Raw genomic sequence first — 57,671 nt, 5'->3', positions numbered from 1 at the left:
CACGATAAAACTAAATAAATACAATGTACTCGTTAAAAATACAGACATTGTTGATTCTGCTAATAATGCAAATGTTCCCTGTGGATTTGTAAATTCATACATGCCCCATAGACACAATAAATACATTCCAAAAAATAAACCGTACACAATCCCTATTGAAATAAAAAATCCTACTAAAAAGAATAGTACTTTAAAAAAACTTTCTTTTACTAACGTTGCACTTTTACGTGCTGCTGTGCGAAACGGCTTTTGCTCTAAAACAACAATAGGTAGAACAAAAATCCAGCGAAGGTTCAAATACGCAACTACAGCAAAGAACGTGTAATAACCAACTTGTCCCATCGTTGTCTTAAACAGTTCTCCTGTAATAAAGTTAGGAATTTGAATTTGCGGAATTAATGCCGTTTCATATCCAAGATTTAAAAGAGGTAACAATACGACAGCATATAAAATAAATCCTGGTAAGCAATATGTGAAAAGAGTAGGTAAATACGTTACGGTTTTATATAAAATCGGACGTAATTTCACCTTTTGTCTTTTATGAGCGAAGTACGAAATGATAATAAGCACCGCAAATTCCGTAAAGATAAGAAACAGTGCTAACAATGATAAAATTACGATTGCCAAAATGCCGTATGGTGTCTTTAAAAACGCTAATAATTCATCATTCGTCGCATTTGCATAACCACCAAAATACAATAACTTATTAAAAATGATCCCAAATAGCGGGACAAATACAATCGCTGCTAATAATTTATAAGCAAGTTGAAAGGTTAATACATTCCAAAAAGCAAATCTAACTGTTTGAAAGGAATGTCCCATTACCCCTGGTATAGATAGTCTTTTACGGTGTTGCATATATTCCTCCACATTCTAAAACGATATTTGAGATGGATTCCATATTTCCATTTCCAACCCATCTTTTTAATAATAATATATTCCGCTTAACATGAACACTCTTATACATACAATGAAAAAGTGATGGCTACTTGCCATCACTTTTTCATTTACTCTATTTTTTCTCTAACCCTTGACCAAATGCTTTCAAGAAGCTAAAACCGAATGTAATTGCTCTATTGATATCTGGATCTTTTAACACTTTAAAGAAATCCATCACTTTTGTTTTTTTACCACTATTTAATTCCTCTGTTGCAAATTGTAATCCAGTGACTAAACTAGATGTTATTTGTTTCGTTATTTCTGGGTCCACTGAAGATAATGCCTCTCCTGCCCCCATCATATTGTTTAATGCGTTTTTTACTGGTTCACGATTCAATTGTTCAACAGCTATTTTGGAAACATCTTCTTTTGCAGCAAGTAAACTAATTGCTGCATCTAAAATTCCTGCTTTTTGCAACTGCGCTAATAGCTGCATCGTCTCTTCTACTGCTTCTCTATTCTCAGCTAGATCATTTAACAACTCATCTGTTACTTGCTGTTTTTTTTCTTCTTCTGTTACAATCTTCTTTTTAATTAAAGTAATCTCTTTTGCCATTATCTCCGCCCCCTAATTCTGGTCCACAAGTGATACGTATTGTTTTCTTTGCCACTTTCGCTCGATTTCAACACCATTTTGCGGATGACGTTTTTTATCTCTCGGGTTTGAAGATGGTAACGGACGATTTCCTTTTTCACGTAATACGCGCAGTTTCACCATTGTTTGTTTATAAGCTGGTGTACACGTATAAATGTCTGTTGCTGTTCCTGTTAAAATATTGATTGCCTCTTCATTTACTGTCGCATGCATCGGCAAATATAACTCATTTCCAGTTACACGATCTGTAACAAGCGCTTGTACTTTGATTTTTCCAAATGGTGATGCTAACTCTACAAGACCACCATCTTTCACATTGCGTTCTTTAGCAAGTTCAGGTGAAATTTCAACAAATACTTCAGACACTTTAGATAAAATACCAGCCGACTTATTCGTCATATTCCCTTCATGGAAATGCTCTAGCATACGGCCATTATTTAATAGTAAATCATACTCATCTGGTGCTATAACTGGCGGAACCCATTCATCTAGTGATAAACGTGCTAGTTTGTCTGGGAAGTTAAATCCATCTACATATAATAATGGTGTATCACTACCATCATGGCTACCCCAACATAAACTATTCCAGCCTTCTAGACGGTCGTACGTCGCTTGAGAGTATAACGGTGCAAGCGATGCAATTTCGTCCATAATTTCACTTGGACTTCCATAATCCCAGTCTCCGCCCAGTGCACGAGCTACTTTTTGTAAAATCCACCAATCTGGCTTAGAATCACCAAGTGGCTTCAATACTTCATACAATCTTTGAATACGGCGCTCTGTATTCGTAAACGTTCCTTCTTTTTCTAAGCTTGGTGCTGCTGGTAAAATAACATCGGCGAAACGAGCTGTTTTCGATAAGAACATATCTTGAACAACAAGGAAGTCTAAATTCGCTAAAATATGTTGTACATGGTTGGCATTTGAATCTACTAAAGCCATTTCTTCTCCCATAACATACATACCACGCAGTTTTCCTTCTTCGGCCGCAAGTAACATTGCGATATTATTTAATCCCGGTTCTTTCGGAATGGTAGTACCGTATGCTTTTTCAAATTTCGCACGATGCACATCATCTGAAACAGCTTGGTAACCCGGAAGCCAGTTCGGTAATGTCGCCATATCACAAGCACCTTGTACGTTATTATGCCCGCGTAACGGATACGCACCGGCACCAGGACGACGGTAGTTACCTGTAACGAGAAGTAAATTTGAAATTGCTGCTGACGTTGTACTTCCTCCTGTATTTTGAGTTACACCCATTCCCCAAAGTACACAAGTACCATCTGCTTCATATACCATACGAGCCATTTCTTTTAACTGAGCTTTAGAAATCCCTGTAATTCCCTCAGTATAATCAAGCGTATATTTTTCTAGCATTTTGCTATATTCATCAAAATTCTTTACATTTTCAGCTATGAACTTTTTATCGTGCCAATCTTGATCGATAATGTATTTCGTTATCCCAGCAAGCCATACATAATCCGTCCCTTGACTCGGGTGAACAAATATATCAGCACGCTCCGCCATTTCATGTTTACGAAGGTCTGCGACAATTAGTTTTTGTTCATGTAATTTATGAGCACGCTTCACTCTAGTTGCAAGTACAGGATGTCCTTCTGTTGGATTTGCCCCAACAATAATAACAAGACCTGCCTCAGCAATATCTTTCACTGTTCCAGCATCTCCGCCCATACCGACAGTTTTAAATAAACCGTCTGTTGCTGGAGATTGGCAATAACGGGAACAGTTATCTACATTATTTGTTCCATATATTTGACGAGCTAGTTTTTGCATAAGATAGTTTTCTTCATTTGTTACTTTCGAAGAAGAAATAAACCCAAACGCATCGCTACCATACTCTGATTTAATATGTTGCATATTAGATGCAACAACTTCAAGAGCCTCTTCCCATGAAGCCTCAACAAACATATCCCCTTGGCGAATTAACGGCTTTGTAATACGCTCTTCACTGTTCACAAAGTCCCATCCGAATTTTCCTTTTACACATGTGGAAATACCATTAACCGGTGCATCTGAAACAGGTTGCACTTTTAAAATTTGACGATCTTTCGTCCATACTTCAAATGAACAACCTACACCACAAAATGTACAAACTGTTTTTGTCTTATTAATTTTCGTCTTACGCATCGCGGACTCTACTTCTGAAACTGCTAAAATACTGCTATATCCAGGCTCTACATCTTTTACAAAATCAATCATTGGATTAAGCACATCTGGTTTTAAACCAGTCATAAATCCAGCTTCTCCTAGCATCGTTTTTTCCATTAATGCATTACAAGGACAAACTGTTACACATTGCCCACAGCTAACACAAGACGAGTCATTTATACTCACACCATTGTCCCAAATAACACGTGGACGGTCTAAACTCCAATCAATCGATAAAGTTTCATTCACTTGTAAATTTTGGCATACTTCTACACACTGCCCACAAGCAATACATTGATTTGGATCGTATCGATAGAACGGATGCGACGTATCCACTTCGCATGCACTTACTTTCGGTTCATATGGATATTTCTGTTCTTCAATCTCCATCATATGTACTGTATTATGGACTTTACAGTTACCATTATTGTTATCACATACTGTACAATACAATAAATGATTCTCTAGTATTCGATCCATCGCTTCTGTTTGTGCTTCCTTTGCACGTTCCGATTGCCTCTCAATATGCATGCCATCTTCCAACTTCGTCGAACAGGCACGTAGTAAACTTCCATTCACTTCTACAATACATGTATCACAAGTTTGAATAGGATCTACCTCTGGTACATGACAAATTTGAGGATGTTCTAAATTACCTTCGTTAAACAATTGGAGTATCGTCTTTTCACCTGATACGAAAAATTCTTTACCATCAACGGTTACACGGACTGTCTGTTCTGTCATAGTTTCCCCTCTCCTTACAACTAACTGTACAACACAATTTTGAATCCGTTTTCATAATTGTGTTGTACATATTTTTGAAGCGCCCTGTTGAAATACTTTCCTTTGGAAGTCGATTCTAGATGTTATAAGGTATAACTACGAAAGCTTGAAAATGTCGCTATTCTACAAATCTATTATATCGTACATATACAATAATAACCAAAATAATCTGCCATCTTCTTGTTAGTAGATGCTTTTGTTTTTTCGATGTTTTATGATAAATATGGGGAAAAATACATATAAAGGGGAATTTAATATGGGGCCTATTCAAGAAACATATACAATTGTACGTTATCAATCTGGTACATTTTCAAAACAAACCGATGAGGTTGTTACGGAATCTCCCATTACAATTAAATTAAATGGCGAAGAATACGTAACAATTGTATGCACTCCTAATTACATTGAAGATATGGTAACCGGTTTTTTAATTTCTGAAGGAATTATTTCTTCTTATAAAGATATTGAAGAATTATGGATCCAAAAAGAAAACGGAATTGTCCATGTAAAATCATCAAAAATTAATCCGCTCTATCAAACTTTATATAATAAAAGGTACGTAACTTCTTGTTGCGGGAAAAGTAGACAAGGTTTTGTTTTCGTCAACGATGCAGCAAAAGCAAAAAAGTTACATGATATACATATAACTATTACTCCGGAAGAATGTTTTCACCTAATGACTTCCTTACAACAATCTTCAACTACATTTCGCCAAACGGGTGGTGTGCATAATACCGCTTTATGTGATCGAAATAACATTCTTTTATCAAGAATGGATATCGGAAGACATAATGCGCTAGATAAAATATACGGTCATTGTTTACGAAACAATATCTCTGTTCAAGGGAAAATCATTGCGTTTAGCGGACGCATCTCATCTGAAATTTTGTTAAAGGTTTCAAAAATAGGTTGCGAAATTGTTCTATCTAAATCAGCTCCAACTAAACTAGCTCTGCAACTCGCCCACGATTTAGGTATTACCGTAGTAGGATTTATTCGAAATGGATCTTGCAATATTTATACACATCCGGAACGAATCGATGGCTACAAAATAAACGATTGAATACGTAAAAGAAAGTGAAAATTTAATCAGTGGAGGGTTTTTCCCTCCTCACTGATTATTAGCCCAACCAATCGGGCTTTTACGGGCAATCTGACTCCCACGAATAGTTGGATAAAAATGACTCCTTTACAAAGCGGAAATTTTAGTTATAAAAATGTAACATATTAAAACCTTGAATAGTTAATAAAGTTAATATATAATTTCATTACATAAAGTGAAACTATAATCAGTGGGGGGTGTTCATCCCCCACTGATTATTAGCCTTCACCAATCGGGCTTTTACGGGCAGCAGGGCTCCCACCTAACTTCTTTGCTCCAGCCGAATTTTGAGGTAGGAGTTTTACTGCCCACAAATAGCGGGATAAATAAAATGAAAACATAGTAGCATAATCTTTTCATTCTTTTACAAATTAAGAAAGAATAGTCACAGAATACATTTAACTAAACTTAATCTTACAAAGTTAATGAATTAAATTTGAATCAATCTAGGAGGTTACAACTATGGAAATTCGCTTATTAACAACAGAGGACGCAGAAATTTATTTGAAAGTTTGTATGGAAGGTTTAACGAAAAACCCTGAGGCTTTTAGCTCTTCTTATGAAGATGTTCTTAAACATGAAAACCCTGTCGCTGCTATGGCAAAGCGATTAAGCAATCCGGATAAGTATACTCTAGGTGTCTTCAAAGATAATGATTTAGTCGGTATTGCTACTCTAGAAACAAAGCCATTTATTAAGCAAGAGCATAAGGCAAAAATCGGCTCCGTTTTTGTTTCTCCAAAAGCGCGTGGTCTCGGTGCAGGACGAGCTTTAATTAAAGCGATTATTGAAAATGCCGATAAATTACATGTAGAACAGCTCATGCTTGATGTTGTTGCTGATAACACTGCTGCAAAAAAATTATATGAGTCCCTCGGCTTCCAAACTTACGGCGTGCAAGAACGGTCCTTAAAACATAATGGCCAATATTGGGACGAAGAGCATATGGTTTTATTCTTAAATAATTAACATTTAAATATAATTTTTCAAAAGCATCTTCTTATTAATTAAGATGCTTTTTTCATTACAACAATGTAATCTTCATGTCACCTTTATCGATCGTTCCAATCCTTTCCATTCGTTATACTAAAAATATAAAGTGAAACTTTACTCAGCGAGGAGGATTCATCTCCCGCTAATTATTAAGTAAACGTATAGCAAGCAATTGATATGTAGAGGAGAATGTAACATGAAACAAAACAAACAAGCTATCTTTTTAATATTTGCTACAGCAATTGTAACTTCTGGACTGGCAATTCTACCCTGGTTTATTATATAGAACACATTAAAAAAGCTTATTGCTTCTTAAGAAGCAATAAGCTTTTTTTCTATTATAAAATCCCGAAAAATTTATTTACACAACTTATCATAATAAGCATAGATACCGCAACACACATTACAATCGCATTACGATCTTGCTTTTCTTTTTGTAAACGTTCTACTTTTTTACTCATGTGTACAATCCCCTTTATATTAAAAAAAGTGTGAGATAGGAAATTTTTCTTATCCGATGCGAGGTGAATACGAAAACCCTCTCTATCTCACATACACAATAGAATGGAATTGTCATTTTATAAATAAAATGACATGACGTTATGTCGCAACATAGGGTATTTGTGTCGCTACGTTTTCTATTATAAAAAATAGTTGTGCAAAACTAGTGCATTTTTTATGTCAATTGCCCTGATTGAAAAAATCAGCCATCCATTCAATCACATAAAAAGAGTTTTTTATTATTTTCATGTAAACTATACAAGTAGAATGAATAGTTTGGGGTGCACAAGATTATGGTGAAAATTTTATTAGTAGACGATGAAGAACGTATGTTGCGATTGTTAGATCTGTTCTTAAGCCCTCGTGGCTATTTTTGTATGAAAGCTACTTCTGGCCTTGAAGCGCTAGAATTAATCGAACAAAAGGACTTCGATATTATTTTATTAGATGTTATGATGCCGAATATGGATGGGTGGGATACTTGCTATCAAATCCGTCAAATTTCCAACGTTCCAATTATTATGCTAACAGCTCGCAACCAAAATTATGATATGGTCAAAGGTCTGACTATGGGAGCAGATGACTACATTACAAAACCATTCGATGAGCATGTATTAGTCGCGCGAATCGAGGCTATATTACGCCGTACGAAGAAAGATGGCTTTGTTAGCTTCAATGGTATTGAGTGGGATAAAACGAAACATACTGTTACAGTTTATGGTGAAAGAATCTCACTAACTCCTATTGAATTCTCGTTACTTGGACTCTTTTTACAAAATACAAACCGTGCTTACAGCCGTGATGATTTAATTGAAAAAATTTGGGGCTATCAAACAGACATCGAATACAGAACTATCGATTCACATATTCGTAATATCCGTGATAAATTACGCAAAAAAGAATTTCCAGTTGAAGATTATTTAGAAACCGTCTATAAAGTCGGATATAAATGGAAAAGTGAATAATTACTTTAATCAGTGGGGATGGATAAAACCCCACTGATTAAAGTTTCACTCTATATGAAATAAGGTATGGTGAGAAAATGAGCAAACTTTCCCTTAAAGTTGGGACATACTTTTTAATATTAGCTTTATGTATTGAAACAATTGCCTTCGTATCTTTTTATAAGAACCTTTCAAACATACGCATTGAAGAGGAAACTCTTGCTCTTTTAGAGAAAGGAAATCGCTATAGTAAAATGATTAAAAACCGCGCGAAGTGGGGTGCATATTCTAAAGAAAGGCAACTCACAGAAAGCGCTGAACACAGTAAACGACCTAAACGTGCTGTGTACCCCGAGTTTGATATCAACACTGAGGCTGAACACTTAGTTGAATCAGAATTAATTGCTAACTCTGATATAGCTATCATTATAACAGACAATAACGGCAAAATTATTTCTACCTCAGAACCCGTAACGAAAGAAATGCAAAAACAACTTACTTGTAAAACTGAGACTATCCCAGAAGGTGGATTAATCGTTGAAAAAAACTGGAAAAAATCAAAATTCATCTCAACAGTAAGCCCGCTGGAAATTCAAGGATTTCAAGGTAAGTTATATATGTTATTAAAGACATCTTTCTTAGAAAATATGTTACTTAAACTCATGAATCAATTTCTTATCATTAGTGTTTTGACAATTATTTTAACTACTATTTCTGTCTTTGTTTTTTCTCGTGTTATTACAGAACCGCTTATAAAAATGAAGCGGGCGACAGAAAAAATGTCAAAATTAAATAAGCCGATTCAATTAGGAATTAAACGAAATGATGAACTTGGAAGCTTAGCAAAAACGATTGAAGATTTATCTAGTGAACTTACGTATATGAAAAAAGAACGAAACGAATTTCTCGCTAGTGTAGCGCATGAATTACTAACTCCATTAACCTATATGAAAGGTTATGCAAAGGTAGCAAAAAGAGATTCTCTAACGAAAGAAGAACGTGAAGAATACTTACAAATCATTGAAGACGAAACGGATAGTGTAACCGATCTCGTACAAGATTTATTTATGCTTGTACAATTAGAGCAACACCAGTTTGTTATAAAAAAACAAAAAGTAATTCTTAAACCATTTTTAGAACGAATGGTTGAAAAAACAAAAACAACATTAACAAACAAACAAATGCAACTCCATGTACATTGCAAAGATGATTTAGAAGTTTGCATAGACGAAAGACGTATGGAACAAGTTATGTTAAATTTATTACACAATGCTTATCAACATTCACCAGAAAACACTTCTATAATAATACGTGTACTAACCAGTGCGAATACTTTTACAATAAGTGTACAAGATGAAGGTGAAGGTATTCCAAAAGAAGATATCCCACATGTTTTTGATCGCTTTTACCGTGTCGATAAATCCAGAACACGAGCTACAGGTGGAAAAGGTATCGGACTGGCTGTCGCAAAAGAAATTGTAGAACTTCATAATGGTTCTATTGAAGTTAAAAGCGAATTAGAAGTCGGAACAGAATTTATAATTGAATTACCATTTGTATAATATATGCGTGAAATCACCAGTAGTAGTCAACACTACTGGTGCTATTTTATTTATAAAACCAACTATTATAAGCTAAGCTTTTGAAATTATTCTTATTTCAATATAAAATATAGGTATAACTGTCAAAGATTTGGAGGGTGATACAATTGGATATCCATGTATTAACAAAAGACGAAGCAGAAATTTACTTAGAACTTCGAGTAGAAGGATTAAAACAAAATCCGGAAGCTTTCAGCTCTTCTTATGAAGATATTATTAATAAAGAGTGTGCTATTGAATATAAAGCCCAAAAATTAGCACAAGATGAGAACTATACACTAGGTGCATTTAAAGATGGCGCTTTAATCGGAGTTGCAACACTGGAAACGAAACCATATGTAAAACAAGAACATAAAGCAAAAATCGGTTCAGTATACGTGTCTCCAAAAGCACGCGGACTTGGAGCGGGAAAAGCACTTATTAAAGAATGTCTTGAGCTTGCTAAATCTTTAGAAGTAGAGCAAGTTATGCTTGATGTTGTTGTCGGAAACGATGGTGCAAAAAAACTTTATGAGTCATTAGGCTTTAAAACATTTGGCGTGCAAGAACGTTCATTAAAATATAACGGACAATATTGGGATGAAGAGCATATGGTTCTTTTCCTAGATGAAGAAAAATAATAAAAAAACATCCTCCATTTATGAGGATGTTTTTTTACTTTCTTGTAAACCATGCTGTATATAATAATTGAATGGCCTCTTCAATTTCTTCCTCTAATAAAGTCGCAAATCCAAGCAATACTGTACTTTTGGGAGAAGTCCCTTCCTTATAATATATCGAAGCAGGATACACTTTAATACTCCTTTCAGCTGCAGCTTCCATTAATTCTTTCTCTTCCATCCCATTATGCACTTTTAATAAAATATGTAGGCCGGAATCTTCCCCTATTACTTCAATGCGATTAGAAAAATATTTTTCTAATACCGAAACAAGACGGTCTCTCTTCTTTCGGTACACAACACGCATTTTATGAATATGTTTTTCCCAATGCCCGTCATTTAAAAATTTCCTAATGATCTCTTGATCCATTCTTGAAACGCTTTGTGTGTAAAATAAATATTGTTGTTGATACTTTTCAATCAATTCCTTTGGTAACACCATATAGCTCATCCGTAATGATGGCAATAGCGCTTTAGAGAGCGTCCCCATATAAATTACTTTCCCATCTCTATCTAACCCTTGCAGCGCTGGAATCGGCTTTCCTGAATAACGGAATTCACTATCATAATCATCTTCAATAATATATCTTCCTTCATCTTTTTTTGACCATTGTAAGAGCTGCATCCTTCTCGTAATCGGCATAATCATCCCGCAAGGAAACTGATGCGAAGGTGTAACAAATACAACATTTGCATGGCTATCAGTTAACTGTGACATACAAATTCCATCTCCATCTAAAGATAACATTTGGACATTTTGTTCCCCTTGCTCAAAAACAACCATTTTCCGGTGGTACCCAGGATTCTCAACTGCATAACCACTTCCTTTTAACAATTGAAATAACAACTTCACTAATATTTGCGTACCAGCTCCGATTACAATTTGACTAGCCGAACATCGCACACCTCTTGATTCATACAAATAGCTCGCGATTGCTTCTCGTAAACTTACCTCCCCTTGCGGATGTCCAATAAAAAGTAAATCTTTATTTTCAAATTGCCATACCTCGTTCGTAATTTTTCGATATACATGAAACGGAAAAGTACTAGTATCCACACCCGTTTGAGTGAAGTCAAATTTATACACCTGCTCTTGAAAAGGTACTTCCTCTATTACCTCTTCGCTACCTTCCGCATGAATCATTTGCTCGATTTCACATACAAAATAACCTTTTCTAGAAATCGACTCAATATATCCTTCGGCAAGAAGTTGCTCATAAGCTGCCTCTACTGTATTTTTACTTACTTGTAAATATGTTGCTAGCTTCCTCTTAGCCGGTAATTTCGTAAAAGCCGGAATCGTTCCATCTTTAATCTCTTTTTTTATATACTCATACAATTGTACATACAATGCCGTCTTACTATTTGCATTCAAATTAGGCGTTAATTCTAACACAATAACTGACCCCTTCCAAAAACACATAACTGATACTTTTTACAGTACCAGAAGTTCTATATAATTCCTTTTATCATGTAACGCATTAATAATCAAATACTAGAGAGGAGATGCATGATAATGAACAAAAGTAGACGTATTGGACTCATTATGATTATTACAGGAGCCACATTATGGGGATTATCTGGACCGATGATTCAATGGCTATTTCAACATACTAACGTATCATCACTTGATTTTTTAACAATTCGCTTGTTGCTTGCAGGAATATTTATTTTGTCTTTCTTACTAATAAAGAAACAAAACATATTTAAAATTTGGAAACACCCTAGACATTCTATACAGCTTATTATTTTCTCTATTCTTGGCATGCTCGGTGCGCAATACGCCTTTATCGAAACAGTTCATATTAGTAATGCCGTCACAGCAACACTCTTTCAATTTCTAGGTCCTGTTCTTATTACTATTTACATTGCGTTTGAGCAAAAGAAATTCCCTGCTTCTATGCAAATACTCGCAATTATAACTGCTCTAACAGGGACATACTTTATTATTACAAACGGTTCAATTGAAAATATTGTTTTATCTAAAGCAGCTATTACTTTCGGCCTATTAACAGCGATTGGTTTTGCGTTTTATACCCTTCATCCGGCTTCCCTTATTAAAGAATGCGGAACAACTATAGTAATTGGCTGGGGGATGTTAATTGGAGGGATTGCACTGCTTATTTGTAATCGTTCTTTTGGGTGGAGTCAGATTTCGCAAACTTTCACACTTCAAACTTTTCCTATGCTTATTCTTATCATTATAAGTGGCACTCTTTCTTTCCTTCTTTATATCGGGAGTCTTAAATATTTAGCAGCAACAGAAACAAGTATTTTATCTAGCATTGAACCACTTGTAGCTGCCATCGTTTCAATCGCTTGGCTTAATGAGTCTTTTGGAGCATATCAATTATTAGGCGGAGTATGTATCGTCCTTTCTGTTATTTTCTTAACAATGCCTCAAAAAGAGAGAGAACCAACCTTTTCAACTGAACAAATATAAAGTGAAACTTTAATCAGTGGGGGTTTTGTTCATCCCCACTGATTATTAGTTGAACCAATCGGGCGTTTACGGGCAGTTAATGCGGGATAGAAAATGTCAAAAGAGGTCGTACAAAACTTACGACCTCTTTTTATGATTTAAAGGAATTGTCTCGTCTGCTAGCAAATACAATTACACTAACAATAAAAATTAGGAGTGTGGCACTATGAAAAAAATCGGAACTATGCTACTTTTCTCCTTCCTCATTACTGGCTGCGCGCAATCGCAACCCGATTCAACAGCACCTAAAAAAGAAGTAATAGAAACGTCATCCTCTCAAATTAACGCACCTTCCTTTTTTCACCTTAGTGTCTTAAAAGATGTAAATTGGGAAGAAGCACCATCATTCGTAGAAGGAAAAATACCGTTAAAAGGCATTGAAAGAAAAATTGCAATGGCTGATAGCTCTATTATCGCAAATGAGCAAAATGAAATAATGTGGTTCTTCCTGGATCCTGAAATGCCAACTGGAAAACTATCTATTATCGCGTTAAAACAAGGAACTACAACTCCAACACCAGTACTCTTTCAAAAAGAAACCTCCAAACAAACTTGGACTACTTCAAATACAGTCGATACAACCGTAAAGGAACTCCCTCTCGTAATGTCACTACCTTCATCTGGATTATGGGTATTAAATATATATGTGAATGAAAGATATTATGATCAATTTGTAATCAATGCCGAATAAAGTGACAAAACTGAAACACTTCCTTACAACAATGTAATTTCTACGTCACGTACTTCGATAGGTGGATTATCTCTCTTCTCTTATACTTAAAGTAAGAAATGACGCGAGGAGAGATGAGAGATGAAAAAAAATGATAGAAGTGATCGTAGCAGTAACTGAGGTTTTAATAAATGGTAAACAAGTTGCAATGGAGTTAAATAAATAATGAAAGGGGCTTGAATAAATTTACACTTCTTCATTATTTTGATTTCTTATCTCAAAAAAAAAGCAGTGCCTTTTTAAGGCGCTGCTTTTGACTATTTATAACTTGGCATTTTCGTAATCTGTGCCACACCTGAATCAATGGCTGCTTTCGCTACTACTTCTGCAACACTTGGAACAACTCTTTTATCTAATGGATTTGGAATTACATAATTCGCATTACGCTCTTCGTCCGTAATTATGTTAGCGATCCCATATGCTGCTGCTAATTTCATCTCTTCTGTAATATCAGTCGCGCGTACGTCTAATGCACCACGGAATATACCAGGGAACGCTAATACATTATTTACTTGATTTGAATAATCAGAACGACCAGTTCCAACTACAGCAGCTCCAGCTGCTAATGCGTCCTCTGGGAATATTTCTGGGATTGGATTCGCCATTGCAAACACAATCGCTTTCTCATTCATCGTCTGTACAAGTTCTTTCGTTAATACGTTAGGCGCCGATACACCAATGAAAATATCAGCCTGATGAATTGCTTCCTTTAATGTTCCACGTACGTATTCTCGATTTGTCTTCTTTGAAACTTCGATTTGTGCTCCATTCATCCATGTTTCACCTTCACAAACAATACCCTCTAAGCTAACTAACGTAATGTGCTTTGCACCAGCTTTTAATAACAATTTTCCAATTGCAATTCCTGCCGAGCCCGCACCGTTAATAACAATTTTCACATCATTCATTTGTTTACTTACAACTTTTAGTGCATTAATAACAGCTGCTAAAACGACAATAGCCGTCCCATGCTGATCATCATGAAATACAGGAATATTCGTTTCTTCTTTTAATCGTCTTTCAATTTCAAAGCAACGTGGTGCTGCAATATCCTCTAAATTAATTCCTGCAAATGTAGGCTCTAAATTTTTAACAAGGGTAACGATTTCATCCACATCAGTCGTCCCTAAACATAACGGGAAAGCATCTACATTCGCAAATGTCTTAAATAAAATACTTTTCCCTTCCATAACAGGCATAGCCGCTTTCGGTCCAATATTCCCTAAACCAAGTACTGCAGTTCCATCTGAAACAACTGCAACCATATTACCACGTGCTGTATAGTCATAAGCTGTTTCCTCATCTGCCGCAATTGCTTTACAAGACTCTGCTACCCCCGGTGTATAAGTCAAACTTAAATCGTCCGCTGTATTCACTTCTACTTTACTTGTAATTTCAATTTTCCCTACTAACTCTTTATGCAATAACAATGATCTTTCATTAATTTGTTTTTCTAACATACTTATAATCTCCCCTTAATTTGACAAGCTAGCTATATGAATATAGCTAGCTTGTTTGATCATGAAAACATTTTTAATAAAATTGTCGCTGTTACGACCATTGCAGCCCCACCTAAACGCGTTGAAATTTGTGCGAACGGCATTAATTCCATACGATTTGAAGCTGATAAAATAGCAACATCTCCAGTTCCACCTAAACCACTATGACATCCAGTTACAATCGCTGATTCAACTGGATACATTTTCATCACTTTCCCTACAAGAAAACCTGACGCTACCATTGTAAGAACAACCGATGCGCACACAACAACATATCCTACCGAAAGAACTGCTGCTACGTCTTTTAAAGGAATATATAGCAATCCTAAACCGACCATTAATGGCCATGTTAAATTCTTTGAAATGAATTTATATAAATGGAATGCTCCTTGCTCCATTTTTGCTGGCATTAGATTAAAGTACTTCACAATTGCCGCTGAAAAAATCATAATGATTGCTCCTGGAATACCGATAAACTTAGAAGCGAATCCTCCGAAAATAAAGAATGTACATGCAATCAATAATCCTGCTCCCATTAATGAGAAATCAATTGGTTTTTCTGTATTTTGCTCCTTTAATAAATCTGCTTGATTGTCTGTTTTTACTAATACACCGTTACCACTAAGCTCAGGTCTCTTCTCACCTAAACGCTTCATATACCCTGCACTCACGATTGCAAACATATTCCCAATAATAGCTGCCGGAATAAGCTGTGATACAAACGTTGCTGATGATTCATTTAAAATATCACTATAAGCTAGCGACAATGGTAAAATCCCTTCTCCGATACCACCACTCACAATTGGTACGATGATAAAGAAAAATGTCTGCTTCATTTCAAATCCAAATAGTGAACCGACTAATAAGCCCACTGCTACAGAAGCTAACGTTCCTACTACTAAAGGAATAAACATACGAACGAAACCTTGTACTAACACTTTACGGTTCATTCCCAAAATACTTCCAACTACTAAACAAGAAATATATAAATATAAAAAGTTCGATTTTTTCATTAACATAGTCGCAGCTTCCATTGAAGCTGGATTCATCCAGTTAAAAAATACAAGTAACGATGGAATAAATAATGAGAGAATTGCTGGACCTCCGATATTTTTTAATATTGGAATTCTCATTCCAATATCACCTAAGAAAATACCCATGATCATAATAACTGCAAAACCACCAATCATATCTGCTGGTAATTTATTATATACAGATGCTCCATAAATAATAGCAGCCAATACTACATATAACGGTAAAGGTATAACACCGATTTTAACGTTCATAATTTTAGAAGCGAAAGATTCACTTTTCAATTCATTGCCTTCAGAAAATGATACCGCTTCCACATTTTTTTGAATTCCCATATGGCACCCCCTTGTTTTCTTAATAACAATATTAAAACGCTTTCAATAGTAAAAATAGTTTTTGTAAGTTTTGTAATTGGTTTTGTAATTTAAAAAAGTATAAGCGACTTATAATAAGCCACTTATACGTAAAAGTCTATTTTATTCCGGTCAATACACCTTAATTTACTCACCGGTCTTCCCACATTTTGATACACCATTTCATTCTCTAATACTCCGATTTCAGTCAAAAACATTACATACTTTCGAATAGAAACTCTCGAAACCCCTACTAATTGCGCCATTTCATCAGTTGTAAATGCTTGTCCATTAAGCGATTCGATTTTCTGCCAAATGAGTTGCAATGTTTGCTTTGTTAATCCTTTCGGAAGCTCTTTATAGTCAAAGGACTCTCTTTTTTCTTTTTGTAAAATTAACGAATCTAATTCCGATTGACTAATTTTTTGTTGTTCTTTCATGAAAGTAAATTTTTCTCGATACCCCGTTAATGCTTCCTTAAAGCGTTCAAATGTAAATGGTTTAATTAGATAGTCTACAACTCCATATTGTAATGCTTTTTTAATACTTCCCATATCATGTACAGCTGAAATCATCATAATATCAATTTCTTTTTCTTGATTTCGAATATACATTAAAAGCTCAAATCCAGTCTCCTCAGGCATAAAAATATCAAGTAATATGAAGTCTACTCGTGACCTCTCTATCACTTCTATCGCTTCTTTAACTGAGTTAACTGCATGAACAAGTTCAAATCCTCCCACTTGCTCTAAATAATGTGTATTTAACATTGCCACCATCGGATCATCTTCTACAATTAAAACTTTAATCATCTTTACCTCTCATCCCTACTATTAGGTATTTCAATTGTTATCGTTGTTCCTTCTCCTACCAATGAATGAATATGAATTTCCCCATTTATTCGCTGTATACTTTCTTTTACAAGATACAAACCATAACCGCGATTATCTCCCTTTGTGGAATAACCTTTTGTAAATAATGCATCCATCTCCTCTTCTTGTATACCTTTCCCCGCATCTTGTACTGTAATAGTTAATGTGTCTGTGTCCCCATACTGTATACCAACTTCAACTTGCTTCTTTTTACAATTCGCTACCGCATCTAACGCATTATCAATTAAGTTTCCGACAATCGTAATAAGTTCATGAATCATACTTTCATCATATATTTCTGGTAAATAAGAGCCTTCACTTATAATTAACTTTATATTTTTCTCTCTAGCATAGCTAAGTTTACCTAATAAAAAACCAGCAAATACTGGGCTTTGAATTCTTTTCATAATCCCCCCAATTTCATATTGATGCTCTGATACCATACTACTTACATATTTCTGCAATTCTTCATACTGTTTCATATGTGTTAGCCCTAATACGACATGCATTTTATTCATAAATTCATGAGATTGTGCCCGTAACGCTTCCGCATATAGCCTAATACCAGTTAGTTCTTCTGCTAATTTTCTAATTTCTGTTTTATCACGAAATGTTGCGATCGCGCCAACTATTTCTCCTTTTACATATAAAGGAACACGATTTGTGACAATCGTAATTCCGTAAATATTTTGTTCTTCGTTTAATTGTACCTCGCCTGTTTGCAACACTTCTTTTATACGTGAATTTGGCATATACAATTCAACATCTTTACCAATAAAGTCTTCTTCAAGTCCACTTTTCTTAAATAATCGTTTTGCCTCATTATTTATTAAAGTTACATTTGCCTCTTTATCTACAGCAATAATACCTTCTTTCACCGAAAGCAACATCGTATTTCTTTCTTCAAGAATTTTTGCTATCCTATGCGGCTCAAGACCAAATAAACTTTTCTTTATATGTCTAGCTAGCAATATTGCTCCTATAATCCCAACTAATACTCCAACTCCGACACCAATATAAATAATATGTCTACTTTGCTTAACTCTTTCTTTTACATTATCTGCTGAAATACCGACAGCTACTGCTCCAAGCTGTTCACCTGTTTCAGAAAATATTGGTACAAACACTCGCATTGAAATACCTAAAGTTCCTTCTGCTAGCGATACATGTTCCTTCCCTTTCAATGCAGGTCCTTCATCTCCCCCAATAAAATGATGACCTATTTTTTGAGGATTTGGATGAGATTTTCTTATTCCATCCATATCCATAACTACAATAAATTGAACACCTGTATTTTTTAATATTCTATTTGTATACGTTTGGATTGCTGAAGTATCTGCTTTCCCAATCAAACCATTGATTACAACTGAATCATTTGCCACAATATGTGCAATTGTTTTCGCTTTCTCTGCTTGGCTTTCCTCCGTTGTCCGTTCTACATTATGACTAATTAATATATCTGTCACAAGTAAAGAAAAAATGACAACTGTACAAACTAACAATGTAATCGTTTTCCATAAATTCCATAGTCTTTTTCTTTTTTTCATCCCGTTAATGACTCCCCTAATTACTGAATAGAAAAATAAGTAAGGTGATATTATTTTCACCTTACTTATTTGCTGTTATTATACTTTAAATTTACTAGTCATTGCTTGTAGTTCTTCGGCCATCTCAGCTAAGTTTTGCGAAGCCGAACTAATTTCTTCCATCGAATTTACTTGTTCTTCTGTTGAAGCTGCAACACTTTGCATACTAGCTGTATTTTCTTCTGCAGCCGCTGCAATTTCATCAATAGCGTTTGTCACTTCATTTGCATCTCCAGCGATTCTCTTCGTTGTTTCTACCATTTGATTAACTTGAGAAACAATATGAGTAGTAGAACTTAAAATTTCTGTAAAACTTACTTTCGTTTTTGTTACAACATCTAAGCCTTGTTGAACTTCCCCACTCACATTATCCATTGCCTTAACAGTATGTTCAATATCAGCCTTAATTTCTGCAATTAAATTTGCAATCTCTCCAGATGATTCTCCTGATTGCTCTGCTAATTTTCTAACTTCATCAGCTACAATAGCAAATCCTCTTCCCTGCTCACCTGCTCTTGCCGCCTCAATAGCCGCATTTAAAGCTAATAAGTTCGTTTGAGTAGCAATATTTTGAATTGCTTCAGAAATAGCTCCTACCTGCTTTGATTTCTCATCAAGAAGTTTAATAATAGCATCTGACTCGGATACCGATTTAGAAATAGACTGCATTTGTTTTGCTGTTTGTTCAACCAATTCTTCCCCTTCTTCAGCTCTTTCTCTCGCATGTAATGAGGAGATAGAAATTGATTCCGCGCTTCCAGTTACATCTTGAATTGCTGTATTTACTTGTTGTAATGTAGCCGCACCTTCTTCAACACCTTGGCTTTGTGATTCAGCCCCACCTGATACTTGTTCCATTGCAATTGTAATTTGATCTGTCGCATCATTCGCTTGCTGTACGCTCGCTGTTAATTCTTCTGCCGATGCTGCAACATGTTCTGCTGAAAAGCTAATTTGGGTAATCACATCTTGTAAAGAGGTAGACATTTCATTAAATGAATCCCCTAATTTTCCTATATCATCCTTGGAGTAAATAGTAATTTTTTCTGTCAAATCCCCCTTACTAATCTTATGTGCCGAATCAGCTATTTTTCGTAATGGCCTTGTAATAGAATTTGTAATGAAATAAATTAATACACTACCAAATGCAATAGCGATAGCAATGACAATCAAAGTTTTATAAAATACTGGATTCGCAGCTTGGGTAATTTCTTCGTCAAACATAACTCCAACTATCTTCCATCCTGTTTTCTCATTTGTTGCAAAGATTAAATTCTTTTTATCAGCTTGTTCTGTATAAGATACATTTCCTTGTTTGTCTTCATAAATTGGTTTAATCCAAGGCTCAGTAACCTTTGAACCTGGTTTTCTAGACGGATGACTAACAATTTGCTTATTTTGATCTAAAATAACTGCATAGCCTTTTTCACCAATGTTAATCATTTTTGAAACCTTTAGGATGTTATCCAAATTCAAGTTAATTCCTATAACACCTTTACCATCTTTTACTTCCTTAGCAATTGTCACTACCATATTTTTTGTAGATGCTGATTGATACGGTGCAGTAACAATTACCTTTCCTTTATTTTCATGCGCTTCTTTATACCACGATCTATCTGTTGGATTATAGCCATCAGACATTTGAATAAATGGTTCTCTTATAAACTTCCCCGTCTGCGTTCCAATATAAATACCTTCTACTTCTGGATGAAGCTTTATATATTGTGCTAACTTCGTTCTTACTATTTCTTCTTGTCCATTTGGATATGTATCCTCTGTTAAGATTTCTGCAAAGTACGTCGCATCAACAAATTTCTCTTCTATATTTTGAGAAATAACAGTATTTAAAACTGAAATATTCTCCTTTGCTTTATCCGTCATTTGATGTTCAAAATTTGTTTTGGCAGTTTGATATGAAACACCACCGATAATAAGTCCTGGTATAGTTAAAATAATAAAAAATGAAATGATTAATTTTTTCTTGATACTCATGCTTTTAACCCAATTGAATATATTTTGCATAATAAGCCTCCTTTATGTAATAGAACACTTGTGTAATTTTATACAATCAACATGTATAAAACAATATATAATGATAACATGTAATTTTTTCGTCAATTATGCATTTTTACATATCCGCTTCTCCTAAACATTTTAATCCTAAAAAATAAGAGAACTTTAGCATATATAATAAGCTAAAGTTCTCTTATTTCTTAACAGCTTCTCTTCAAAAAAAAATCTGCAAAACTTCTCTTACAATTCCTTAAATCTTTATCCTTCATCTTATAGTTATATAGTTCATGCTCTTCTTCCTAATTTATTTGGAGTTATTTACATAGCTAATTGCCTGACTTCCCATCTGCACCCATGCCTGTTCAAAGTTTCCTCTTGGCACTTTTACATCTAAGCTATCATCGAGGGGATCTCGAATATATACAGATTCCTTATCGTACCCAACAAGTACAACACAATGTTCATTATACGTAATAGAAACATCCCCACTATTTGTTTCCCATGTAGTAAATTCATCTTCATCTAAAGGAGCATATGTTGCATTCGTAATCATGACTACCGGTTGCCCTGCTTTTACACTCTTATAAATTTCTTCTATACTCTTCCCTGTTAAGTCCACAGCTTTATTCGGTAAATATTTTTTTGCTAACTGAAAAAGTGGTCCGTGATATACACCGTATCCGGATTCAGAAAAGGTATAAATATTCCCTACAAATCCTTCATTCGGATTCCCACGTACACCATCTTCCATAAAATTAACTTTTTTTATTTCATTTGCTAATTTCATCTTATCTACAGAAACACCTGCGTATTGTAACATCATCGCTAAACTTGTTACTTCGCAGCCTCTATCTAACTCTGGTAATTGCTGAATTAAAGGCACATTTGATAACATGACTTTTTCATCGTTATTACTAAACTCTATTCGTTTTTGACTTTGTACACTTGAAAATAGTACCCCCTTTACTTTCTCCACATACTTTGTAATTCCATTTGTATATGCACCCCATACCCCTATACATAGTAAGGCCATACATATATACCACTTCCATTTTCGTATCACTCTCACGCCCTTTTTAATTCGTTAAATACGAATAAAACGCATCAGCATCTGTTTGAACCATAGGAACAAACTTAAGCTCTTTTCCCTTTTCAGGTTGTTCAAGATTTATCTTCTCCGCTAAATCTTGAATCTTCAAATTCGTTCTATCCATACCTAGCTCATCTGCTATTTCTATTACCTTTTGCTCATTTATTTCTCTTAATACTTGATATATATCTTTGCCATATAAATCAATATGATATTTTTTTGCTTCTTCCTGTACTTTTTGTTCGTACACTTCTTGTGCTAACTCTTCCATCTCTTTTCCTTGTTGAGCAATACCTAGCTTTTCTGCTTCTTCTCTAACTTTCGTTCCGTAGATTTCTTCGGCAATGTCTTCTATTTCTTTTCCATTTGTCGAAATACCTAATTTATCCGCTTCATCATTAATTTTAATCGTATTAATTTGAGTAATCAAATTCACAATCGATGTATTATCTATAGATATGCCTAGTTTTGACGCTTCTTGCTTCACTTTTGTTTCATAGATTTCTTCTGAAAGAGTTCCGACATCTTTTCCTTCTGCCGAAATACCTAATTGTTCTGCTTCTCTTCCTACCTCAGTCTCATGAATTTCTTTTTCTAACGTAATTTGTTCTTTCCCATCCGTTTCAATGCCTAACTTTTCCGCTTTTTCTTCCGTATGCATTGCATGTATTTTCCCATCATTTAATTGTTCTTTACTACGCTGCGTGTAATCTGTCTTTCCTTTTTTCATTCCAGAAGGAGAGGCACCCCCTAATATACTTAAACTCATTACTCCAATAGTGAATACCGTCATCATTTTCTTTTGCAAAATTAATTCCTCCCTCTCACGCTTTCTTTTCCCAGCTTTCCCATAATTTTTTTTATACTATACATAAACTTCATCTCTGTTAGAAATAACCTTATGATTTATCCAGTTCATTCAAAAAAACCTTACAGCTTTTCTTTCCATCACAAGCTTCCATGATGTAATACATGATACAAGTTGTTCCTTAACTTTCCCTTAAAAAAAGACGACCTTGTAAAAAACAAGGTCGCCTTCTCACTTATAATCTTTGGTTTTTAGGAAAAATCACTTCAAAACAAGTTCCTTCTCCCCATTTGCTCTCTACCGATATTTTCCCATAATGCTTTTCTACAATCCAATTAGCGATTGAAAGACCTAACCCAGCTCCTTCTGACATACTTCTTGCTTTGTCTCCTTGATAAAAACGATCAAATAAATTTGGAATATCTTCTTCTTTAACTCCTATCCCATTATCTTTCACCCGTATACGAATTGAATTACTCGTTTGTGTGCAATCAATTTGAATATGCCCATCTTCATTCGTATACTTCATCGCATTATCTAACAATATGACCATCATTTGATGGATTCTCTCTCTATCACCCATAAACGTTATATCACGTTCTACTTTTAATATCATCGCTTTTTCTTGATAAGAGGCAATTTCTTTATATGGATTTATAATTTCTTCTAACAACTTATCCAGTTCAAATGTTTTCTTATCCATCTCAATTTGATTAGAATCCGAACGTGCTAACAACAATAAATTGCTAACGAGTTTCGATAGCCGCCTACATTCTTTTGAAATTGTAGAGATATCCACGGCTTTTTCTTCTATCGTAGCGGATGGGGACTGGAATAATACATCCGTTTTTGATTGAATAACTGCAAGCGGTGTTCTTAATTCATGTGATGCATCGGAAACGAATTGCTGCTGTTTCTCCCATGAATTTTGAATAGGTATGAGTGCCCTGCCAGCTAGGAAAAAACCGATACCTATTGCACATAGACTGCCTATGCTACAACCTATTATGAGAATTAAAAATAAAGTATTTAGCATTTCTTCTTCAGCTGTTGTATCACGTACAATTTGAACTATTTTTCCATCTTCTTGAAACGCGAACGTTCTAAAATATCGTCCTTGCACTTCAATATCTTGCAAATCCCCTACCTTTTTTGGAGAAAACTTTTCCAAATCCCCTTCAAAGTTAGAGCGAAATTTATGGTTATCGCCTTCTATCTCCACTATTTTTCCATTCCAAGTTATTATAGTTATCCGCGGGTCTCGAATTTTGATATTCTCTATACGTTTTCTTGGTGGTGGCATTTTAACATCAAATTTTTCTCTATACTGAGTTATCATTTTTATAGATTGATCCACTTCATTATAAGTACGCTTGTATGTGTACGAATAAATAATACTACCTAATACACCTATTAATAGGATAAATACTAACGAATTCAATATAGTTAGACGAATACGTGTCTTTTGAAACATGCTTCCCTTTCTCATTGTTCTTTTAATATATATCCAATACCACGAACGGTTTGAATATCTTTCTGATAACCGAATGGTTCTAATTTTTTACGTAAATGATGTACATACACTTCTACAATTGCTACTGTCGTATCAGAATCAAATCCCCAAACACGATCAAAAATTTGTTCACGCATTAAAATCTTCCCGCTATTTTGAATGAGATACTCTAGTAGCTCATATTGTTTTAATGTCAGCTTAATACCTTGTCCATCTACTTGAATGTCTTTATCTTTTCCGAACAATTCAATCCCTTTATAGCGAATGGTCTGCTGTGTTGTTAAACTACCACTTCTGCGTAGTAATGCACGAATTCTCGCTTTTAATTCAGGGGCCTGAAACGGTTTAACAATATAATCATCTCCACCAAAGTCCAATCCTTTCACTCGATCTTCTAAAGAATCCCTCGCTGTCAAAAACAGGACTGGCGTTTCAATCTTTTCATCACGTATTTTTTGAATCACTTCAAATCCGTCCATTTCTGGCATCATCACATCAAGCAAAATTGCATCATAAATGTTTTGCAGCGCCAAAAACAAGCCGTCTTCCCCATTCATTGCCGTATCCACTTCAAATTCATCACGTAAAATTTGTACGATAGACTCTAATAACGAGGCATTATCTTCTACTACAAGTAAGCGCATATTCTCACCTTCCACAATCTATTTCAACTCTCTTTATTATTGCATCTCTTCTCTTCATAACGAAATAATGTAATCATATTATGTAATTTCATTTTCAACTATTTCCTTCTAAAGTTTTGCTCGATATAAAATTTTGAACCTTTATTATAAAGGCTCTTTCTTAAATTTTGCTTAATAAAAAATTGAAAGAAATAAGATTCCTCTTATCTCTTTCAATTTTTTACTACATATACCTTTTTACTTGGCAACTCCAAACAATTTAACTGACCACCATACACAGCCCCACCATCAATTCCAATAATACGATTACTACCAAAATACACTCCGCAATTCTCACTACCATGAAGCATTTTTGTTTCCGTATGGCCAAATACAACAACCTTTTCGCCGCTATATCCATTATGAAATTCATTACGGATCCACATTAATGTATATGGTTCAGATTCAGAAACTCGGTTCATCGGCTCAACACCAGCATGTACAAAGATATACTCTTCTGTTTCAATGTAATGATCTAATTCTTGAATAAACGTTACATGTTCCTCTAATATATGAGATTGTAAAATCGGTTTTTGGAAGTTTCCCTCATTAACCGCAATGTCTTCTTCTACAAATCCATAGCTATATAACGTTTTATCTCCACCATTCCTTTTTACCCAATGGTTCCATGAACGTTCCTCATCAGTCGTTAACGCCTTGATCATCATATCTTCATGATTGCCCTTTAGAACGAGGGCTCCCGCTTCTTTTAACTCTTTTACCTTTTCAATTACTGCACGCGCATTTGGACCACGATCTATATAATCCCCTAATAAAATCAATTGATCCTGTCCTGCATCGTATTGAGCTTCTTCCAATAACTGTTCGAACTTTTCTATTTCTCCATGAATATCACTAATAACAAGTATTCTCTTCATTTCTTCCCCTTCTTTCTAAACCATTCTCTTTCTAATTATAGATTAAAACGACAGAAATTTCTGAATTATAATTCGAAATAGCATTTATTACAAATAAAGCTATTATCCTTACAACACTGTAAGTCTCTTGTCATCCAATTCGATAGTTGCAATTACTATATTTCTTTATACTAAAAGTAAGAAATGAAACAAAAAACAAGGAGAGATGAGATATGAAAAAAGTGATGGAAGTTGTAGTAGCAGTGGCAGAGGTTTTCGTAAATGGTAAACAAGTTGCAATGGAGTTAAACAAATAATGAAAAGGACAATATTCTTTCTAGACCCTTTACTCATATAAAAGAGATAAGACTTCATCATTTCTTTGATCCCTTATCTCCCAATAGAGAAAGCCGCATCCTGAAAAAGGATGCGGCTTTCTCTTATTTTTGACTCGTACGAGCTGAAATACTAATTGCTCTATCTGTTGTTTTTGCAGCTTCATCTAACGCTTCTTTACTATTTTTCCCGTCATACATTGCTTCTAATGCTTTTACGACTGCATCTCTTGATTCTGGGAATACACTAATTAATGCACCTTGAGTTGCTGGAGATTGCTTCGTTGCTTGTAATTGCTCTACCGTTACTTTTAACTGCGGATACTTTTCATACTGCTCTTTTACTAACGGCTCATTATATGCATCTGGATTAATTGAGAAATATCCTGTTGCAGTATGCCATTTTGCTTGTACATCTGGCTTCGTTAAATATTTCATAAAGTCCCAAGCACCTTGCTGCGTTTCTTCTGAAACCATATTCGTCATCCATAATGAAGCACCGCCAATAACAACACCATTTTGTTTCGAATCTTCTGGATACGGAATATACGAAACGCCTACATTAAACTTAGATGCATCAATTAAATCACGAACACCAGCTGAAGAATCTAAATACATAGCAACTTGTCCAGACTGGAACGCAGCACGAATATCATCCCAACTTGCTCCATACTTTCCAAGTGCACCAGCTTTATTTAATTCATCTAACATCCCAAATACTTTTTGACCTTCTTTTCCGTTAAATACCGCTTTCTTTGCAGCATCTTTACGGCCGTTTTCGTTGTCTACATATAAAGCACCTTGTGTCGCTAACAACTCTTCAAAGAACCAACCATAATTCAGCATTGAAAATCCATACTGCTTTACATTTCCGCCTTCTTTAATCGTTAACTTTTTCGCCGCTTCTTTTAACTCATCATATGTTTGCGGAGCTTTCTCTGGATCTAATCCAGCCTTCGCGAAAGCATCCTTATTATAAATTAATACTGGTGTAGATGAATTAAACGGCATAGAATACATTTTTTCATCAACTGAATAATAGTTCGTAATTGCTTTTTCTAATTTTGATGTATCGTACTTATCTTTTTTAATCCAGCTATCGATAGGCGTAATCTTTTTGCTATCAATCATATACTTCGTTGTAATTTCACTCGATTGAACAAGAGCTGGCGCTTCTTTCGTTGCAGACATCGTTTTAAATTTCGTTAAAGACTCTTCGTATGTTCCTTGGAACTCTGCCTTTATCTCGTATTTATTCTGCGACTTATTATAGTCTGCAACAAGCCCATCTAGTACACCTTGTGTTTTTCCACCCATTGCATGCCAGAAACGAATTACAGTTTTATCACCATTCTTTTCAACTGGAGCTACCTTTGCCTGTGCTTCAGGTTTCCCCTCTGTTTTACTATTTGAACAAGCTGCGCCGGTTAATGCCATTGTGGCTGCCATTAAAAGAGCAGCACTTTTTTTCAATAAACTCATCTCAATCCCACCTTTTCCTATGTATGCTTATTTAATTGCACCTTTTGTTAATCCTTTTTGTAATTGCTTTTGCCCTAAAAATAGTAAAATCAACGTTGGAATGACGATAACCGTAACACCGGCCATTACACTGCCCCAATCAGTTGCAACTTCTTGAGATTGAAGCTGCTTTACACCAATTTGAACCGTTCTTACTTTTTCATCAGTGGTTACTAAGAGCGGCCACAAATACATATTCCACGTTGTTAAAAAGCTATATACTCCAAGCGTAATAAAACTCGTTTTACAATACGGAATTACAACACTGAATAAAAACCTTACATTTCCAATCCCTTCAATAAAAGCAGCTTCTTTCAGTTCATTCGGAAGTGTCATAAAATGTTGACGTAGTAAGAAAATACCGAAAGCTGTTGCAAAAAACGGCACCGTCATCCCAGCAAAACTATTAATCCATCCGAAGTTTTGAATCGTTAAAAAGTTCGGTACCATCGTTGCTTCCCACGGAATAAGCATTGTTGAAATAAACAAGAAGAAAATTAAGTTTCTACCTTTAAACTGAAGAAAAACAAAAGCATAAGCTGCTAAACTGGATACGATAAGTTGTCCAAGCATAACAACTGTCGATACAATTAAACTGTTATATAAGTATGTAAAAAGAGGTACTTTTTGAAAAATATTAATGAAATTATCAAAAGTAAATTGAGTTGGAAATAACCTTCTCATTTGAATATCGTCTGGTGTCATAAAGCTTATTAAAAACGCATACAGTACAGGAAAAAACACCATTACTGCACTAATAATGAGCAGCATGTATAATAGGAAATTTTGTTTCCACTGTTTAACGATCATTTATAATGCACCTTTCTCTCAGCAAACTTAAATTGAATCAATGTAGCAATAAAAATGAAAATAAATAATACCATCGCTTGTGCACTTGCTGTTCCAAATTGATGATTTACAAATGCCTCTTTATAAATCGAGTACACAATTAAATTCGTTGCATCATTCGGTCCACCGTGCGTTAAAATATCAATTTGTCCAAAGCTTTGGAATGCACTAATTAACGTTACTGTCACGATAAAAAATAAAGTTGGTGATAGCATCGGTAATGTGACGCGGCGCAGCTTATGTAAATAACTAGCACCATCTATAGATGCACTCTCATATAAAGACGTATCAATATTTTGTAAACCACCTAATATAACTAAAAATGCAAATCCTGTATTCACCCAAACCGTTGTAACCGATACAGAAAACAGTGCCCAGTCCGGACTCGTTAACCATGCGATTGCCGGAAGATTCATAGAGGCTAATATATTATTAAATAACCCTACACTTGGATGAAATAAAAATAGCCAAATCACTGCACTAGCAGCTACTGATATTCCCATCGTTGAAGAAAACAGTACTCGGAATAACCCGATCCCTCTTACTTTTTCATTTGCAATTAATGCAAGAAATAAGGCGAATACAATGCTAGTAGGAACTGTATATAAAACAAATAATAAAGTTGACTTTATACTTTTGTATAAAGCAGGATCCGAAAATAAATATTGATAATTTTCTAAGCCAACGAAAAGATTAGCTTCTCCGTGTATATCTGTTAAATAAAAGCTATAGTAGATCGTCCTAAACAATGGATAGAAAAGAAAAATTGAAAATAACAAAATAGATGGCGCCAAAAACAATAATCCTATTCTTAAATCTTTCGTTCTGCCCCATAAACTCTTCTTTTTTGACACTGTTGTTTGAACTGGTAACTTACCTACTTCAATCATTATTTCGCCACCACTTTCAACTCTTCTTCAGCCACCACTTTTAATCGTTCATTCTTATTTTGATGAAAGAAGCATAGTTTTTCTTGCGAGAATAATAATTTTACTTTGTCACCTTTGTTCAGGAGTAACTGTCCGATGACTTTCGCACTCCAAGTTGTTCCATTTACCGCAAAGTTTAATATAGATTCATTCCCTAATACTTCTACAGATTGCAGCGTCACTTCTTGTCCTTCCTCAGACAGTGCAATATGCTCAGGACGCATACCTATTCGAATAGTTCCTTCTGGTAATTGCTTTAGCTGTCCAATAGATAATAGGATTTGCAATTGCCCTATATGTAATATGCCTTTTTCTTTATCCACTTCCCCATCATTTATATTCATAGAAGGAGAACCTATAAAACTTGCAACAAATTCGTTTGCTGGTTCGTTATATATATCAAGCGGTGTTCCAACTTGTTGTATACTTCCTTTATTTAAAACCATAATACGATCTCCCATAGTCATTGCTTCTATTTGATCGTGAGTAACGTAAATCATCGTAATTCCTAATCGTTGCTGAATTTCTCTAATTTCAATCCTCATCTGTGCACGTAATTTCGCATCTAAATTCGAAAGTGGTTCATCCATTAAACAAATCGGTGCTTGACTGACGATGGCCCTAGCAAGTGCAACACGCTGTCTTTGCCCGCCTGATAATTGGCCCGGTTTCATTTTCACATACTCTTTCAGTCCTACCATTTCAATAGCTTCCATTAATCGCTTTTGTCGCTCTTCTTTTTGTACCTTCCTTACCTTAAGTCCAAATAAAATATTTTCTTCTACAGTTAGGTGTGGATATAATGCATAATTTTGAAATACCATTGATAGATTACGGTCTTTCGGCTCTAAATCATTTGCAACATGTTCATTAATAATTAAATCTCCCGAAGAAATTTCTTCTAAACCAGCCAGCATTCGTAATAATGTACTTTTTCCACATCCCGAAGGTCCAACTAAAACAAAAAATTCTCCTCTTTTAATATGAACTGATACGTCTTTAACTGCTGTCTCTTCCGCATTTTTATATACCTTTGAAACATTTTTCAATTCAATCACAAGGTTGCACTCCTTTTTTCTTCTTGTATCCACACTTCATAATGACTCGTTGAAATTGCACTTGCTCCTGCACGAATTGCGATTTCTGCATCCTCTCGCGTTTGAATCAGCCCACCTGCAATAATAGGGAATTTTATTTCCTCCGCTAGCTGTTTAATAATAGAAGGCATAATGCCAGGCATAATCTCTACTGCATTCGGTTTAGTCGTTTTACAATTTTCAATTGATTTTGTAAGAGATAAAGTATCAACAATAAAAATGCGTTGAATCGTTTTCAATCCAATTTTATTGGCATTTCGAATTGTCGATCCCTTTGTCGAAATAATACCTTGTGCTCCGATAACATCTTGAATATATAAAAGTGCTTCCTCTGTGTTCGTATTTAAGCCTTGTATAAAATCACAATGAAGAAATACATCGTGTCCATGTTTCTGTAGTTCATATACACGCTCTGGTAACTCCAGCATTGAACCAGTCATAAGAAAAACTGTTTTCGGTAATTTTTTGTATGTTTTGTACCCTTTCCAATCCTTTATCATCGCAATATAAGGTTCTTTAAACATTCATTCCACCTAGCTTTTCTATTTTTATCCAAACTAAAAACACCTACTTACATAGAACACCTTTCTCCTTATTTGAACTCTAGGGAATAGAGCACACTTAAGAAAGCGGCACGTTATATGTAAGCGGGTGTTCTCAAATGTTCTCTACCCTAGTTATTTTGTTACCTTTACTATATTACGCATTTATTAAGTCAGTTTTGATAAATTGTTAATTAGATGTTAATATTCACCATATTACTTTTACAATAATCTAGATATACGAATAAACCCCAACAGAACACAACAATGTTTAAAATTCAATCAATGTGTAAATTCATTCCATAGTTAATGAGTTTTAGTTTTCTCGCCACTGCTTGCGAAGCAAAGTTATCCCAAGAAGTACTATAAAGCGGAATGCGCTTTTCCTCTTGTATTGATAGTGCCCAGGCTGTAACGACATCAGCACCATATCCATTCCCTTGAAACTCCACTAAAGTTTCTACACTTGCCTCAGCAGCTACGGGCGTACTTCTGGCACTGCAACATATAGAAACTACCTTTTCATTTTTTACAATTGCAAAATACGGTCGCCTCCATTCCATCTGTTCTATTAGATTAGAAAAATTTTCTCGCAAAAGCTCTTTATTCTTCTCTGTTATTTGTATTGTTCTAGTTGGCTTATGTAAATTATTAGGGAACACGAAAGCAGGACCCACCCAAATATTCTCCACCGTTCTCTCTTCATTTAATACTTTAATAATCTTTGCTATCTCAATGTGATTTGAGCATTCTCGAATTAATTTCTCAATCTTACTTATCATTTCACCATGCAGTTTATAATGATACCTCGTTATATTCCCTTCACGAGTTCTGCTAAGAAAAAAACGTGGTGCTTTCAGATTTCCATTTTCATTTACACACTTTATTCTTCCTACTTGATTATGAACAAATAAAACTTCTGCCTGAATTGCTATTAACTCAAGTTCTGAAAATCGCATTTATACCCTCCTTAATTACTATTTGTAGCCTTCTCGATATAGCATCCATCCATTTTTTCAAAACAAAAATCCCATTTAAATACACATTACTGAATCCATCATACTAAAATGACTTCTTCATTCTGTCTATCTAAATGGGATTATCTCGTGCTTTTTATTTCTTCAGCTTGTTATTCTGCCAGTTGTGGTTGCGGCTGTACTACTTCATTCGCTCCAGCTATCCTCAACATATTCGCAATATCTTTAAAACCTCTTTTTTCAGCATATTGCAGCGGCGTAATATTTTCCTTATTGGCCATATTTACATCTGCCCCGTGGTCAATAAGCATTTGAATTACTTTCTTATGACTTTCACTACCATTTCCTAATACAATTGCTTCTAATAAAGCTGTTCCACCACGTTCATTCTTATAATTCACATCAATATCTGTATGCTCTAATAATTCTTTAACAACCTCTACATGGCCACGCTCAGATGCAGAAATAAGTGCTGTTCCACCTGACTTAGTCGTTTCCTTCGTATTAACTCCTGCATTAATTAATACTTTTACAATATCCGTATATCCTTCTCTACTTGCATAAAGAAATGGATTACTTTGTTTTTCGTCTTGAATTTCAATATCAGCACCCGCATCAATTAATGCTTTAACTGTCTCTACATGATTTTGATACGTCGCTGCAAGGACAGGCGTTTCTCCGTTGTCACCTTCTACATTGATATTCGCTCCATCTTGGATCAGCTTCATAGCTGTTTCTGTGTCTCCAAGCGTCGCAGAAAGTAGCAACTGTTTGTCCATTAAATTTATACTTTTTTCTTCTTTAGATTCTTCCTGTTCTTTATGCTTTTCTTTTTTCTTTTCGTTTTTCACATGAACCGGTTTTGATTCTGGCTCCTCTTGCTTATCGCAAGCCACTACCGTCATTAAAAGTCCTAATAACATACATAATAAAATTTTTTGTTTTCTCACAACTACAGCTCCTATGAAAGATAATGTTTTCTTAACCATTCCTCCATCACATACAATAACTCTTCTTGAGTACATTTATCCATAAGCCCTTTAGATTCCTTCTTTAATCGGATTATCTTAAACTTATACTATGTTTCTCAACCTATTGGAATGATACGCCTGATGGCCTCATCATTAACATTATGAAGCAATTAGTTTAGCACGTTTTTACCGCATTTGTATATATTTCTAAAAAGTACATAAATGATTGCTTTAGGTTACTATATTCCATTGTAACCGTTCTTCTAAAATTTTTACACCTTTTCTATATTTGCACCTGAGTAATAATAGAAAAAGACAACTATATAGTTGTCTTTTTCTATTATTAATGATGCCCACCGTGATTCCCTGTTTTCGGTTTTCCCATCATCTCTTTATTCATTTCCCATTTATGCTCTGATAGCTCTTTATACGAAAGAACTTTCCCCTTATAGTTAGATACAAAACTCTCTGCATCTTTTTTATTTTTAAATGAAATGACATTATAAGCCATCGGTGTCGTTATTGTTTTATCATATACGTAAGTAGCATCTTCTAACGAAACCCAATCTTTCGAATCATAATCTCGAACAAATTTTTCTTTCGTCTTTTCACCTGAATTGATCTCCATCCATTTATACATGCAGCCAATATCATCAAATTTTAATGCTTTTCCACTCTCCAAAATAATTTCTGTTGTGAATTGATTATCCATTACCCCTATTTGACAAATATCACACTTATCGTTTTTCTCATCAACTGCAACAACTTCTATTTCCTTTTTTCCACACCCTACTATTGTAAATACGAAACATAAACATATAACAAGTACGACATATTTTACCCTCATTAATATTCCTCCCTAAAAACCGTATACTCCACGAAAAGAATAGCAGAAGGTTGTGTGAGATTTGTGAAAAAACAATGTTCTTTTTGTAATATATGGAACAAAAAAGAGATGTGCAGTTACTTCTACACATCTCTCATCATTCACAACCAGTAATTAATAAATCATCTTCCAGCTTAACTAATAATGTATCCGTATCAATTTCCTGTCCAACTTCTACATTTACTAATCTTATATTTCCACTGATCCCTATCCCGATTTTCTCAAGCTCACCATCGTGCTTTCGAATCATCATTAATTTTTCCCATTCATATACGTAAGAGGATTCATTAATAAAAATCTCCTCTACTTTGCCTTTACATGAACTATAAATCTCTTCTATTCTTGTTTCCATTCAAAATCTACTCCCTACTTCACGCGCTTCTCGTTTTCACCTTATTCTACCATTCTTGTACGAAGGCATTTATCTTTTTAAAAATTCAAAATTACCTCATGAACAAAATGATCAAAATAAAGATTATGTTTCTAATGATGTTATTTCTTTAATTATTTACCATTCGAATTGAACCTTTTATTATAAATAAAAAACCTTTTATCTGAATTTTCATTTTATATTGAAAGCGCAATCATTTTTTGAGGGGGAGATTACATGGTAGCATTACTTGGATTTGCAATGGTATTCGTCTTTATGTTTTTGATTATGACTAAACGTATGTCAGCCTTAGTAGCATTAATATTAATTCCAATTACTTTCGCATTAATTGGTGGCTTTTATGCCAATATGGGCCCGATGATGTTAGAAGGAATTCAAAAGCTAGCACCTACTGGTATTATGCTTATGTTCGCCATTTTATATTTCGGAATTATGATTGATAGCGGTTTATTCGATCCTGTTATTAGTAAAATTTTAAAATTTGTAAAAGGTGATCCTTTAAAAATTGTTGTTGGTACAGCTATTCTTACTATTATCGTTTCATTAGATGGTGACGGAACAACAACATATATGATTACAGTTTCCGCAATGTATCCACTATATAAACGTCTTGGAATGAATCCACTTATATTAGCTGGGGTTGTTATGTTAGGGGCAGGTGTTACAAATCTTACACCTTGGGGTGGACCAACTGCTCGGGTTATGAGTGCTCTTGGACTTGATGCATCAGAGCTCTTCACACCACTTATACCAGGAATGATTGCTGGTGCAATTTGGGTAGTTTTCGTTGCCTATTATCTTGGAAAAAAAGAAAGAAAACGTTTAGGAATTATGGATGTACAATATTTAAAACAAATGCAAACAATGGATGAGCAAGCTGCGACAGTTGAAGCTGAAATACATAAACGCCCGAAACTGCTATGGATTAACTTTTTATTAACTGCTTCCCTCCTCGTTTGTCTCATACTAGAGATTATGCCGTTACCTGTTTTATTTACAGTCGCTTTTGCTATTGCTGTTATGATTAACTATCCTAACTTAGAACAACAAAAAGAGCGTATTGCGTCTCACGCTGGAAACGTATTAGCGGTTGTTTCTCTCGTCTTTGCTGCTGGAATTTTCACAGGTATTCTATCTGGAACAAAAATGGTAGATGCAATGGCTCAAAGTGTTGTTACTCTTATACCAGATGCACTTGGCCCCCAACTTCCAATTATTACAGCTTTACTAAGTATGCCGTTCACATTTTTCATGTCTAATGATGCCTTTTACTTCGGTGTATTACCTATTTTAACGAAAGCTGCTGCCGCTTACGGAATTAGTGCAGCAGAAATGGGACGCGCTTCGTTACTCGGTCAACCTGTTCACTTACTGAGTCCCCTCGTTGCTTCCACTTATTTATTAGTCGGAATGGCCAAGGTTGATTTTGGTGAACACCAACGATTCACTTTACTTTGGGCTGTTGGAACGACAATGGTTATGTTGATTACTGGAATTGTAATTGGAATTATTCCAATATAAGATGAAACTAGAAAAAACAGTAGAGGAAATGTAATAATCCTCTACTGTTTTTATTGTTGTAAAAATCCCCTATGAAGAAACGCGGAAATACCTTCTTTCTGGCCTTCCCACACTTCCATATATAAGCTCCGCATGCACTTTCTTTCCAGAGATCAAATACTCTAAATAGCGCCTAGCAGTTGATCGGCTTACACCTACCATTGAACTTAGTATCTCTGCAGTAATTCCCTCTTCATTAATAGTTAGCATATGCTTTTTTATTTTTGCTAACGTTAAAGGGTCGATTCCTTTTGGCGCATATTCTATTTGATTTGCCTGCACCCCTCTTTGGGACCATAGATGTTCAATCTGTTCTGAAGATAATTGAGTATTTTTCTTTAACTTCGTAATCTTCTTTTGATAACTTTCTAAACTTGTTTTAAACCGATCAAATGTAAGTGGCTTTACAATATAATCTGTTACTCCGCCTCGTAAAGCATGTCGCACTACATCCGTCTCTGATGCGGCTGTAATCATAATAATATCTGTATCATGCAAATTATGCCTAATATATGTGACGAGTTCAGTCCCTTGCATGTCAGGTAAATATACATCTAATAAAACGAGTTGTGGCTTTACAAACTCTAACCATTCTTTCGCCTGTTCCCCAGTCGTTGCTGTTCCAATTACTTTAAACCCTTCAATTTTTTCAGTAAAACGACGATGAATTTCCGCAATCCGAATATCATCTTCTACAATCAATACTTCAATCCCCTCATTCATTACAATTCGCCTCTCTCTTTCGGTAATGCAATGATAAATAAAGCACCACCTAAATCCCCTTTTTCAATCGCAATACTTCCATTTAAATCTTCCACTAACTCTTTCACTTTCGCTAATCCATATCCACGTTTTTCGCCCACTTTCGTCGAAAAACCTTTATAGAATATACTTGTAATTATTTCATCATGAACACCTTGTCCTGAATCTTCTACTTCAATTAATATTTCTTCCCCAATGTCTGTTACAAACATTCTTACTTTCTTATCATGATCTTGATTTCTTTCAATTGCTTCAAATGCATTCGTGATCAAATTCCCTAAAATAGAAACAACGTAATTACTCTCAATATGCGGACTTAACTCTTCTAAACTACTTTCCCGATCTAACATAAAATCAATCTTCAACTCTCGCGCCCTATTATAAAATCCAATTAAAATCCCACCTAACCATGGATTTTGAATTCGTTTCATAATAAATTGAACGAACTCTTGATATACTGCCGTTTCCTTATGAATAAGCTCTAAAGCATCTTCATACGACTCTAATTGAATAAGACCTGAAAGCGTATACAATAAATTGTTATATTCGTGCGTTTGCGCCCGCAATGCCTCTGTATACTGCCGTGTTTGAGATAATTCCGCTGTTAATTGATCCATCTCAGATTTCAGACGTAAACTGGATACTACACCAGTTACTTTATGATTAACTTTAATAGGTAGGCGATTGGCAATAACATCCTGCCCCTTTATATTTAATTGGCGATCAAATTGTTCTTCTCCGGTTTGAAGCACATCCAGTATCGATGAATTAGGAATAACATCTAAAATAAATTCTCCCATTATATTTTGTTGTTTATCTAAAGAAAGGATATCGTATGCCGCTTGATTTACTAAACTAACCATTCCATTTTTATCGATTACTACAATCCCTTCACGTACAGATTGAATAACTGTACTATGCTCCTCGTATAAAGATGAAATTTCTTCTGGCTCCATTCCAAACATCATCCGCTTAATACTTTTTGCTAAATATACAGAGCCTATTATCCCAATTAACAGACCTGTTATTGTAATCCAAAACACACGCTTTCCATACACTTCTATCGCTCCATGAATATCATCCATTGAAAAACCAACAGATACTACACCAATAATTTCATTATCCTGATTACGAATCGGGACTTTTCCGCGTAGTGAAGGCCCTAATGATCCCGTTGCTTTCGAAACATAAGATTCCCCTTCTAATAGAACCCCTTCATTATCTCCGCCAACCATTCTCTCTCCAATTTTATCTCGCTTAGGATGCGCATAACGAATACCATCTTTATTTCCAACTACAATAAAATCAGCATCTGTTTCGATTCGAATTTTTTCTGCAATTGGCTGAATAATAGAAGCTGGATTTTCTTTTTGAAAAGCTTCCCCGATTTCCGGTATAGCAGCAACTGTTTTCGCAACATACAGCGCTCTTTTTCCGATTTGGTCTTCTACTGTTTCAGATAATATGTAGTAAAATAAATAACTCGTTAACAGCAGTACAACAAGAATAAGTGTACTAATAGTTAATGTAATTCTCGGTTGCAGTTTCAATTTCTTCAATTTCAAAATCATTCCCCTAACATCAATGAAGATAGAATTTAAAGAAAATACAGTCTTTTGTTTTCGTATTTAATCATAACACGATTACTATATATTTCTTCACTTTATCTCATTACCGTTGCCATAAAAAAGAAACGAAGTAAAATGATTACCTCGTTTCTTAACACTTGCCTCTTATACTTTAAACTTGCCAATCATCCCTTGTAATTCTTCCGCCATTTGCGATAGATGAACTGCTGCTGCATTTATTTCATCTACTGAAGCTAATTGCTCTTCAGAAGAGCCCGCGATATTTTGGACGCTTGCTGCGTTTTCTTCAATCGTTGCTGCAATTTCATTAATAGATGCACTTACTTGTTTTGCATCTACCGTCATTTGCTTCGCTACTTCTACCATACTATCAATTTGTACTACTGTATCATTTGTAGATTTCAATATTTCTACAAAGCTTTTCTTCGTTTCATTTGCAACTACAAGCCCTGATTGTACCTCTGTCCCAACTTGATTCATAGAGCTTACTGTTTCTTTTATATCAAATTGTATCTCTTTCACTAGCTTATCAATTTCCGTAGAAGATTGTCCCGATTGTTCTGCTAATTTCCGTACTTCATCGGCTACAATTGCAAAACCTCTTCCTTGTTCCCCAGCTCTTGCAGCCTCAATTGCAGCATTTAATGCTAATAAGTTTGTCTGCTCTGCAATATGTTGAATCACTTCAAGGATTGCTCCAATTTGTTTCGACTTATCATCTAATAAAACAATGACTTTATCTGACTTTGAAACAGACTCATGAATTAATTGCATTTGATTCACAGTTTGCTCAACTAACTTTCCACCATCTTCAGCTTTTTTCTTCGTATACATAGAGGCTGTAGATACTAATGAAGAACTATCTGCAACACGCTGAACTCCTTCTGTAACTTCTTCTAATAATGTTGCTCCTTCTTCAACTTCTCTCGTTTGTATTTCAGCCCCACTCGATACTTGCTCTATCGCCTGTGTAATTTGTTCCGTTGCTTCACTTGTCTGCTTCATGCTAGCTGTTAATTCTTCTGAAGATGCTGCTACATGACTTGCTGAAATATTTATATTTGAAATGACATTATGTAATGATAATGCCATCTCGTTAAAGCTTTCTCCTAACTGCCCAATTTCATCTTTAGAATGAACTGTAATTGATTCTGTTAAATCACCTTCACTAATTTTTTTCGATGATATTACAAGTTGTTTTAACGGTTTAATAATAGAAGCAATTATAAAGTAAATTAAAACCCCGCCGATCATTAATGAAATACCAATAACAGTTATCGTTTTATAGAAAATAGGCTCCGCCGCTTGAATAATTTCTTTTGAAGGCATAATTCCTGCTATTTTCCATCCAGTTTTCTTACTCGTTTTAAAAGTAATATTACGATCTTCACCATCTAATGAATAATGAAAATCACCAGCTTCCTGTTTATAAAATTCCTTACTAAGTTTCTCTTCTAATTTCTCTCCTGGCTTCAGTGTCGGGTGTGCGACTACATTTTTATCTTGATCAAATATCGCTACATACCCTTCCTTACCGATATTAACCATCTTAGAAGTAGTTACAATATCATTGATAATTAAGTCAATCCCGAGAACACCACTTTTATCTTCGTTTTGTTTTGCTAGTGTAATAACAATATTCCCTGTCGTTTTTGACTTATATGGAGCAGTTACAATCACTTCTCCGCTTTTTTTCACTGCCTCTTTATACCAATCTCTTTCTGTAGGATTATATCCTTCGGGCATTTGAATAGCTGGTGATTGAATAAATTGTCCATTGCTAGATCCTGTATAGATCGCTTCCATTTCTGGATGTAATTTATTATATTCTTCTAGTTTATTTTGGATGTTTTGAATTTGATCCGCTTGGTAACTTGATTGTGTAAATAATTTTGTAAAATAAGTTGCATCTACTTTTTTACTATCCAATTCCTTATTAATTACATTATCCAAAATTTTTATATTATCTTTCGCCGATTTTAAAATCGTTTCATTAAAATTTGTTTTCGCCTGCTGATAAGACGTCCAACCAATTACAATACTTGGAAGAATTAAAATAATAATAAATGATACAAGTAACTTTGTTTTTAAGCTTCTACTCCTTAATTTTCCTTGAAACATATTCCTACCCCTCCATACCGTTTTAAATGCAATTAATTTACATTTAATCTCTTTATACAAATCATACGATTTAAATGTATTGATGAGACCCTCTTTCTCTTTTCCCTCATCTTTCTCTACATTTAAAGTATTGTTACATACCTTTTTCATTCTATAGAATTTAAATAATTAAAACAATATATAAAAATGTACATTATTCGAAATATTACATTTCACGAAAGAACCTCTAGTATCCCATTTACTAGAGGTTCTTTTCATCTTGCTATTCTTTATCTTTGTTTATTTCTTCTCATCTTCTACTACTGATACTACAGGTTTATCATTTGATAGTTGTTGCACGGCACCTTTTCCAGCGAATCCTTCTAGTAATTCTTTTAAATCAATGCCAGAAGAAGCTTTTAACGTTTCTTGCATTGTTGCCATTAAATCAGTCGCATAGCCTGCAACCTTACCGGCACCGCTATTCTTACCACCGCCGCCTGTATCAACAACTGTAATTTTATCAATATTGCTAAGTGGACTTGCGATTTCTTTCGCATAACTTGGAAGCATTTTTAGAACCATATCCATAATTGCCGCTTGCCCATATAATTCAAATGCTTCTGCAATTTTTTGTTTCGCTTCTGCTTCTGCTAAACCTTTTAACCTAATAACATCTGCTTCCGCTGTACCTTGCGCTTTTTGTACTTCCGCTTTCGCTTGACCTTGCGCTTTTTCAATTTCTGCTTTTGCTAAACCTTCTACACGTACTTCTTCTGCACGTGCTCTTGCTTCTGCTTCAATTTTATATTGATCCGCATCTGCTTTTTTCATTTGTTTTACTTTTTCCGCTTCGGCTGATTGTTCAACAGCATAGCGATCTGCATCTGCCTTTTTCTTTACTTCTGCATCGTATTGCTTTTCACGACGCGCAATCTCTTTTTCTTCTAACTCAATTTGCTTTTCACGCTCAATGATTTTAACTCGCATTTGCTCTTCTGTAACACCTTGTTGCGCTTTCGCTTGTTGTAATTCATAAGAAAGATCTGCATCTGCGCGAGCTTGTTCTTGGTCTCTCTTATAAGATTGTACTTTTAATTCCTTATGCTTTTCAGCTTCAGCAATTTGTGCATCACGTTGATATTCTGCTTCTTTTGCTTCTTTCTCAGCACGAGCTTTTTCAATTCGCGCTTCTTTTTCACGCTCTGCATTTGCAACTGTTGCATCACGCTTAACCATTGCAATTTGCGGCTGACCAAGTGCATCTAAGTAACCGTTTTTATCCATTATTTCTTTAATTGTAAAGGAAACGATGCGAAGTCCCATCTTCTTCAAATCAGTAGAAGCCACTTCATGCACCTTTTGTGCGAATTGCTCTCTATTACTATAAGCATCTTCTACTGTCATAGAAGATAAAATAGCACGTAGATGCCCTTCTAAAACTTCTTTTGCTTCTACTTTTAACTCTTCCGTTTCTTTTCCTAAATATTGTTCAGCTGCTGTAGAAACTTCTTCAATTGTCGATCCTACTTTAATAATAGAAACACCGTTTACTGTAATCGGTACACCTTGTTTCGTATACGTATCACGTGTTCCAACTTCTAATTTGTAGTTTAATAAGCTAAGAAGTTCTGCCCGTTGCATAATTGGAACAACGAAAGTACCACCACCGCGGATAATCTTAATCTTCTTTCCATCATCAGTGGTAACGACATTCTTTCCACCACCAAGCCAGTTCCCTGTTACAATTAATGCTTCGTCCGGGCCAACTGTACGATACTTCGTAATAAATACTAAAATGAGTAGAAGTAAAATTGCGAGTAAAACTCCACCGATAATTAATGGAATCGTCATGTAAATTCCCCCTTATAATTTTGGTTTTTTTAAAGAATAAGCGATGTTTTGTACAAGTAAAACACCATCTTGAACTCCCTCAATAATGACCTCGGTTCCTTGTGAAATATCTTTTTTCCCAATTGTTTTCGCTGGTATTGCATTACTTCCAAATTGGGATGAAATTAATACTTCTCCAAATCCTTCTTTCGGAATCGATATAATTACTTCTCCTTTTCGGCCAATAAATTCATCCATACGGTGCATTGTATTTTGCTCTGCCTCTGCAATTGGTTTTAAAATTAGTATTTTCATTATGAAAACACCGATAAAAGATATAGCAAATGAGCCACCAAAAGTAATAATGCTATTAAAGGAAAATAAATATTCTCCTATATAACTAAATCCACATAACATTGCAAAAAAACTAAGTAATAAAGTTACAACGGATACAGATCCGCCTCCAAAACTAAATATTGATTCAAAAATATCTCCAAAAAAGATATAAATAACAGTAAGTATAGTTGCAATTGTAAATCCGTATAAATAAATTGTTTCAAGTGGATAACCAAACAAGACCATTTCTTATCCCCCTTTCTTAAACAACCCTCTTTTTATTTGTATGAATCACCTCTTTCAAAGATTATTGTTCTTAATTTTCAGTTATTTACCTTTTAAAGAAAAACCTGTAAGGCAGGCCCCTAAAAAAGAACAGGAGAAACCTATTGTGACAGGCTCCTCCTAGTAAATAACCGATATATTGTATATCTATATAATATACTATTTTCCACAAAAAGTAAAGTTAAACATACATTGGAAGAGTACTTATTTTACTGATAATGCGTATGTTCCATCGCCATTATCATATTTATATACATACAAGTAATACTTACCTGGTTTTGCATTAAATTTTGCTTCTATACGATTTCCATTAGCTTGACCGTAAGCTACGTAATTTTGCATATCTGATTCATGGTGAAGTACCCATGTCATCCCGATTCCATGCTCATTTAAAACAGAAATATCGATATCTTTCGCTGATGCTACATTAAATGTATAAACATCGGTGTGATCCCCGCCGATAAGGCTACCTTTTATAGTAGTGTTCAGCCCGATACGATTTGCTTCCTCTGGACGATTATTTGGTTCAGATTCTGTTAAACTCCCATCTTTAATCGTAACAGTTGTCTCGCTTCTACTCTCTTTTCCTTTATCATCTTTTACTCTTAACGCTACTTTATAAGTTCCTTCTCTTTCATATGCATGTACTGGATTAACTTCTGTACTTGTTCTTCCGTCTCCAAACTCCCATGAATAAGAAACGATTTTTCCATCTTCGTCGTTTGAGCCATCACTTTTGAATTGAATTCCTTCTTTTACAAGCCCATTATAAGGACCGTTTATATTAACTGTCGGAGCTTTATTTTCTCCGTCATCTTTTGCGATACCATGAAAGACTACATCATATTCAAATTGATTGAAACTATTCACACGGTAATTGACGAAATATGCTGTAACCGTTTTGTAGCCGCTCCATTCTTTTTGCGCCAATTGTTCTAAAGCTTCATTTACTCTTTTACTCATTGCTTTCCAGTCTTCTGATTCACCTTTTGTTACACTACCTGTAAACGTACCTTCTAATGTAAATGTATTAAAGAATTGAGACTCATGTTTTGTCATTTTTGTATCTTTCATAGACAACGTCTCACTAATTTCTTTCTTCACTTCTGTTAACGATTTTGGTGCATGTTCAGTTAAATAATCATCTGCTACTTCCGGCACATTATACTTATCTTGATTATCAATTAACTGCTGCATATAAGCTTGGTACTCTTTATTTAACTTCGGATCTTTACTTAAAGTTTCACGATATGTATCGTAATTTTTCACGTCATTCGCACGAATTAAATCTTGAATTTTATCAAATGTTTCAAATTGATGTGTATACAAGTAAGACTGCAACGCAAACGAGTAGTTATAGAAATCCCAAGAACCATATTTAGCAAATAGTGTACGCTCTGCTGTATAACGGCTTGCAGGATCAGATGATAATCCACTAATGATGCTCTTTCTCGGTACTACATTATTTGTACGAGTAGATCCTGCGAAAAATTCTGCATTCCCTTCTTGGAACCAAGTTAATCTTTCATTTTGATACATATCTCCTCTTCCAAATAAACCGGGAACTTCATATCTCCCTTGAAGATAATGAGTAAACTCATGACGGAATAACTCTTCTAAACTATAAATACTTTGCTCTGGCGTACGCTCATATGTAAAGAATGTACCTGTCTCTTCAATATAAATTCCACCGTTGTTTGTTTCATATCCATACAATTGTCTATTTAACTGATATTCATCCGGAGTATTATAAATTACTATCGTTAATACGTCGTCTGCATTACCTTGTTCTAAAGCTTTATCATTACCGATTACACGGTGATATTGAGCCTTTACTTCCTTCGCAGCCCAATATAATCTCTTAATTTTTTCTTCTGACACTTTATCCCCAGTTTTAAATACAATAGATCCATCGTCGAATGTATACGTTTTTGGTAAGTATTGCTCCTTGCCTTCTTTACGTATCTTCTCTAAATCTACCGTATTCCCGCTATAATCTTTCCCATTATAGTTTGTTGTAATTTGTTCTACCGCAACAAAATAAGGTTCGCTTAAACGTGGATACATATGCATTGCTTGTGTAACAACCTCTAATCCTTTATTTGGATTGCTATGAAACTTCCCTAAACGGCTAGCAAAATAAATTCCATTATTAACGAGCCATTTATTTTCTGGCGTTACTTCATTTAGAAGAGCAATACGATTTATTTCATTAATAAACCCATCTACTTTTCCATACCACATCGTTTCATTCGCTTCTTTACGAGCCTCATTTAAGTAAGACTGTATATCATAATCAATGCCTTGCATCATATCGTACACAGCTTGTCCTTTCATACGATCGTCTACATATGCATTAAAATTATCATTATATTGTTTTAAAATATTCGATGCGTATTGCACCGTTTCAACATCACTTGATGCATTACTAATTAATTTACCGTATGCAGATACGACTGTATCTTGTTCAACTGTACCAAGCTTAAAGTTTGGATTTTTTGCGATTGCTTTTAAAGCAGGTAAACATTTATCCTGGAAGCTTCTCTCATTTAAATCGCTTAATTCGTTATTATAAAATGCAAGATAAAAAGCTGAACGTAACACTTCAGTAAACGTTTGAATTCCTTTTGAATCATCTTTCGTAAATGAATTCCCTCTATGAGCTAATTCATCTATAATGACTTGCATTTTTCCTTTATCTTTATAAAAAGCCTTTGCATCTTCATTAAACTGGAATAAGTCTGTAATTTGGTGCCACTTAATACTGCCTAACGTTTCAACTAATTCTTGATCATTCATTTTGTTTAAATCAGCCATTGAATAGCTTTCTTTAATTTGCTTTACTTCTGAACTTTTCATAATAGATGCTGGTCGCTGTGAAAAATCTCCTACTTTTAAACGTTCTTGAAATGATAATGTTTCCTCGGCTTTAGAAGCGTGTCCGATCTCATCTACTGGTTTTTCAATTCCAACTGGTTTCGAATGCAATACATTATACGGTACCTTTTCTTCTGCTGATACATTCGTTTGAATTGCTCCGAGCGATAGCGCCATTGTACTAATACTAAGCAACACTTTATTGATCTTTGATTTCTTGTTCATATTATTGCCCCCCTATTTATATATTCCATTCAAGAAATTAACATATTATCTGGATGAAATGATATAAAATGCAATATTTCATATTATTTCTTCATACATTTTGAACATATAGTGAACGAAAGGGACTTACAGTTTCCGCTACAGTTGCTCCATTATTTAAGCGATCGAAACATCCTCGTATCAATATCCTTCCCCTATTCAAAAAGACCTTATCATAAGCATATTTCAACATGAAATTGCTATGACAAGGTCTTCTCAGAAACTCATATAATCATTTTATATAATAATAAGATAAAACGTTTTTTATTTCTTAAATAATCTCTTTCTAAATACAAACATACTTAGTGCTGAAAGAACAAGTGCTAATCCAGAAAATAAAGTCGATGTGTTAGCTTGACCACCAGTTGCTGCTAAAGACTTCTGATTTTCTTCTTGCTTATTAGCATGTTGTTTATTTGAATCTTTTTCTTTCGTACTCTCTTGTCCTACCACTTTCACTGGCCCGACTTGATTATCCCCTTTTGGCTCTTGATCCAATCCAGTTGTTGATTCTTTTACCTCTTCTTTTGTACCTTCAACTTCTTTCGTTGGCTCTTTCACTTCTTCTTTTGTTTCTCCAACTTCTTTTGCTGGTTCTTTCACTTCTTCTTTTGTACCTTCAACTTCTTTTGCTGGTTCTTTCACTTCTTCTTTTGTACCTTCAACTTCTTTCGTTGGCTCTTTCACTTCTTCTTTTGTTTCTCCAACTTCTTTCGTTGGCTCTTTCATTTCTTCTTTTGTTTCTCCATCTTCTTTTGTTGGTTCTTTTACTTCTTCTTTTGGCCCCTCAACTTCTACTGTTGGCTCTTTTACTTCTTCTTTCGCTTCTTTCGTTGGTTCTTTCACTTCTTCTTTTGTACCTTCAACTTCTTTTGCTGGTTCTTTCACTTCTTCTTTTGGCCCCTCAACTTCTACTGTTGGCTCTTTTACTTCTTCTTTCGCTTCTTTCGTTGGTTCTTTCACTTCTTCTTTCGTTTCTTCTTTTACTTCTTCTTTTGCTTCTTCACCTTTTACTGTTGGCTCTTTTATTTCTTCTTTTTCTTCCAGTTTCTCTACTATATTCTGTATAACTTCACCACTAAACCATATACCAAGCCCGTAATACTCCGTTCCATCAAAAATAAAATCGTATTTCTTTTCTCCTGGAGTACTCCATACGATTGTACCCTCGTCCTCATTAAATGTGCCACTCTCACTTTTTAATGTAATATTCTCAAGCGGTTCCCCCTCCACATCATATACAGGGATTTTCACTTTTTGATTTACTTGTGCGTCATCTAAAAAAAATTTTTGCCTTCTAATATCGATTGTTGACCATTGAGACAATTGTATAATCGGTCTTATATCCTGAATCTCATTTCCAGGAAGTTTTAAGCTAATTAAATCTAACATCGAAGCAAAGATTGATATATCCTTAATCCGATTATCTGATAAATTTAACCATTGTAAATTTTTCAATTTACTTAATGGTTCAATATCCACTACTTGATTCCCTATTAGTTCTAGTTCATTCAACATACTTATTTCACTAATTGCTTCTACACTACTAATTTCATTATCATTTAATATTAATACGGATAGGTTTTTTAATTCTTGTATTCCTTGTATAGTATCGTTATTAATTTTATTATTTGAGGCCGTTAATTTTTTCAATGAATTGATTTTAAATAATGGTTCAATATTTTTCACATTATTATTGCTTATATTTAATTTCTCCAACTTCTCTAGTTTAGAAAATGGTTCGATATTTTCGATTTGATTATGTGCTAAACTTACAGATTTCAAACTTCTCAAATTCGAGATAAATGCTATATTTTTCAGCTCTAAGTTTTCTAACTCTAAACTTTCTAAATTCGACATAAACGCTATGCCAGAGACATCTTTTATATCATTACCCTGCCCATTAGTTATCTTAAATGTTTTAATCTTTAATAAATCCTCTTTCGTAATCGGGGCTTCTAAATCAGTTCTATTCAAATTATTTTTATTAATATATCGTTGTAATTCCTTGTCTTGAACAACATTCGTCCCCTCTTGATTTTTAACTATTTTTTGAATAACAGTTCCATTAAAACGTAATTTATTCTCTGAAGAACCTGTTTCTAAATTAAACTCATATGATTTTTCTCCAGGGCTGTCCCATTTTACAGAACCATTATTTTGTGTTCCCCCCTCGCTGATCCATTTAATACTTTGAAGAGATTCGCCATTTAAATCGTATATAGGAATTTTACTATCTTCATTTACTACGCCTTCATTCAAAAAGATTTTTTGTCTGTGAACTTGAACGACAAAACGCTTTCCAAACTCTTGAATAGGTCTTACATCAGAAATTTCATTTGAACTTAAATTAAGTTCGTATAAATTAGTTAGCCCACTAAGTGATGAAACATCCGAAATATAATTTTCTTCTAAATCAAGTGATTGTAATTTTTTCATTTTAGCTAGCGGTGTAATATCTGTAATTTCTGCATCACTCACTGCAAGCTTAGTAAGGCTCTCCATTTTACTAATAGATTCAAGATTAGTAATGTTATTATTTCCAATCGATAGTTCCTTTACTTTATTTAAATGTTCCATTCCTGTTAAATCACTAATATTATTATTAGCCACATACAAATTACCTAGAGACGCCATTGTAAATAGCGGTGTAATATCTTCAATCTTATTACCAATTAAATCTAATACTCTAACTTTGCTCAATTTACTTAATGGCTTCAAATCAGTAATTTGATTATTTCTTAAATAAAGATCTTGAATTTTATTCAGCCCAGCAATTGGTTCAATATTTTCAATTTGATTAGAGTAAAGATCTAAAAACTTCAAATTATTCAAATTAGCAATTGGAGATAAATCACTCACTTCAGATTCATGCAATCTGAATTTCTCCAAATTTACCATATGCTCTAAACCAGCTAAATTATTAATCCCCTTTCCGACATATACCTCTAGTTCTTTAATTTGTAGTGCATCGACTTTCGTTATTGGTGTATTTATATCTTTTCGACCTAAAGTATTTTTATTAATGTATTGTTGTAACTTTTTATCCACTACTATATTTTTTGTTTCTTCTTTTTGTTCTTCTTTATTTTCCTTTTGATCTTTTGGAACATTGTTTTCTAGATTTAACGCATTTACTTCAAACTGCACCTGGTACTTATTATCATAGGCCATTGTCGGAATATAAATATGCATTTGCATATTATATCTTTGTCCTAATTCTCCAATCTCAAACTGAATAACCTTTGTCCCATTTTTCTTTTTGTCTTCCGATAATACTTTCACATCATGAAAAACACCCAGGTTTTGACCATCTTCTGTTTTAAGATACTGGAAAAAATCACTATCATTTAACGTGGCAGTTATAATTTTTCTTCCATTCTCAATAGTTAACTTCGGATTTTTTATATAAACAGCTGCTAACGATTCTTCATTCGTTTTATCTTTATACGCTTTAATAACAGCATCATATGTACCATCCTCTAAAGCATATCCCTTTTTATTAGCCTCAATTGCTACCGCTGCTAAAGCAGGTGTTGAATACGTAGCAAACGGTAGCGCTAAAGCTGCCGCCACTAACATCGCATTTATATGTCTTCTTTTATTTTTTTTCAACTTTACATCTCCTCCAAAATATATAAATCAAAATGTAATCATTTCTCGAATAAATGATAATGATTTTCATTTTCAATATCAACTAGCAATATAAATATTTCGCAAAAATTTCTTTAAAATTTCACAAAAAAATAACCCCTTTTACAAGGGGTTATGCCATTTTTTCTCCTGATTCTTCTTTAAAAAAGCTCTTCATCGCATGAAATACATCTGCTTTTTGTTTTAAAATATAGTACCTAAAGTTTTCATCTTTAATATTTTTATATGCTGACATAAGCGTACTGTGGCGGTTGTACTGGTTCACTTCCCCATACCCAAACATATTACACTTCTTCATCAACTCTTCCACAAGCTTTACACATCTCGCATTATCCGAAGTTAAATTATCACCATCTGAAAAGTGGAATGGATAAATATTATAGCGATCTGGTGAATATTTATTATCGATTAACTCAAGTGCTTTTTTGTACACAGAAGAACAGATCGTTCCACCACTTTCTCCTTTTGAGAAAAATTCTTCTTCTGTAACGACCTTCGCTTCCGTATGATGGGCAATAAACTCAATGTCTACGGTTTCATACTTTGTGCGTAAAAATCTTGTCATCCAGAAAAAGAAGCTACGTGCCATATACTTCTCCCATATCCCCATCGATCCACTCGTATCCATCATCGCTAATACAACAGCTTTTGAATCTGGCTTTAACACTTCATTCCAAGTGCGGAACTTTAAATCCTCTTGGTGAATTGGATGGAAAGATGCTTTACCACGCATTGCATTTCGTTTATATGCAGATATCATCGTCCGTTTCTTATCAATATTTCCCCATAATCCTGTTTTTCTAATATCATTAAATTCAATATGTTCAATCCGGTTTTCATCCATTTCTTTTCTCTTTAAATTAGGCAGCTCTAACTCTTTGAAAAACGCTTGCTCCAATTCTAAAATTGAGACTTCTGCTTCATAATAATCTTCTCCAGCTGCATCTCCTGCCCCTTGCCCTTTTCCTGGTCCCTTCTGCTTTTGACCACCTGATCCATCTCTTGCAACAACATCACCAACTTTGCTGTCACCGTTTCCTTGCCCAACGTGTTTGTTTTTATCATAATTGTATCTAATCTTATATTCATCTAAAGAACGAATCGGTATTTTCACAACATCCTTGCCATTAGACATAACTATACTTTCTTCTGTTACAAGGTCTGGTAAATTATTTTTGATTGCCTCCTGCACTTTTTCTTGATGGCGTTGTTGGTCGTCATATCCTTTGCGATGGAGGGACCAGTTTTCCTGTGAAATCGTGTAATTTGGTTGGTTTTCTTCGCTCATTCCTTTCCCTCCTTACTGTAATTGTCTTCCTCTATGAACAGCAATCTATAATTTTATTTTCTAGTGTGCGTAACTAGAATATTTGAAAAATAACTGTTCATCGAAAATCATCCCATAAACATATATAGCGTTTTTCATACAATACTCCGAGCATCCTAAACAAAATTTTGCCACTCACATAATAGAAAGAAACATTCAGCCGTTGATAAGAAAGAAACACAATGCATTGTTGCACACATTTTCGTTTTGCAACATATTGTATTGTGTTGGCTTTTTTGTATGAATGGTTGGTTACTCTATCATATGCATATTGTAAAAATAATTGACAAGAAATTCATAAAATCGCATCTTAATTTATTATATTCGGACAAGCTATGACATTTTTTACAAATATCAATAGATAACAAAACGCCGTCCCAAGAATAAGAGACAGCGTTTTGTTATCAAACTATCGATTTAACAAACTACCTACATATCGTAACAATTCATTCGCAGATGAAGAATTATAGCCATGCTCATCAATTAAGCGTGCAACAACATCATTGATTTTCTTAAGCTGATTTTCGTCTGGTGTTTTCGTTGATGTTGTAATTTTCACTATATCTTTTAAATCGGCAAATAGTTTTTTCTGAATCGCTTCACGAAGACGTTCGTGTGAATTATAATCAAAGCGTTTCCCTTTACGTGCATAAGCAGAAATGCGAATTAAAATTTCTTCACGGAATGCCTTTTTAGCATTTTCTGAAATTCCAATTTGCTCTTCAATCGAACGCATAAGTTTTTCATCTGGGCTCATTTCTTCACCAGTTAACGGATCACGTAATTTTGATTTATTGCAGTATGCTTCGACGTTATCTAAGTAATTATCCATAAGTGTCTTAGCTGATTCTTCGTATGAATAAACAAATGCTTTTTGTACTTCTTTCTTAGCAATTTCATCGTATTCTTTTCTCGCTAATGAGATGAAATTCATATAGCGCTCTCGGTCCTCACTACTAATTGACGGGTGCTGATCCAATCCGTCTTTTAACGATCTCAGTACATCTAGTGCATTAATAGATGGTACCTCTTTTCGAATAATTGTAGAAGAAATTCGGTTAATGACATAACGAGGGTCAATCCCCTTCATACCTTCATCTTGATATTCGCGTTGCAGTTCCTCTACATCAATCGTATTATATCCTTCTACCGTTTCTCCATCATATAAACGCATCTTTTTAATTAAATCAATATCTGGACGCTTCGGGTCTTTTAAACGAGTTAAAATAGTGAACATTGCTGCAACGCGAAGTGTATGCGGTGCAATATGAACATTGGACACATCACTTTCACGAATCATTTTTTCATAAATATGTTCTTCTTCACTAACCCGTAAATTATATGGAACCGGCATTACAATAATTCGTGAATGCAATGCTTCATTTTTCTTATTTGCTATGAAGGAACGATACTCTGTTTCATTTGTATGCGCTACAATTAATTCATCTGCTGAAATAAGCGCAAATCTTCCTGCTTTAAAATTCCCTTCTTGTGTAAGCGATAGTAAATGCCATAAAAATTTCTCATCACATTTTAACATCTCTTGGAATTCCATCATGCCGCGGTTCGCCTTATTTAATTCTCCATCAAATCGATATGCACGAGGATCTGATTCCGAACCGTATTCTGCAATTGTAGAAAAGTCTAGACTACCTGTTAAATCGGCAATATCTTGTGATTTTGGATCAGAAGGACTAAATGTACCAATTCCTGTACGGCGATCTTCAGAGAAGAAAATACGCTCTACAACTACATCCTCAATTCTTGACCCGTATTCTTGCTCTAGACGCATAACATTTAATGGTGATAAATTCCCTTCAATCCTTACTCCATATTCATCAAAGAAATCATTCCGTAAATGCTGTGGAATTAAATGAAGTGGATCTTCATGCATTGGGCATCCTTTTATTGCAAAAATCGCTCCACGATCTGTTCGTGAATATGTTTCTAATCCTCGTTTCAACATCGTAACTAATGTTGATTTCCCCCCACTAACAGGCCCCATTAATAACAAAATACGTTTCCTAACATCTAATCGTTTTGCAGATGGATGAAAATATTCTTCCACAAGGCGTTCTAAAGCATCCTCTAATCCAAATAGCTGATTACTAAAGAAGTTATATTTTCTTCTACCATCAACTTCTTCAATTCCAGCATCTTTTATCATATTGTAAATGCGAGAGTGTGCTGTTTGAGCCACCCATGGTCTTTCTTTCACAAGCTCCAAATACTCCGCAAACGTACCTTCCCATTGTAAACGTTCTTCTGCTTCCCGATATTGTTCAATTTTCTTTAGAATATCCATTATAGCTCCTCCCCCATCTCCTTGTTCAATCGGATTATTATAAAAGGTATGCTAGGATGTCCTTAAACATTCTTTAAATCAAAACGAAATATATAATAGCGCAATAAAATTCTCTCCAAAATTCAAAGAAAATTCTGTATAATAAAGGTATTAAAGTTTTCACGCTGCTATTCATTGTAAATAAATTCTTTTCTTCTAGGAACCTTACATACATTTCGATTCACAAATAGGATTCGTAAACCGAAAAAGTAAGGGGGAAATTAGTATGAAGTTATTATTAATTTTAGGTGTATCACTCACATTTCTTACAGCTATTTTCACATCTGGTTATAACGATAAGCCAGGTACACAAAAAAAGTGATGTGCTTTTCAGCACATCACTTTTTTTCTTGTTTTTTATACACTATTTAAAATAAATATTTTCCACATCGTATATCGATAAAGGGCGATTATAAAAATAACCTTGTACGATTTTCACATTCTTTTCCTTTAAAAACTGTATTTGTTCCGCCTTTTCTACTCCTTCTGCAATCACATTTAACCCTAGAGTATGTGCTAAATGAATAATTGCAGCCGTAATATTCGTATCTCTTTCATCTTTATATATACCTTCCATAAAAGAACGATCAATTTTTAACGTATCAATCGGATATGTTTTTAAATAACTTAAAGATGAATATCCCGTTCCAAAGTCATCTAAATGAATCTTTAAATTTTGTTCTTTTAACTGCAGTAACACTCTTTTTGATACATCTTTATGTATAAGAGCCCCTTCTGTAACTTCTATTGCTAATAAATGAGGGGGAACGTTGTACTTATTTAAAGCACGTGTAATCATCTCTATTAATGTAATAGAACGAAAATGTCTAGCTGAAATATTAACTGCGATTGGTACAACCTCATATCCTTTATTTAACCATTCACGTATCTGTTCACAAACTTGATGTACTACCCATTCATCAAGTTTAATAATAAACCCTGTTCTTTCAGCAAGTGGGATAAATTGATTGGGCGAGACAAAACCTAGCTCCTTATTCTCCCACCTTATTAAGGCTTCCATACTGGCTATCTTTTCCGTTTCAATATTAATTTGAGGTTGATAATAGAGGGAAAATTCATTTTTCTCTATAGCACGATGTAACTGATTTTCTATTATAAACCTTTGTTCACGTTCACAATCTAATCCACTACAATAAAAATGATAATACCCTTTTCCTTTTTCCTTTGCTTTTTCCAAAGCTGCGTCGACTCTTTGGAAAAGCATTTTTTCATCCATTCCATCTTCTGGGGCCATTACAATCCCAATTGATGCACTCAAATAAACATCCTCTTCTTCTATTACAAAATGCCCACTAATTTTTTTTAATATTGTTTGTGCAACTTCCTCTACGTATTCTCTCGTTATATTTTCTATTAACATAACAAATTGATCATCATGTTCTCTAAATAAATGCATATCTTCTATTTTTAGATCTCGTAAGCATTCAGTAACTTTTTTTAAGACTTGATCCCCTTCTTTATGACCAAATGTATCATTAATAAGGTGAAATTCATCCAAATCTATAAAAACCAATGCGAATTCTTTATTCTCAGCTAAAAATTCATTTAGCTTATTTGTGCATGATATTCTATTCATTAACCCCGTTAACTGATCGAAGTAAGCTAAATATTCTGTTTTCATCTCATTTAATACTTGCCTCGTAACATCCCTCGTAACAATGTACACCCCGACGATTTCACTATTCACAATAATGGGGATTGTCCTCACGGAAATATAAAGTTCATATCCTTCTTTATGAATATATTTCTTTGCAACAATTTGTTTTGCTCTTCCCTGTAAAGCATTTTTAAATATAATTTGAAAAGTTTTTTCATATTCTTTATTTATAAACTGACAAATAAATTGGTCCTTTAACTCTTCATATCGATACCCAAAAATTTCATAAGTCGCTGGATTTGCATATGTAATTCTTCCAATAGAATCTACAGATATAATGGAATCATTATTATATTCTAGTAATGACTTAAATAACATTTGTTTTTCTTCTATTTCCACTTTTTTCTTAACCTGTGCTGTAATATCTCTAGTAATACAAATAATAAACTGACATGTTCCATTTACATCGCATACTGGATTAAGTGAAGATTCATAATGTATATCACCAGTTGGCAAACTAATTACATCACAAAATGTAATTGCTCTCGCTTCTCTCATTACCTTTGCATAGTGTCCTTGCAATAACCTTGCCGTATCTTCTGGTAATACTTCTGCAAAAGTTTTCCCATAACATTCTTTCCCTAGCCTGGCGTGATTCATTCCTATTTTATTCACATAAATATATTTAAAAGTTTCATCATCAATAACTTTCACAATAAACACTAAATCTTGAATAGCATGTAACAATCCCTGTCTTACTAAATCCATATCTATCATACTTAAAAAGGTATTTTGATTATTATATTGTTCCTTCATATTTATCTCAACCCGTCTTATCTATTTTTATTCATATATCTCATTCTATATGAATATGTACCTTTTTTAAAATGTATGATTACATATTTTTTTTAAAAATAAAAAAGCCGCCAAATGGCGACTTTTAATACACGATTTCTAAATCTAATCCTGGATAATTTTGTTGACGGAACGCTTCATAAATTAAAATTGCTGCTGTATTAGATAAATTTAATGAACGTACTTTATCCGTCATTGGAATACGTAAACAATGATCGAAGTTTTCTTCAATTACATTAGCTGGTAATCCATTTGTTTCTCTTCCAAATACGAAATAGTAATCCTTCTCACGTTTGCTATAATCAAATGCTGTATGAGCTTTCTCGCCATACTTTGTTAAATAAAAGAATTCACCATCTTTATTTTTCTCATAAAATTCTTCGATTGAATCATAATACGTAACTTTTACGTGCTGCCAATAATCTAATCCTGCACGCTTTAACATTTTGTCATCCGTTGAAAATCCAAGCGGTCTAATCAAATGTAATTCTGTTCCAGTTGCTGCACAAGTACGTGCAATATTTCCTGTATTTGCTGGAATTTCTGGTTGATATAAAACAACATGTACTCCCACGCGATATTCACCTCTATTTTTTATCTACTACGTATTATACCACTTGAACGAAAAATCTCTACCCATTAATAATATGAAAGAATTTATATTTCATTTGTGGTGTATATTTACTAGAATCTTCATAGTTCCAATAACGCCTGCGGCTATTCGCTGAATGTGCATTTACAAGCGGCATACCATCTGCGTCTTTTGCTACTACAATTGTCGTATGATTCCACCTACCATCATCCTCAAAATCATACGCAATTACATCGCCAAGAATAAGGTCTTCTGGCCTTTCTACTGCTTCTGCTCGAAGCCCTGTTGTAGCACCTGACAAATACCAATAAAAAGAGTGCGCTACAGCCCAGCTCCAACTCCACTGGTTTCCCCTTTGCCACCACCCTTTACGAATGTTAGGATGTCCATTCATTGGTACTTCTCCAGTATGCAGACATTGTGAAATGAAATTTGTACAATTATCCGGAAAATTACGGTATGCAGAATTGCGATCATCCCACCAACGCTCTGCATATTTCACTGCCTCTAAACGATTATATTGATATGAACCGTATTTTTCTTTCGTGACTTCCCGTTCTAACGTTTCACCTATTCCTATTTCTTCTGACACTTCGAGAGCATAATCATCTATTATACAACTATTTTTTAAACAAACTCGTCGTTTTAATTGTTCCTCTTCGATATAAAATAATTCTTTATGCTTAATTAAATATTTCAAGTGTATTTGATAATCAATTTCTTGATGCTCATTACTATTTAATTGTCTAACGAAAGAAATATCTGCAGTTGCTTTCACTATATGTGCACTACGCTTTTGAAACAATTGTTTCTTTCTCTGTACCATTTGTAACAAATCTACTGCAATACCATCTACATCTGTTCGTTTCTCTGTTATATATGCTAAAAACTGTTGCACTTGCTTTTCAATATTCGCTTTTACAACCATTTCGTCTCCCTCCCATATTACAATATGAAAAAGGGAGATATTATCTACTCTTTTTTCTGTGCTAACAATTCAAGTCCACGATTCATTTCATGAAGAACCTCTTCATCTTTCTCACGTTCCATCGCTTTTTCAATCGCTTCTCCTACTCCATCTCCACCAATTTTCCCAAGTGCCCATGCTGCTGTTCCTCGAAGTACTGGTCTTGGATCATCTTTCATAACACCGATTAAATCAGGAATTGCTGCTGTTTCTTTAAAATGTGCAAGTGCTAAAATAGCATTTCGTTGCAATGGTTTTTTACCTCTCCATGAACCAGACATAATTCCATACTTCTCTTTAAAATCACGATTACTAATTGTTAAAAGTGGTGTTAATAACGGTTTAACTAACTCAGGGTCAGGCTCCATTTCAGGATGGTTATGAAAATCCATTCCTTTATTTT

The 57,671-nt window shown here is 34.5% G+C and carries 45 protein-coding genes and 2 pseudogenes (2 of these 47 cut by a window edge); 8 read left to right on the top strand and 39 right to left on the bottom strand.

The window, feature by feature from the left end:
• The 3 genes from MHH66_RS03060 to fdhF form a co-directional block, all read right to left on the bottom strand.
• Positions 1–858, bottom strand: the start of a protein-coding gene (locus MHH66_RS03060; RefSeq protein WP_078185216.1) for a glycerophosphoryl diester phosphodiesterase membrane domain-containing protein. Its footprint begins 1,014 nt before the window's first position; the window shows 858 of its 1,872 coding nt (coding positions 1–858); its start codon is at positions 856–858; the stop codon falls past the left edge of the window.
• 154 nt (positions 859–1,012) lie between these two features.
• Positions 1,013–1,495 carry a DUF1641 domain-containing protein gene (locus MHH66_RS03055; protein WP_002140332.1) on the bottom strand — a complete coding sequence of 161 codons (483 nt, stop codon included), beginning with the start codon at positions 1,493–1,495 and terminating at the stop codon, positions 1,013–1,015.
• Positions 1,496–1,507: 12 nt separating this feature from the next.
• Positions 1,508–4,450: a formate dehydrogenase subunit alpha gene (fdhF, locus tag MHH66_RS03050; RefSeq protein WP_078185215.1), complete on the bottom strand. Its 2,943-nt coding sequence runs from the start codon at positions 4,448–4,450 to the stop codon at positions 1,508–1,510.
• Between the two features lie 295 nt (positions 4,451–4,745).
• Between fdhF and fdhD the strand changes: the two genes are divergently transcribed.
• A complete protein-coding gene (gene fdhD / locus MHH66_RS03045) occupies positions 4,746–5,552 on the top strand; it encodes a formate dehydrogenase accessory sulfurtransferase FdhD (RefSeq protein WP_078185214.1) in 807 nt (268 codons plus the stop codon).
• 501 nt (positions 5,553–6,053) lie between these two features.
• Positions 6,054–6,560 carry a GNAT family N-acetyltransferase gene (locus tag MHH66_RS03040; protein WP_000405886.1) on the top strand — a complete coding sequence of 169 codons (507 nt, stop codon included), beginning with the start codon at positions 6,054–6,056 and terminating at the stop codon, positions 6,558–6,560.
• Positions 6,561–6,922: 362 nt separating this feature from the next.
• Here MHH66_RS03040 and MHH66_RS03035 read toward each other — a convergent pair whose 3' ends face one another.
• Positions 6,923–7,045 carry a hypothetical protein gene (locus tag MHH66_RS03035; protein WP_002029704.1) on the bottom strand — a complete coding sequence of 41 codons (123 nt, stop codon included), beginning with the start codon at positions 7,043–7,045 and terminating at the stop codon, positions 6,923–6,925.
• Positions 7,046–7,378: 333 nt separating this feature from the next.
• On the opposite strand from MHH66_RS03035, the gene MHH66_RS03030 reads away from it, so the two are divergent.
• The 3 genes from MHH66_RS03030 (at position 7,379) to MHH66_RS03020 (ending at position 10,250) form a co-directional block, all read left to right on the top strand.
• On the top strand, positions 7,379–8,050 hold the full coding sequence (locus tag MHH66_RS03030) for a response regulator transcription factor (protein ID WP_002010439.1): 672 nt from the start codon (positions 7,379–7,381) through the stop codon (positions 8,048–8,050).
• Between the two features lie 77 nt (positions 8,051–8,127).
• Entirely contained in the window at positions 8,128–9,591 is a 1,464-nt protein-coding gene (locus MHH66_RS03025; RefSeq protein WP_002188251.1) for a sensor histidine kinase, read from the top strand.
• Positions 9,592–9,737: 146 nt separating this feature from the next.
• A complete protein-coding gene (locus MHH66_RS03020) occupies positions 9,738–10,250 on the top strand; it encodes a GNAT family N-acetyltransferase (protein WP_063219458.1) in 513 nt (170 codons plus the stop codon).
• Between the two features lie 34 nt (positions 10,251–10,284).
• Here the strand turns inward: MHH66_RS03020 and pdxR are convergent, their stop codons facing one another.
• Positions 10,285–11,685 carry a MocR-like pyridoxine biosynthesis transcription factor PdxR gene (gene pdxR, locus MHH66_RS03015; protein ID WP_078185213.1) on the bottom strand — a complete coding sequence of 467 codons (1,401 nt, stop codon included), beginning with the start codon at positions 11,683–11,685 and terminating at the stop codon, positions 10,285–10,287.
• Positions 11,686–11,805: 120 nt separating this feature from the next.
• Between pdxR and MHH66_RS03010 the strand changes: the two genes are divergently transcribed.
• Both MHH66_RS03010 and MHH66_RS03005 read left to right on the top strand, forming a co-directional pair.
• Positions 11,806–12,732, top strand: a complete 927-nt coding sequence (locus MHH66_RS03010) for a DMT family transporter (RefSeq protein WP_078185212.1) — start codon at positions 11,806–11,808, stop codon at positions 12,730–12,732.
• Positions 12,733–12,937: 205 nt separating this feature from the next.
• The gene (locus MHH66_RS03005; RefSeq protein ID WP_002029695.1) at positions 12,938–13,462 is read left to right on the top strand and encodes a DUF4871 domain-containing protein; all 525 of its coding nucleotides are present in this window, start codon (positions 12,938–12,940) and stop codon (positions 13,460–13,462) included.
• A gap of 296 nt (positions 13,463–13,758) precedes the next feature.
• On the opposite strand, the gene MHH66_RS03000 is transcribed toward MHH66_RS03005, so the two are convergent.
• The 20 genes and pseudogenes from MHH66_RS03000 to MHH66_RS02910 all read right to left on the bottom strand — a co-directional run bounded on the left by MHH66_RS03000 (position 13,759) and on the right by MHH66_RS02910 (position 34,266).
• On the bottom strand, positions 13,759–14,961 hold the full coding sequence (locus MHH66_RS03000) for an NAD(P)-dependent malic enzyme (protein WP_078185211.1): 1,203 nt from the start codon (positions 14,959–14,961) through the stop codon (positions 13,759–13,761).
• A gap of 59 nt (positions 14,962–15,020) precedes the next feature.
• Positions 15,021–16,367: a 2-hydroxycarboxylate transporter family protein gene (locus MHH66_RS02995; RefSeq protein ID WP_002125134.1), complete on the bottom strand. Its 1,347-nt coding sequence runs from the start codon at positions 16,365–16,367 to the stop codon at positions 15,021–15,023.
• Positions 16,368–16,489: 122 nt separating this feature from the next.
• Positions 16,490–17,197: a response regulator gene (locus MHH66_RS02990; RefSeq protein ID WP_078185210.1), complete on the bottom strand. Its 708-nt coding sequence runs from the start codon at positions 17,195–17,197 to the stop codon at positions 16,490–16,492.
• 2 nt (positions 17,198–17,199) lie between these two features.
• On the bottom strand, positions 17,200–18,804 hold the full coding sequence (locus MHH66_RS02985; protein WP_078185209.1) for a sensor histidine kinase: 1,605 nt from the start codon (positions 18,802–18,804) through the stop codon (positions 17,200–17,202).
• Positions 18,805–18,882: 78 nt separating this feature from the next.
• Entirely contained in the window at positions 18,883–19,701 is an 819-nt protein-coding gene (locus MHH66_RS28540; RefSeq protein ID WP_434476221.1) for a methyl-accepting chemotaxis protein, read from the bottom strand.
• A gap of 120 nt (positions 19,702–19,821) precedes the next feature.
• Positions 19,822–20,724 (bottom strand): annotated as a pseudogene (locus tag MHH66_RS28535) (HAMP domain-containing protein); the annotation flags it as partial.
• A gap of 436 nt (positions 20,725–21,160) precedes the next feature.
• Positions 21,161–21,889 (bottom strand): C39 family peptidase, encoded by a 729-nt coding sequence (locus MHH66_RS02975; protein ID WP_078185207.1) that lies wholly within the window; start codon positions 21,887–21,889, stop codon positions 21,161–21,163.
• A gap of 43 nt (positions 21,890–21,932) precedes the next feature.
• On the bottom strand, positions 21,933–22,754 hold the full coding sequence (locus MHH66_RS02970) for a transporter (RefSeq protein ID WP_078185206.1): 822 nt from the start codon (positions 22,752–22,754) through the stop codon (positions 21,933–21,935).
• Between the two features lie 235 nt (positions 22,755–22,989).
• On the bottom strand, positions 22,990–24,228 hold the full coding sequence (locus tag MHH66_RS02965; protein ID WP_016101860.1) for a sensor histidine kinase: 1,239 nt from the start codon (positions 24,226–24,228) through the stop codon (positions 22,990–22,992).
• 11 nt (positions 24,229–24,239) lie between these two features.
• Positions 24,240–24,911: a response regulator transcription factor gene (locus MHH66_RS02960; protein ID WP_002091066.1), complete on the bottom strand. Its 672-nt coding sequence runs from the start codon at positions 24,909–24,911 to the stop codon at positions 24,240–24,242.
• Positions 24,912–25,123: 212 nt separating this feature from the next.
• Positions 25,124–25,828, bottom strand: a complete 705-nt coding sequence (locus tag MHH66_RS02955; protein WP_078185205.1) for a metallophosphoesterase family protein — start codon at positions 25,826–25,828, stop codon at positions 25,124–25,126.
• 419 nt (positions 25,829–26,247) lie between these two features.
• A complete protein-coding gene (locus MHH66_RS02950) occupies positions 26,248–27,624 on the bottom strand; it encodes an ABC transporter substrate-binding protein (RefSeq protein ID WP_002134301.1) in 1,377 nt (458 codons plus the stop codon).
• Between the two features lie 27 nt (positions 27,625–27,651).
• Positions 27,652–28,473 (bottom strand): carbohydrate ABC transporter permease, encoded by an 822-nt coding sequence (locus MHH66_RS02945; RefSeq protein WP_002125118.1) that lies wholly within the window; start codon positions 28,471–28,473, stop codon positions 27,652–27,654.
• Positions 28,470–29,402, bottom strand: coding sequence for a carbohydrate ABC transporter permease (locus tag MHH66_RS02940; RefSeq protein ID WP_078185204.1), 933 nt, complete (start codon positions 29,400–29,402; stop codon positions 28,470–28,472). The genes MHH66_RS02945 and MHH66_RS02940 overlap by 4 nt, the downstream gene beginning before the upstream one ends.
• Positions 29,402–30,499: an ABC transporter ATP-binding protein gene (locus MHH66_RS02935; RefSeq protein WP_078185203.1), complete on the bottom strand. Its 1,098-nt coding sequence runs from the start codon at positions 30,497–30,499 to the stop codon at positions 29,402–29,404. The genes MHH66_RS02940 and MHH66_RS02935 overlap by 1 nt, the downstream gene beginning before the upstream one ends.
• Entirely contained in the window at positions 30,496–31,062 is a 567-nt protein-coding gene (locus MHH66_RS02930) for a glycerol-3-phosphate responsive antiterminator (protein WP_002010401.1), read from the bottom strand. Before MHH66_RS02930 ends, MHH66_RS02935 begins: the two co-directional genes overlap by 4 nt.
• A gap of 296 nt (positions 31,063–31,358) precedes the next feature.
• Entirely contained in the window at positions 31,359–32,039 is a 681-nt protein-coding gene (locus MHH66_RS02925) for a GNAT family N-acetyltransferase (RefSeq protein ID WP_078185202.1), read from the bottom strand.
• Positions 32,040–32,209: 170 nt separating this feature from the next.
• Positions 32,210–33,082, bottom strand: a complete 873-nt coding sequence (locus tag MHH66_RS02920; protein WP_002029673.1) for an ankyrin repeat domain-containing protein — start codon at positions 33,080–33,082, stop codon at positions 32,210–32,212.
• Positions 33,083–33,371: 289 nt separating this feature from the next.
• Positions 33,372–33,875, bottom strand: coding sequence for a nitrous oxide reductase accessory protein NosL (locus tag MHH66_RS02915; protein ID WP_078185201.1), 504 nt, complete (start codon positions 33,873–33,875; stop codon positions 33,372–33,374).
• A 136-nt stretch (positions 33,876–34,011) separates the two neighbouring features.
• Positions 34,012–34,266 (bottom strand): hypothetical protein, encoded by a 255-nt coding sequence (locus tag MHH66_RS02910; protein ID WP_002010394.1) that lies wholly within the window; start codon positions 34,264–34,266, stop codon positions 34,012–34,014.
• Positions 34,267–34,521: 255 nt separating this feature from the next.
• On the opposite strand from MHH66_RS02910, the gene MHH66_RS02905 reads away from it, so the two are divergent.
• Entirely contained in the window at positions 34,522–35,826 is a 1,305-nt protein-coding gene (locus tag MHH66_RS02905; RefSeq protein WP_002091080.1) for a CitMHS family transporter, read from the top strand.
• Between the two features lie 69 nt (positions 35,827–35,895).
• Here the strand turns inward: MHH66_RS02905 and MHH66_RS02900 are convergent, their stop codons facing one another.
• From MHH66_RS02900 to queG, 14 genes and pseudogenes are all read right to left on the bottom strand, one after another.
• Positions 35,896–36,588: a response regulator gene (locus MHH66_RS02900; RefSeq protein ID WP_002029668.1), complete on the bottom strand. Its 693-nt coding sequence runs from the start codon at positions 36,586–36,588 to the stop codon at positions 35,896–35,898.
• Positions 36,588–38,198: an ATP-binding protein gene (locus MHH66_RS02895; protein ID WP_002010387.1), complete on the bottom strand. Its 1,611-nt coding sequence runs from the start codon at positions 38,196–38,198 to the stop codon at positions 36,588–36,590. The genes MHH66_RS02900 and MHH66_RS02895 overlap by 1 nt, the downstream gene beginning before the upstream one ends.
• 162 nt (positions 38,199–38,360) lie before the next feature.
• Entirely contained in the window at positions 38,361–39,221 is an 861-nt protein-coding gene (locus MHH66_RS28530) for a methyl-accepting chemotaxis protein (protein WP_372361859.1), read from the bottom strand.
• Positions 39,222–39,302: 81 nt separating this feature from the next.
• Positions 39,303–40,337, bottom strand: a pseudogene (locus tag MHH66_RS28525) (HAMP domain-containing protein); the annotation flags it as partial.
• Positions 40,338–40,616: 279 nt separating this feature from the next.
• A complete protein-coding gene (locus tag MHH66_RS02885) occupies positions 40,617–42,170 on the bottom strand; it encodes a flotillin family protein (RefSeq protein WP_078185199.1) in 1,554 nt (517 codons plus the stop codon).
• A gap of 12 nt (positions 42,171–42,182) precedes the next feature.
• On the bottom strand, positions 42,183–42,731 hold the full coding sequence (locus tag MHH66_RS02880; protein ID WP_078185198.1) for an NfeD family protein: 549 nt from the start codon (positions 42,729–42,731) through the stop codon (positions 42,183–42,185).
• A 243-nt stretch (positions 42,732–42,974) separates the two neighbouring features.
• The gene (gene colA, locus MHH66_RS02875; protein ID WP_078185197.1) at positions 42,975–45,872 is read right to left on the bottom strand and encodes a collagenase ColA; all 2,898 of its coding nucleotides are present in this window, start codon (positions 45,870–45,872) and stop codon (positions 42,975–42,977) included.
• A 303-nt stretch (positions 45,873–46,175) separates the two neighbouring features.
• A complete protein-coding gene (locus MHH66_RS02870) occupies positions 46,176–49,526 on the bottom strand; it encodes a leucine-rich repeat domain-containing protein (protein ID WP_106408017.1) in 3,351 nt (1,116 codons plus the stop codon).
• Positions 49,527–49,677: 151 nt separating this feature from the next.
• Positions 49,678–50,853, bottom strand: a complete 1,176-nt coding sequence (yhbH, locus tag MHH66_RS02865; RefSeq protein WP_002010376.1) for a sporulation protein YhbH — start codon at positions 50,851–50,853, stop codon at positions 49,678–49,680.
• 448 nt (positions 50,854–51,301) lie between these two features.
• Positions 51,302–53,197 (bottom strand): PrkA family serine protein kinase, encoded by a 1,896-nt coding sequence (locus MHH66_RS02860; protein WP_002029658.1) that lies wholly within the window; start codon positions 53,195–53,197, stop codon positions 51,302–51,304.
• Between the two features lie 403 nt (positions 53,198–53,600).
• On the bottom strand, positions 53,601–55,670 hold the full coding sequence (locus MHH66_RS02855; protein WP_078185196.1) for a sensor domain-containing protein: 2,070 nt from the start codon (positions 55,668–55,670) through the stop codon (positions 53,601–53,603).
• Positions 55,671–55,794: 124 nt separating this feature from the next.
• Positions 55,795–56,283, bottom strand: coding sequence for a tRNA (uridine(34)/cytosine(34)/5-carboxymethylaminomethyluridine(34)-2'-O)-methyltransferase TrmL (gene trmL, locus MHH66_RS02850; RefSeq protein ID WP_000538149.1), 489 nt, complete (start codon positions 56,281–56,283; stop codon positions 55,795–55,797).
• 58 nt (positions 56,284–56,341) lie between these two features.
• A complete protein-coding gene (locus tag MHH66_RS02845) occupies positions 56,342–57,229 on the bottom strand; it encodes an amidase domain-containing protein (RefSeq protein WP_002029655.1) in 888 nt (295 codons plus the stop codon).
• A gap of 44 nt (positions 57,230–57,273) precedes the next feature.
• Positions 57,274–57,671, bottom strand: partial view of a tRNA epoxyqueuosine(34) reductase QueG gene (gene queG / locus MHH66_RS02840; RefSeq protein WP_078185195.1) — the 3' portion only. Its footprint extends 745 nt past the window's final position; the window shows 398 of its 1,143 coding nt (coding positions 746–1,143); the start codon falls outside the window, past its right edge — the gene reads right to left on this strand; the stop codon is at positions 57,274–57,276.

It is taken from the genome of Bacillus sp. FSL H8-0492, from assembly GCF_038006145.1.
Taxonomy (GTDB): domain Bacteria; phylum Bacillota; class Bacilli; order Bacillales; family Bacillaceae_G; genus Bacillus_A; species Bacillus_A mycoides.
This window is presented reverse-complemented; position numbering and strand designations above follow the sequence as displayed.

Bases quoted from the DNA above. Each gene is read 5' to 3' on its own strand.
- colA (WP_078185197.1), bottom strand. From the start codon at position 45,872: ATGAACAAGAAATCAAAGATCAATAAAGTGTTGCTTAGTATTAGTACA.
- yhbH (WP_002010376.1), bottom strand. From the start codon at position 50,853: ATGAGCGAAGAAAACCAACCAAATTACACGATTTCACAGGAAAACTGG.
- MHH66_RS02955 (WP_078185205.1), bottom strand. From the start codon at position 25,828: ATGAAGAGAATACTTGTTATTAGTGATATTCATGGAGAAATAGAAAAG.
- MHH66_RS03000 (WP_078185211.1), bottom strand. From the start codon at position 14,961: ATGTTAGAAAAACAAATTAATGAAAGATCATTGTTATTGCATAAAGAG.
- MHH66_RS02860 (WP_002029658.1), bottom strand. From the start codon at position 53,197: ATGGATATTCTAAAGAAAATTGAACAATATCGGGAAGCAGAAGAACGT.
- MHH66_RS03010 (WP_078185212.1), top strand. From the start codon at position 11,806: ATGAACAAAAGTAGACGTATTGGACTCATTATGATTATTACAGGAGCC.
- MHH66_RS02880 (WP_078185198.1), bottom strand. From the start codon at position 42,731: ATGGTCTTGTTTGGTTATCCACTTGAAACAATTTATTTATACGGATTT.
- MHH66_RS02855 (WP_078185196.1), bottom strand. From the start codon at position 55,670: ATGAAGGAACAATATAATAATCAAAATACCTTTTTAAGTATGATAGAT.
- MHH66_RS03040 (WP_000405886.1), top strand. From the start codon at position 6,054: ATGGAAATTCGCTTATTAACAACAGAGGACGCAGAAATTTATTTGAAA.
- MHH66_RS03055 (WP_002140332.1), bottom strand. From the start codon at position 1,495: ATGGCAAAAGAGATTACTTTAATTAAAAAGAAGATTGTAACAGAAGAA.
- MHH66_RS03005 (WP_002029695.1), top strand. From the start codon at position 12,938: ATGAAAAAAATCGGAACTATGCTACTTTTCTCCTTCCTCATTACTGGC.
- MHH66_RS02990 (WP_078185210.1), bottom strand. From the start codon at position 17,197: ATGATTAAAGTTTTAATTGTAGAAGATGATCCGATGGTGGCAATGTTA.
- MHH66_RS02920 (WP_002029673.1), bottom strand. From the start codon at position 33,082: ATGTACTCAAGAAGAGTTATTGTATGTGATGGAGGAATGGTTAAGAAA.
- MHH66_RS02950 (WP_002134301.1), bottom strand. From the start codon at position 27,624: ATGAGTTTATTGAAAAAAAGTGCTGCTCTTTTAATGGCAGCCACAATG.
- MHH66_RS28530 (WP_372361859.1), bottom strand. From the start codon at position 39,221: ATGAAGCAGACAAGTGAAGCAACGGAACAAATTACACAGGCGATAGAG.
- fdhF (WP_078185215.1), bottom strand. From the start codon at position 4,450: ATGACAGAACAGACAGTCCGTGTAACCGTTGATGGTAAAGAATTTTTC.
- MHH66_RS02910 (WP_002010394.1), bottom strand. From the start codon at position 34,266: ATGGAAACAAGAATAGAAGAGATTTATAGTTCATGTAAAGGCAAAGTA.
- MHH66_RS28540 (WP_434476221.1), bottom strand. From the start codon at position 19,701: ATGGAACAAGTATCAGGTGGGGCTGAATCACAAAGCCAAGGTGTTGAA.
- MHH66_RS02930 (WP_002010401.1), bottom strand. From the start codon at position 31,062: ATGTTTAAAGAACCTTATATTGCGATGATAAAGGATTGGAAAGGGTAC.
- MHH66_RS03025 (WP_002188251.1), top strand. From the start codon at position 8,128: ATGAGCAAACTTTCCCTTAAAGTTGGGACATACTTTTTAATATTAGCT.
- fdhD (WP_078185214.1), top strand. From the start codon at position 4,746: ATGGGGCCTATTCAAGAAACATATACAATTGTACGTTATCAATCTGGT.
- MHH66_RS02985 (WP_078185209.1), bottom strand. From the start codon at position 18,804: ATGAAAAAAAGAAAAAGACTATGGAATTTATGGAAAACGATTACATTG.
- MHH66_RS02995 (WP_002125134.1), bottom strand. From the start codon at position 16,367: ATGGGAATTCAAAAAAATGTGGAAGCGGTATCATTTTCTGAAGGCAAT.
- MHH66_RS03035 (WP_002029704.1), bottom strand. From the start codon at position 7,045: ATGAGTAAAAAAGTAGAACGTTTACAAAAAGAAAAGCAAGATCGTAAT.
- MHH66_RS02965 (WP_016101860.1), bottom strand. From the start codon at position 24,228: ATGTTTCAAAAGACACGTATTCGTCTAACTATATTGAATTCGTTAGTA.
- MHH66_RS02960 (WP_002091066.1), bottom strand. From the start codon at position 24,911: ATGCGCTTACTTGTAGTAGAAGATAATGCCTCGTTATTAGAGTCTATC.
- MHH66_RS02895 (WP_002010387.1), bottom strand. From the start codon at position 38,198: ATGATTTTGAAATTGAAGAAATTGAAACTGCAACCGAGAATTACATTA.
- MHH66_RS02975 (WP_078185207.1), bottom strand. From the start codon at position 21,889: ATGGCCTTACTATGTATAGGGGTATGGGGTGCATATACAAATGGAATT.
- MHH66_RS02905 (WP_002091080.1), top strand. From the start codon at position 34,522: ATGGTAGCATTACTTGGATTTGCAATGGTATTCGTCTTTATGTTTTTG.
- MHH66_RS02915 (WP_078185201.1), bottom strand. From the start codon at position 33,875: ATGAGGGTAAAATATGTCGTACTTGTTATATGTTTATGTTTCGTATTT.
- MHH66_RS02940 (WP_078185204.1), bottom strand. From the start codon at position 29,402: ATGATTGAAGTAGGTAAGTTACCAGTTCAAACAACAGTGTCAAAAAAG.
- MHH66_RS02845 (WP_002029655.1), bottom strand. From the start codon at position 57,229: ATGGTTGTAAAAGCGAATATTGAAAAGCAAGTGCAACAGTTTTTAGCA.
- MHH66_RS02900 (WP_002029668.1), bottom strand. From the start codon at position 36,588: ATGAATGAGGGGATTGAAGTATTGATTGTAGAAGATGATATTCGGATT.
- MHH66_RS02925 (WP_078185202.1), bottom strand. From the start codon at position 32,039: ATGCGATTTTCAGAACTTGAGTTAATAGCAATTCAGGCAGAAGTTTTA.
- MHH66_RS03030 (WP_002010439.1), top strand. From the start codon at position 7,379: ATGGTGAAAATTTTATTAGTAGACGATGAAGAACGTATGTTGCGATTG.
- MHH66_RS02945 (WP_002125118.1), bottom strand. From the start codon at position 28,473: ATGATCGTTAAACAGTGGAAACAAAATTTCCTATTATACATGCTGCTC.
- MHH66_RS02885 (WP_078185199.1), bottom strand. From the start codon at position 42,170: ATGACGATTCCATTAATTATCGGTGGAGTTTTACTCGCAATTTTACTT.